Raw genomic sequence first — 56,534 nt, forward strand, 5'->3', positions numbered from 1 at the left:
ATCATTAGCACCACTGAGATATTGAAGGTGACGGAAACTTACAAAGTCATTTTTAATATTCCAGACAAGAACCGGTAAAAAAAACAAAAGACCTATACCAATTCCCATATAGAACTTTCGATTTCGAAGAATATAAGAATGACTCAGCAATATAAATACAAGTAGCCCAGGAATTAAGAATAATATTGTATACTTGGAAATGATACCCAAACCAAAGCTAATGCCAAACAAAACCCAATTCTTTAAAGAATCATTTTTAATAGCTTTCCAAAAGAAAAGCAGAGACAGAAGCCAAAATAGCAAAAGAGGACTATCCGTGGTAAAAAATAATGAAGGAATCCAAATAAAAGGCATGGCATAGGTCAAGAAAGAGGCTATAACAGCTGTTTTTCGATCATGAAAAAGTTCCAAAGCAAGAGAATAGCAGGTCATAGCAGTAGCAAACCCAATGAGAATGGCATTGATCCGAATACCAATAAGTGTATCACCTAAAATAGACGTAGAAATCCAATTCAAATAGGCTATTAAAGGGGGTTTGGAGTAGTAAGCTAGCTGAAGATGTCGAGACCATATCCAATATTGAGCCTCTTCTGAATCAATTTCTAAAGGGCCAAACTGTACATACAAAATTCTTAATATTGCAATAAAGACGTGTAAGGCCAGAAATAAATACAACACGGAATTCCTGCCAGAAAAAATAAAAGCTATTTTTTCCGGGATAAACTCAGATAAACGATGTGTATAGTGTCGTAAACGATTAATCATAAATTAAACAGGTATGAATCTATAAAACTGAACTGAAGATCCTTAAACTTCCAGCACACCCATTTAATTTACTTATTTTTTAGAGTTACATTTAAATATTACACTTCATTTTCCACCAAAGCAGCTGTAAAAGCCACGAATTGCAAATAATGTTTTTTATAAAATAATGAGATTTAACCCAACTTTATAAAAATAGAAAAGACCTCACAGGGATATCATTTAATTACAATCAAACCACTTTACAAATCGTTTGATACCTTCAGCAAAACTGACCTGTGGCTTGTAGCCGATTAATTTTTCTGCTCTGGAAATATCGGCATAAGTCTGTTTTACATCCCCTGCCTGCATTGGCAATCTGTTTATCAATGTTTCAACTTTGGCTTCTTTACCTAAGACCTCAATAAGCTCACTTAAAAGTACCGGAAAGCAATTTCCTAAATTTATCGTCTCATATACAGACTGATGGGTATCCAAATAATGACAAGCTTGAATAATCCCGCTTACAGTATCTTCAATATAGGTGTAATCTCTAGCTGTGGTTCCATCTCCAAAAACTGGAATAGATTTGCCCTCCCGCATTAAACGCAAGAATTTGTGAATGGCTAAATCCGGACGTTGTCTGGGACCAAAAACTGTGAAAAAACGGAGATTTATAATGTCAAAATCATATAAATGATGATAGGTATGGTTTAATAATTCACAACTCTTTTTGGTAAAGGCATAAGGCGAAATAGGCTCATCCAATTTGGAATCTTCCTGAAATGGAACACTTTCAGTATTGCCATAAACAGATGACGAAGATGCAAATGCCATTTTCTTTATCGACTTCTCGCGCATATAGGTCAAAATATTTTGAGTCGCCGTGATATTGCTGTCAATATAACTTTTCGGATCATCTATGGAAGGTCTGACCCCAGCCTTACCAGCTAAATGTATAATCAAATCAACATTCTCTTCAATCTGGTTGACGGGAATTTCTTTTCTCAGATCAATTTCATAAAAACTAAAATTTGAATGAGTTCTAAACCCCTCCATATTTCGCTCTTTTACAGCTTTGGGATAAAAAGGATCAAAATTATCAAGTCCAACAACCTGATACCCTTGTTCCAGAAGTCTTTCACATACGTGGGATCCTATAAATCCAGCACAACCCGTTACCATAATTGATTTCATGTGATTATCTTTTTTTAGTTTTTGCCATATAGAAGTGCCCACACATTTTCCAACTGTGTCAGAAATCTTGGACAGCGTTCAGTTTATAATTCGTTAGTTTTGATTAACCGTTAACGCAATACTTGTAAAATATTCTATTCTAAACTTTTGGGTCTTATAACAGACAGGTACTTTTGAAACCGAGCTCTATTCCCCGTACGGTTGTTATCAAAATAGTCTAAAACTTCAATCTCAATCCGATCTTTAATTTCTGTTGGCAATATGTCTTCAGGTTTTTGACTAGAAAGAACAACAAACGCCTTGTTCTCTGGCAATTCAGCGTTTTCTTCATAATCCCAAGGAGTTACATTTCGACCAATTTCCCAAACCAGTTCAATTCGGAAACCATCCTTCCCTATGCTATAAAAATTAAGGGACTTCACCGATTCCATTTGACGCACTTCCCTGATATCTCTAAAGTTAGGATTCTTATTTATAAATTGTCCAACATGTGGCATTATAAGCCCCTGAAATGTTAAAGTCAAGAAACCAATCGCTATCAACAGTTTATTAACGTCTTTCCTTTTCCATGCCCCGATCAGCAATACACAAAGGAATTCAAACACAATAGTCAGTAGGATAAAAATAACCAATGATATATACCCTGGCAAATAAAAGAGATAGAACAAAGCAAAGGGAATTGCAAAAGTGACCAATACAATCAAAAACACATTAACCCCAAACAAGATTTTATCCCACTTATCCGCCTTATTCTCCTTAAACACAGTCAATAAATAATTGAGATAATAAGCGACAATAAAAGCTGATGGAATCAATACAGGCAGTAGGTATCTATCTTTTTTTTCAGGCAATAATGAAAGCAGAAAAACAGAAGCCAAAGTCCATATAAGAGCTAATTTATACCCCTTGTGTTCCTGAAATCGCTTTAAGCCATAAGGGAATAATAAAGCTGTTGTAACAAATAAGGTCCATATACCCGATTGAATTGGAAAATTCCAGTAATACCAGAATGGTCTGACATGTCTGTTCATCCATGACCCCGATTCGAGTTTAGCAACAGCAGCCAACGCTTCGGGATGCATAAAATAAATATAGACAGGCCACCAAAAGCTAATAACTAAGAATACAAAAATGCTAAGTAATAAAGGGCGCCACTTATTTACAACGGGTTTGCCGCCATATAATGTGATGTATATCACTAAAAAAGGAAAAAGCACACTATAAAAGGCCACAGGGCCCTTACTCAGGAATGATAATCCTAACATAAGACCAGCACCTAAAAAGAGCTTCCAATTTGCCCCCTCTTTTTGCCAGGCTTTTACCAAAAGCCAAATGGCTCCCACCATAAAACTGTGGCAATAAATATCCCAGGTTCCGGTCCTCCCCATATGAAAGACATAAAATGTCGTCGCTAAAACAAAACCAACGATTAAAGCCAAGGTTCTGTTTTTGTGCAATTCGAAGGATAAAGAATAGGCGAAAAACACAAGTAAACTTCCCATAATTCCCGCAGGAAAACGAAGCATACTGATATTATCTATTCCAAACCAACCGCCAAAAATCGCAGTAATCCAAGTTGGGAAAGGAGGTTTTGCCAATCGTAGTTCACCATTCATGTTGGGAATAAGCCAGCTTCCATGCTCGAGCATATCACGGGCAGTTACAAAATTGCGTGCCTCCATTATATTTACAAACAAACTGCCATTATTCAGGAAGAATGCAAATACACAAACCACACTAAGTGTAGTGAAATGCAACAAGCGCTTATTCTGCATGAGACTTCTTTTTTGATTTTTATAATTTTAAAATTTACCCAATTGATTCAGCCAAATCTGTCTTAGGCTTTACTCTTCCTTATCAAATGAATATTTCGAGCATAAATAACGGCACCTAACCCCTGTCCCATTAATAAAACAGGATCTTTACGATAAACGGCATATGACAGAATCATCATGGCTCCAATTAAACTTATCAGCCAAAAACCTAAAGGAAGTACTGACTCACCTTTCTTCTCTGAGTAAATCCATTGGTAAATAAAACGAAAGGTAAAAATAATTTGTCCCATACTGCCCCATACCAGAAGCCAAAGTGGAATATCCTGATTATAAAACAGAAGGTGCAATTTGCTTTCGAAATTCACAGCCATGTAACCAAAAGCAAACAGAGGGCTTATCAAGCAAACAATTCGGGATATTAAAGGTAACTCTTTCCAATTCCCTTTCAATTGCAGATTTCGAATATAGATGAAGTAAGTGATAACTTGCCCCAGAATAATGGCAAAATCATCTCTTAATACACCATAGACAAATAAGAGCCATGCAGCTAAAATACTAAGCTGCCAAAAAATTGTTGGAGAAAGGGATTTTTTAGCATTCTCCGATTGAATCCATTGAACAATTAAACGGGCTGCAAATAGGCCCTGCGCCAAAAATCCGACGCCAAAAATAAAGTAATTGCTCATTATCCTTGTTTTGAAATTTCATAATCGATATATCGTTTCTTCATCCATCGATAAGCAAAACAATCGAGAAAAGGCCCGGTCAAACGATTAAACAAATGGTATTTAGCCTCTCCGGCAATTCTTGGAAAATGTCGAACAGGGACTTGTTTTACTTTCCCGTTCAGCATCAATGTTAGTGCAGGAATAAAGCGATGCATTCCCTTAAAAAAAGGCATTTTTTTTGCGTAAGAAGTTTCAATAACTTTTAATGGACAACCTGTATCCTCAGCATCATCCTTGGTCATGAAACGTCTAAAATTATTAGCGATCTTCGAACTCATTTTTTTCACAAAACTGTCCTTTCTATTTTGTCTCATACCCGTTACAAGCGCAAAGTCCTTGCGATGTTCCAATAACAAGTTAAAATCCTCCGGACTGGTTTGCAGATCAGAGTCGATATACCCAACATAAGGACTATCACAATAATCAATCCCCGCCTTAATAGCAGCACTCAAACCACAATTATTTAAAAGTGAAATATAAGAAAACGCCTCATTTCGTTGACAAATCAGTTCAATTATCTCTTGTCCATTATCTGTAGACCCATCATTCACAAATAAAACCCGGGAAGGTACCAAAGCGATTTGAAGAAAAGCTGAAAGTTCACTTTCAAGTCGAAGCAGGTTCTCTTCCTCATTAAAAACAGGAACAATAATTGTAAACTCAATCCCTTCCATTTCCATATTTAATTTATAGATTATATTATGTATAAATACGATAATCAGCACCGTAACACACACATGAAAAAATGATCGGCAAGTTATAAAAAACAAGCTTGGGCTCAAACTAAAAGCTCAGCTTTTTAAGCTTAATTCACGATGCTCATAAACGACTATACAATAACACGAAACAGCATACAAATGTACAATCCACTATAAAAAATAATAATTATTGATTACATCAAATGCATTTTTTCATACTTATAATCAGACATCTGTCCGTATCAAAATAACATTCTTTTGAAAACTTCGTGACATTTGACAACAATAGATACAATTCCCCCTCAGGATTACAAACAAAAACACATTTAAATCAAAAACTTACAAAACCAAAAGCAACCTTTTATGTTTTCTTACATCTTAGAATCAAATTCCAACAATTAATTCTATAATTAGTTAAATCAGTTTATCATTAAAACCTCGAACTAATGAAACGTATTTTATTTTTTACAATAATGTCATCAATGATTCTAGTTTCCTGTGATTTATTCGACTCAGATAAAAAAAAAACTGCGCCCACCCCCTTTCCCGAAAACATGGAGTTGGAAGCCAAATCCGTCATTGCGTCCAATAATGAATTTGGATTTGATTTATTCAAAAAAATATATCAGGATGATTCAGCTGAAAACATGATGATATCCCCCATTAGTATCTCTCTAGCCTTGGCCATGACCTACAACGGCGCTGAAAGAGAAACCCAAACGGCATTTGAAAACACCCTACACCTCACTGATTTCTCACGCGACCAAATTAATGCCATTTACCAAAATCTACAGAACTACTTGAAGAAAACAGACCCTAAAGTGAAAATGAATATTGCCAATTCGGTATGGAGCAAGCAGGGAACAAATGTTGAAGAAGAATTCAGAAAAAACATCCGAGAATTTTATAATTCAGAATTCCGAATCGAGGATTTTTCTAACCCCTCAACTCTGAATGCCATAAATAATTGGGTGGAAGATAATACGGAAGGTAAAATTCAAAATATTTTAGATAGAATTGACTGCGATGCATTCATGTACCTGATCAATGCCATTTATTTTAAGGGTAAATGGGCAAATTCATTTGATATTAAAAACACCTACAGTGGAATATTTACCGACGAAGATGCTGTAAATTCAACAGCCAAATATATGACTACAAATATGCACGTTGGATACCTGAATAATGATGTTTTCACAGCTCTTGAATTACCTTATGGGAACAATGATTATTCCATGGCCATCCTTTTGCCTAATGAAAACAAAAAAATAGCCGATGTTGTTGATCAGCTTAATGACTCAAACTGGAACCAATGGATGAATTCATTTTCAAAACTGGAATTAAACGTGCATCTTCCTAAATTCAAATTTGAATACAAGCAAGAGTTAAGTAATATTCTCATTCAGTTGGGAATGGAAAATCCATTCTCAAATACTGCAGATTTTTCAGGAATAAGTAGAGATTTACCTTTAAAAATCTCACGTGTCATCCACCAATCCTTTATTGAAGTGAATGAGGAAGGAGCTGAAGCAGCAGCAGCCACTGTCGTTGAGGTAAGTGTTAACTCAGTAGGACCGTCAAATTTTATAAAACTTAACAAACCTTTCTTTTTTGCTATAAAAGAAAAACAAACCAATTCCATAGTGTTTATGGGAACTTTTAAAAAACCATAAACATTTGTTTCAATTCTTCTGAATTGATAAAGCTTAGAACAAAAAATCCTCATAAGTATAATATACTTACGAGGATTTTTCACATGCATTTAGAACTAAACCAATACACCCATTTGCTCTTGCAAATAGTCGTCGTATATCGCCATGCTTGGTGTAATAAATTCGTGAATCACCGTATGGGGTTGAATGAAATCAACAATTTCTTTGACACGTTGTGTTTGGAAAGGCAGATGCTGATCAATTTTCAGCACATGCTTTCTGGCTGAGCTGTATTTCTCGCCATGAGTCAGGTTTTCCCAATCGGCAGGTAAGCCTTGGCGAATTTGTTGCAACTGGTACTCACCTGATAAACTGAGATTCAAGTGCATGGATTGAATCCGTTTTCTGATATCAGCGGATAATTGGGATAATGTTTCCAGAACAAAATCCACAGCCTCATCCTCACACCGTAATTTCGGATTGGTATTCATCAAATGGCCTGTATCCAAAACCAAATTCCATTTATCAAAATTCAAAGAAGCTGCAAAATCATCCGTTTGAAACGCATCTTTAAAATTTAAACCCGGCCACCAGAGATTTTCAATACCAATCACACAAGGAGGCTCCCCATCAGAGAATTCCTGAGACGTTCGATTTAAAAGTTCCGCAAAATTCTGTAAAACTTCCGTATCGGTATAAGTAAACTTGCGGGTAAAAGCATGTTCCAACTCCACATGTGCCGCGTGCATCACCGCTTGTTTGGGCTGGTATTCAGCAGCTAGTTCCCACAATTTCTTTTGTGTGGCTATCATCTCTTGCTGATTCCTCCCTCCACAGCAATACTGGATATGGTCGGCTGGCATGGGTGGAAAATAAGTTTTTAAGCCCAGCTCTCCTTTTCGCCACACATCAAGCCAGGTAATCCAAAAAGGCAGGTGAATACTTTTCACCAATTCCTTTGGTATTTCATCGGATGCTTGCTCATAACCAATCAGTAATTCAAGCCCATCAGCCTGACTAGCCTCTATATATTTTTTCAGACCTTTCCAGCCCCCCTCCAAGCGTTCTAAATCCGAAGGATGAACCGAAAAATCTACTAAATTCAAATATGCCATAATACTTACTTTAATCGGCTCAAAAATAGAATATATTTCAAAGCCAGCCCTTCATCTATTCAAAAACTTAGACGAATTGTTCAAACACAAATCATTCTGCATCAAAGTCTGATTCTAAAAAAGAGATTAGGCAAAAAAAGTCGCAAAAGATGCGTACTTTTGATCTCTGATTCCTCATTACCAAAGATGAATCATTTCAAGATAAAATGACTAAGCCTTAATATCAAGCTCGATACCAGGGCCTGTACCACATACTAAAACAAAAAAACGTGAGTTTAATTGGAAAATATGCCGAACTAAAAGTTGCCAAATTGGTTGACTTTGGCGTTTACTTAACAGGAGAAGACGAAACCGAAATTCTACTACCAACCCGCTATGTACCTGAAAAAACCCAACTGGACGATACCATCAAGGTTTTTATCTACCGCGACTCAGAAGACCGTGTGATTGCGACGACTGAAAAGCCATATGCTATTGTAGGTGAATTTGCATGGTTGCGAGTTAAGGCGGTCACCCAGGTAGGTGCCTTTCTCGATTGGGGATTAATGAAAGATTTGCTTTGCCCTTTCCGCGAGCAAAAAATGAAAATGGAAGAAGGTCGAAGTTATTTGGTTTATATCTACGTTGATGAAAAAACCGGACGTATTGCAGCTACAGCTAAACTTGAACAAATTATTAAAGATTTAAATGCCGAGTTTACAGAAGGTCAGGAAGTCAGCATTATGATTGGACATCAATCTGATTTGGGATACTCTGCCATTATCGACAATAAAGGCATGGGCATCCTTTACAACAATGAAATTTTTGGTGCCATCCGCGAAGGGGATGTTTACAAAGCCTGGATTAAAAAAGTACGTCCTGATGGAAAGATTGACCTTAGCCTTCAACAGCAAGGTTATCATCTTGAAGTACCACGCGTAGGCGAAGAACTGTTTGAAATATTAAAAAAGGAAAATGGTTTCTTACCTCTCAACGATAAAAGTTCACCAGAAGAAATTTACGACAACTTACAAATGAGTAAGAAGAACTTTAAAAAAGTGATTGGCTTACTCTACAAGCAACGCCTGATTACCATCGAAAAAGATGGTATACATCTGGTTAAAACCGAAAAATAAAAACTGAAAGAGACAATAGCAAGATTAAACCCTTTCATTGTCTCTTTTTTCATACACAACCAACTAACACAATCATGATTCTTAGAAAATTTAAGTCACTGCTTTTTATCGGTCTTTGCTTTGCTTCAGCAACAAGCATAGCACAAGATAAATCCGATTGGCAAAATGGTGTACCCGAAGGTTGCACCACCATTACTGTAGGAAAATCAGCAACATTTGACGGATCGGTTATCACATCGCATACCGACGATAGTCACCGCACACGTGGTTGGATGTCCGTTGTTCCTGCCAAAACGCACGATAAAAACAGCAAGTTCGAACTTTTCGAACGCTCGGCCTACGATAGTTTGCGCATGCCAACCTATCAGCATAAAAAAATTGGTGAAATCGATCAGGTTTCCAAAACCTATCAGTTTCTAAATACCGCCTACCCTTGCATCAACGAAAAGCAATTGGCTATTGGAGAATCAACCTTCGGCGGACACGAAGAACTATTCTCAGACAAATGTTTAATCGACTGTCAAAGACTGGAACAGTTGATGCTTGAAAGATGCTCTACGGCTCGTGAGGCAATTAAAATGGCTGATGAGCTATTAAAAAAATACGGATGGAGAGACTATGGCGAATGTTTAACCATTGCTGACAAGCAAGAGGTTTGGCATTTCGAAGTGGTCGGTCCGGGTAAAGGCAAAGTGGGTGCCGTTTGGGTGGCTCAACGTGTACCGGATGATCATATTGCGGTCAATGCCAATGCCTCAACCATCAAAGAAATCGATTTGAAGAATAGCGATTACTTTATGGCTTCTGAGAATATCTTCGAGGTGGCTCAAGAGAATGGCTGGTACAATCCTGAAAAGGAAACCTTTAAATGGAATTACGCCTATGCTCCTGAGAGTCGTCGATCTATGGCATCACGTCGTAGAGAATGGCGCGTGCTTTCAATGGCTGCTCCTTCTTTAGATTTGGATCCAACAGCTAAAGATTTTCCTTTCTCAGTGAAACCTGATGAGAAGGTGACTATGGATAAATTGGTTGAGATTTTCAAAGATTATTATGAAGGCACACCATTCAATTTTGTAAAAAACATCAAGCAAGCCGATAAGGATGGCAAAGAAGCCATTTCTCCTTTTGCCAACCCTTTTATGCCTTACGGCATGAATAAACTTTTCAAAGTGAATGGTGGCTGGGGCGAACTTGGAGAACGTACTATTGCCCGTTGGTACACCATGTATGCAACCATCATTCAATGTCGTAGCTGGTTACCAGACGATATCGGTGGTATTGCATGGCTGGCTCAGGATAATGTAGCCACATCAATCTATATTCCTGTTTATGCCGGCACAACCGATTTGGCACCATCTTACAAAGTAAAAGCCCGTCAGTTGGGATATACGCGAACTTCAGCATGGTGGGCATTCAACCGTCTAAGCACATTAACCGCACAACGCTGGGGCGATATGCGTCACGATGTGGATAAAGTGTTTGTGCCTTTGCAAAAGCAATATTTCGAAGAACAAGCTAAAGTTGATGAGCAATATTTATCCCTTAGCAAGCGCAAACGTCGTGCTTTCCTAACTAATAGAAGCATTAAGCTCGGAAATGAAGTGGTTGAAAAAGCCTGGGAAATTGGTGATGGTCTTTGGACAAATTACGATGAGAAATTCTAAATCTCCACACACCATATAAAATTTTAAAGCAGCCTTCGGGCTGCTTTTTTTATGCCTTTCCAAAAGAGAAAAAAGAAAAAGTTTAAACTGAACATGCAATCAAAATGTCTTTACCTTCAAGAAAAAAATAAAATATTGAAAATAACATTCTTGAGTTGTTTTTATTTAGACTCAATTTAAACTATTTTTGTGGATGAATGGAGAAAGTCAAACACAATATAAAAAGAATAGTCTATCTATGCGTAGGTGTAATTGGTTTATTAATCCTTAATAATATTCTATTTACGCACAGTCAAATTTTATTTGATGGCTCCGTTATTATTCATGCTCACCCCTACAATAAAACGAGTAATCCTCCACAGAATCACCATCACGATAAAGATGAATTGCTGATACTGGCAAATATTGCACTCCTTTTCTTTACCGCTGCTGTAATCTATCATTTTGATAAGACACTTATCAACTCTGATAAAAATGAATTTCAACAAATAAAATACATCACTATTTTATTCTTAAGGAAATTAGGCAGAGCACCCCCCAAGGACCAACCCCAATTATGCCATAGCCTATTTAGATAAAGGCAAAACTGCCCTATTAGTATCCTCACACTGTACTAAGCGGGATAATTACATCCAAAATCGAAAAAAAATCACTTATTCCTCTTGAATAAAACATGGGGAACGAATACTCTTTTATGAAAAATATTATTATCAGCTTGGCATTTCTAATGCTGGCACAATTTAGTTTCAGTCAGAAAAAAAACAACGATGCCGTTATTGTAGGACACGTTGTTTGTAATGGGAAACATATCCCTTTCCTTAATATTATTATTAAAGGAACAACCATTGGTGTTTCAACAGACGCTACAGGTCATTATAGGTTAATCGATCTTCCATTAGGGAAGCTAACTGTTGTAGCTACGGGTATAGGATACAAGAGTCTGGAAAAAACCACGGTTATAAAAGCCAATGAAACCATCGAACTCAATTTTAATATTGTGGAAGATGTATTGGGTATTGACGAGGTGGTTGTAACTGGAGATAAAGGAGCTAGTAAAAGAACTGAAGCGCCTGTTATAGTAAGCTCCTTATCACCAAAATTATTCTCTGTGAGTCAATCGGTTGTATTAAGCGAAAGCTTAAACTTCAGTCCTGGTTTACGTATGGAAACCAATTGCCAAAACTGCGGTTTCAATCAGGTGCGCATGAATGGTATGGAAGGACCTTACTCTCAAATATTAATCAATAGCAGACCAATATTTAGTGGTTTAGCTGGTGTTTACGGTTTGGAGCTAATTCCTACCAATATGATTGAAAAAGTGGAAATTGTTCGTGGTGGAGGTTCGGCCCTATACGGTAGTAATGCTATTGCAGGAACCATCAATATGATCCTTAAGGATCCGCTTAACGATGCCTTCGAAATAGGTGCCAGTTCGAGTTTAATTGGTGTAGGCGCAGATGGTGCCAGCAATCCTGCTTTGGATTACAATGTCAATTTTAATGCTTCAGTTGTTTCTGATGATTACAAAACAGGTCTCTCTGTTTATGGCTTCTACAGAGACAAAGAAGCCTTTGATGCCAACAATGACGGCTTTTCTGAGTTGACACAATTGGATAACACAACAGTCGGTTCTCGATTTTTCCATCGATTGGGATTCAGGGGCAAATTGGCTGTCGATTTTTTCCATATTAACGAAGAGCGTCGTGGTGGAAATAAATTCAACTACTTACCCCACGAAGCAGATATTACTGAACAATTGGAGCACAAGCTTACAACTACAGCCATTTCATACGATCAGTTTTTTAGAGACGAAGATAAACTATCGATTTACCTGTCAGGTCAGAAAGTTGACCGTGCGTCCTATTATGGCGTTGAGCAATCTCTTGCCGATTATGGTCAAACCGATGACTTCACCTACAATATAGGAGTACAGTATAATGGTAAATTAGAGAATTCGTCCTTTGTTTTAGGTGTTGAGAACACAAGTTCTTCGTTGAAGGATAAAAAATTGGGGTACTTCGACTACGCCAACAATATTCATACTGATAATATTATAGTTGCTGATCAAACAAGTAGTACAGCAGGACTATTCGGTCAGTACACCCATAAATTAAACAGCTTGAGCATTTCATTAGGAGGGCGATTCGATCATTATCAAATTAAAGATAAATCCGATAATGGTAAAAGCAAAGACATTAACAAATCGGGTAACGTATTCAGTCCAAGGATAAATATCCTGTATGATATTCTTCCTGAATTGCAATTCCGTTTAAGCTATTCTCAAGGTTACAGAGCACCACAAATTTTCGATGAAGATTTACATATTGTTTCATCTACAACCCAACGAATCATCCACAAAAATAGTCCAAATCTGAAAAAAGAAACCAGCCAGTCTTATATGACCTCTTTGGATTACAACACAAAAATTGGTTCAACTAAAATTGGATTCTTAGTTGAGGGGTTTCATACCAGATTGGATAATGCGTTTGTAAATATCGCTTCAGAACCTGATGCAAATAAAGTCGTGGTTTACACCAGAGCAAATGCTGAAAATGGAGCCGTGGTATATGGTATAAATGCAGAATTAAATATTATTCCATCAAACAACTTCTCATTAACAGCTGGTTTTACATCGCAAAAAAGCAAGTATGAAGAAGCACAGGATATTGCATTTGGGAAGAAAGAATTTATGCGAACACCTAACAATTATGGTTTCATGACTATCGATTGGGACTTTTCAGACAAATGGTGCATCTCAACCTCAGGTAACTATACCGGAAAAATGTATCTCCCATACTATGGTAACACCATTGCAAACCCTATTGAAGGGGAATTAAGAGAGAGTTCATCCTTTATGGATCTTGGAACCAAAATAGAATACACAACTAAAATCAATGAGGCAGATGTTCAATTTTGGACTGGTGTTAAAAATATTTTCAACGCTTATCAGAATGATTTCGACAAAAATGTAGATCGAGATCCAAACTATATTTATGGCCCTGGAAACCCCAGAACGGTGAGTTTTGGTATTAAAATTGGCAACCTATTATAAATCTTCTGTCAATATTAGATATGAAGGTCGTAACAAACTTAATTTGTTGCGACCTTTTTCTTTATCAAGCCTTCAGTTTCTCAAACGGTTTTATTCCTGATTAAAAACACCCCATCCATCCATAGCATTTGCAGAATAAAAGCTATTTTTAGCTTTTCTAAAAAGCTAATCATTTAAACACAATAGACATGAACAAACGAGGATTTGCCAGCGACAATTTTTCAGGTGTTTTGCCTGAGGTAATGGATGCCATTCAAAAGGTTAATTACGGTCACTCTATGGCCTATGGAGGTGATCCTTACACCGCTGCAGCAATAGATAAATTCAAAGAACTGTTTGGTCATGATATCGATGTTTATTTTGTTTTTAATGGCACAGGAGCGAATGTGATTGGCTTGTCAACTCTAACACAATCGTGGAATTCTGTCATCTGCCCTTCAACGGCTCACATTCAAGTTGACGAATGTGGTGCACCTGATAAGCTGACCGGTTGTAAATTTATTCCCATTGAGGTAAAGGATGGCAAACTAACGCCTGAATTGATTAAAACACAACTTCACGGTTTTGGCTTTGAACACCACTCACAACCTAAGGTTATTTCAATCACTCAATGTACCGAGTTGGGAACGGTTTATACCCCTGAGGAGGTTAAGGCCATTTGCGATTTGGCACATGAGCACGATATGTATGTGCACATGGATGGAGCACGTCTGGCTAATGCTGTAGCCAGCTTAGATGTTGATGTGAGAGAAATCACCAATAAAGCGGGGGTGGATGTTTTGAGTTTCGGCGGCACAAAAAATGGGATGATGCTTGGCGAAGCCGTGATCTTCTTCAATCCGGAGCTTTCAAAAAATGCCAAATACGTTCGCAAACAGAGCATGCAGCTTTGCTCTAAGATGAAATACATTGCCTGTCAGTTCGAAGCTCTGTTGACTGATGACCTTTGGTTAAAAACCGCTCGTCATGCCAATAAAATGGCTAAGCTTTTAGAAGCTGAAGTCCGAAACATCCCTGCTATTAAAATCACTCAAGAGGTTCAGACCAACGGCATTTGGGCTTACATACCCAAGGACAAAATCGAGACACTTCAAAACGAGTATTTCTTTTGGATTTGGGACGAACACGCTGGTGAAGTCAGATGGTTGTGCTCTTTTGACACCACTGAAGAAGATATTAACGGCTTTGTTGCTTTACTCAAAGAAGAACTTTGCTAAACATTCAATACTAATTGAAAATTACAAATTGCTAAATGGCTATTCTACACAAAAACTATTCTTTAAAAGCTTACAATACCTTTGGTATCGATGCCAAAGCCGATTACTTTTTCCAATTCGATACGATTGATGAAATTCAGTCTTTTTTAAATGACAACACACTTGAAAACGTCAATTACCTAATTCTTGGTGGAGGGAGCAATCTCCTTTTCACGGATGATTATGACGGTTTAGTTCTGCACCCTAATATCAAGGGCATCGAAATTATCGAAGAGAATGATGAATCTGTTTTGGTTAAAGCGGGTGTCAATGAAAATTGGGACGAATTTGTAGCCTGGGCAGTTGAGAACAATTACGGTGGAATCGAAAACTTATCGAATATCCCCGGTGTTGTGGGTGCTGTGCCCGTTCAAAATATTGGAGCTTATGGCGTAGAAGCTTGCCAGGTGGTTGAGAAATTGGATGCCATATCAATCGAAAGTAAAAAACAAGTTGAATTTCACAACTTTCATTGTGAGTTCGACTATCGCGATTCTATATTTAAAAAAGAATATAAAAACCTTTTCATCATTACTCAGGTTTATTTCCGATTAAGTAAAAAGCCCGAGTTTAATTTGGAATATGGGGCAATCAAAAAGGAGCTTGAGAACTACGACGAAGTCAACCTAAAGAACATCAGAGAAGTCATCATCAAGATTAGAGAATCCAAGCTACCCGATCCTGAAGTGATTGGTAATGCGGGTTCATTCTTTAAAAACCCAATAGTCGAAACTCGATTTGCAGAGAAACTATTAGCCAAACATCCTGACTGCCCAAATTACGAGGTAGATCATACAAACACGAAACTTGCTGCTGGCTGGTTGATTGAACAATGCGGATGGAAAGGCAAACATGTTGGACAAGCGGGTGTTCACAAAGATCAGGCTCTCGTTCTGGTTAATCTCGGCGATGCTAAAGGTCACGAAGTGCTCCGACTTGCCAACGACATCAAGAAATCAGTTCTGATAAAATTTGGTGTCAAATTGGAGATGGAAGTCAACGCAATTTAAATTGATGAATGAGAAACAAAAAAAGAGTGATTCACACGAATCACTCTTTTTTTTTGCCCTTCAGTCTCTTTTAACTTTTCAGTTATTTTACCTTTTGACTTTCAATCTTTATTTGAAAATCCGCTCCTTATTCAAGGCTCGTTGATATTTTTCAGCATTCTTATTGTGCTCTCTCAGACTACGGGCAAAAACGTGGTAGCCATTAAATTCAGGACTGGCACAGAAATAAATATACTTGTGTTTCTCACAATTTAATACCGAATCAATCCCTGAAATCGAAGGCTGTCGGATAGGCCCCGGAGGCAGACCTGCATATTTATAAGTATTGTAAGGAGATTTAATTGCCTTATGCTTATTTAGCACTCGACGCATACTAAAATCGCCCCAGGCAAACTTAAGGGTCGGATCGGCATCTAGTTTTATACCTCTTTTCAATCGATTCACATAAACACCCGCAACTCGTGCTTTCTCATCATTTTTTGTGGTTTCCTCATCAACAATAGAAGCCAGTGTACTGATCTCTATAGGACTCAAGTTTAACTCCGAAGCCTTTTTCATACGCTCTACATTCCAAAACTTCACATATTCCCTATACATGCGCTCCGTAAACGTCTGAGGAGACATATTCCAATAAACCTGATAGGAGTTTGGGATAAAAAGTCCGATAACTGTTTCCGATTTAAAACCATAAGGCTTAATATTCGCCTCATCCCTCAGAAAAGTCAAAAGACTCAACGAATCGGCTTCAATCTGTTTCCCGATCTTCCCGGCAAACTCTTCCAAAGTTCGCGTATTATTAAAGGTTAAATTAACAGGGGCTTGATGACCTGCACGTAAAAGATTAACCAAATCATTATTACTAATTCGATTTTCAATTCGATATCTTCCAGCCTTTACAGATTGACCATAATGCTTCTTTTCCATCACCCACTCAAGTGATTCCAGATTCTTAACACACTTGCTTTCTTCAAAAATATGAAGCACGCCTTCCATATCAGACCCCGATGGTATGTGAATAAACAGTTCCGTTTTCTCTCCCAAATCAATGTTGGATGAAAAAATATCACGGTAGTATTTTAATAAAACAGTTCCGGCAACAACGAATAAGATAAACATCACATAAAGTGCATATTTCAGCTTTTTCGATTGAAGCCCCTCAAGTCTAAATAGATTGATCATATTTCTTTGTTTACAGGTCTTCTCCTTACCCACAAATTTATACAAATAATTAAGTTTATCAATACCTCTGCTATTTCTGAAAGACAGATTCCCTTTAGAAATAAAGGCAAACAATAGGTCAGAGTTTTCAAATAAATTATCTTTGGATACTGATAAAAAAAACGACAACTAAAAAACACATCATATGAAAATTAACTCCAATTTTGATAGTGGAAATATCAAAGTGATCGATTGCAGTAAGGCATCGGATATTCAACTTGAAATCAATAAGGATACCCATTCCGATTTCTTCCAATGGTTTCATTTTCGTTTGCAAGGCGCACAAAATCAAACTTGTAAAATGCGAATCATCAACGCATCTGAAGCTTCCTATCCTGAAGGTTACGAGGGCTATTATGCGGCGGCATCGTACGACAAAGAAACTTGGTTTAGAGTACCTAGCACCTACGATGGAAAAGAACTGGTGATTGAACACACGCCGGAATTTAACTCTGTATTTTACGCCTACTTTGCTCCGTATAGCTACGAACAGCACCTTAATTTGGTTCACAATGCACAGCTATCTCCTGAGTGCGAACTCGTATCAATAGGTGAAACCATTCAAGGTCGCGATATCGACATGCTGATTGTAGGTGAAGATGCCCCCGAAAAGAAAAAAATCTGGGTGATTGCCCGCCAACATCCGGGTGAATCAATGGCTGAGTGGTTTATGGAGGGCTTCATCGGAAGGCTGCTTGACGAGGACGATGCCGTATCGAGAACCCTATTGAACAAAGCGGTATTCTACATTGTTCCCAATATGAATATCGATGGTAGTATTCTGGGTAATTTAAGATCAAATGCTGCGGGTGCCAATCTGAATCGCGAGTGGGCCGAGCCAAAACTGGATTACAGTCCTGAAGTTTATCATGTTCGTAACATGATGGATCAATACGGTTGTGATTTGAATATCGATGTTCATGGTGACGAAGCACTCCCTTACAACTTCATTTCAAGTATTGAGGGAATCCCTTCTTTCGATGAAAGACTAAAAAATCTTTTAGAAAAATTCACGCAGTCGTGGATGGCCTCATGTCCTGATTTCCAGGACACTCATGGCTACCCAAAGAACGATCCGGGTCAAGCCAACCTGGCAATCTGTTCAAAACACATTGGGGAACGATATAAATGCTTATCTTTGACCATCGAAATGCCATTTAAGGATAATAATGATCTACCTGATCCTGAATTTGGATGGTCTCCGGAACGAAGTATTTTATTTGGAGAATCTGTTTTACATCCTATTCTACAGGTTATTGATCAACTAAGATAATAAAGACATATACACTCTGTATATTACTCAGAAAAGGCCTCATCCACGCTTCCTGGATGTGGCCTTTTCGCTTTTTATAATTTGTTCACTATTATCTCTCTTTTCAATAAAATTAAGCCAAACCAACCGCCACTTTAACTTAATTCTGGGAAATAAACAAAAACTCAATTGCAACCCCAAAGACTATAGTCTATACTCAAAATCTAACAATCAAGGTATTACATTCTAAAAATGTAAGGTGAATTCAGTATGACTTTTGGGGATTGAAGAGACTGAAATACTCCCATCGTGTAATCTCATGATTTGGCGGGCAAGATTTAAGCCAATACCCGAACCTTTTTCCTTTGTCGTAAAGAATGGTGTAAATATATTATCTATTAACTCATTGGGTATACCTGTGCCATTATCTAAAACTTTGATACAACTCACCGGATTTGATTCATTAACAGATAGGCTGATCTGTTTGGATGCCAGCCCCTCAAGAGCATGAATTGAATTTCGAACCAAATTAATGAGCACTTGTGTTATCAACTTCTCATCTGCGATAAGTTCTTGTATCTCATCATTCACCGACACGTCAAACTCAATGCCTTCCGATTGACATTCCTCGCGAAACAACATTTCGATATGCTCAAACAATTTAACGACAGAAAACAATTCGAAACGCGCTTGTGGCAATTGAGTTAAATTTTTGTATTCATCTACAAAAGAGATGAGTCCCTTACTGCGTTTTCGTATTGTTTTTAAACCTAATAAACTGTTCGATATAACTTCCTTACTCATCAAAGATTGAGGATTTTGCACATCATTTCGTTCATACAAATTGATAAGACTACTAGAGAGGAAGGAAATTGGACTTACCGAGTTTATAATTTCATGTGTAAAAACACGAATTAGTTTATTCATCGCTTCCATTTCGCCCTTGTCAATTTCACTTTTAATATCCTGAAAAGAAATCAGTTTAATAGAATCGTTTTCCAATCGAAAATCAACGGCTTTTATAGCCAATTTTAAAAGCCTATTCTCTATCAAATAGTTTCTTAATTTTTGCTTTTCAGTCTTCAGTTGAACTAAAAAATTAGGGAACTCACTTTCCAGACAAGATAGCTCCGAAATATTCTGAAAATCATCAAGTCTAAAAAGTTCCTTGAAAGCCTTATTACACAAGCGCACATTTCCCTTACTATCGAAGGCCAATAAACCAACACCAACCAATTGTATCGTATGCTGAAAAAAAACAAAATCCTTCTCTTTTTCTATCTTAACTTTCCCAAATGCATGAATAATCTGATTAAAACTCTTGTGTAAATTTTCAAAAGCCTTATTCTCTTTTTGTAGATTAAATACCAGGGTTGAATCCTGATATTGAAATGCGTTGAAAAACTTTGATAAATCGCGATTGATTTTATTTACATAATAAATCAGGTAAATAATTTGCATTATCCATAAAGCAATCAGACTATAAGTTGTTACAAGCATATACGGCATAGAACGCACGTATAAAAACAATACGGGTGTAAGTGACAACAAAATAATTTGAATAACAATCGATACGTAGAATCTTTTATAAATCATATTTTTTAATTTTGTCGTATAACGTAGATCGGTTGATTCCTAGTCCCTTTGCAGCCAAACTCATGTTTCCACCAGTATGTTTAATTGCCTGTTCTATCAAAAGCTTCTCATTCTCTGTCAGGTTGAAGCTGTCTACTTGACGTTTTGAACTCATAGCACCCTCTCCTATTAGAATATCAGAAGCCGTCAATTTTTCAGTATCGGAAAGAATCACCGATTTCTCAATGATATGTTGAAATTCCCGAATGTTTCCTGGCCAGGTATATTGAGCGAGTTTCTTTATGGCTGAGTTCTCAAAAAGCATGATCTTCTTTTGATATAAACCAGCATACTTTTGTAGAAAGAAATCAGCCAAGCCAGGAATATCTTCTATTCTTTCGCGCAAAGGTGGCAACTCTAGCATAATGGTATTCAGCCGATAGAGTAAATCTTCACGAAAAGTACCCTCGGCAACCATCTCTAACAAATTACTATTGGTTGCTGCAACAAGGCGCACATCAACATCGACAGGTAAATTCCCGCCAAGTGGAACAATTTGTTTATTTTGAATGGCCGTTAACAACTTTGCTTGCAAATGAATAGGCACATTACCTATTTCGTCTAAAAATAAAGTTCCTCCAGAAGCCAATTCAAATCGTCCCATACGATCTTCTTTTGCATCGGTAAAAGCACCTTTTTTATAGCCAAACAGTTCACTTTCAAACAGACTCTCACTAAGTGCACCCAAATCAAGATGCACAAACACCTGATCTTTCCGCATCGATCTCAGATGAACTTCCCTTGCAATCAGCTCTTTTCCCGTACCATTCTCTCCTATAAGTAAAACATTTGCTTCGGTTTTTGCCACCTTATCAAGAGTTCTAAACACCTCTTTCATAGCAGGGGACTTCCCTCTTACAAATTGAGTATTTTTATTTATCTGATAATTAATCTGCTTTTGCTTTTCCTTTAAGCCCTTTATTTCAAGTTTGGATAGACGTAATTTATAGGCAGCTAAAAGAGTTGATAAAATTTTATTTTCATCCCATGATTTTTGAACAAAATCAACAGCGCCTTCTTTCATTGCCTTTACAGCCAATTCAACATCACCATAAGCAGTAATCAAAACAACACAGGCATTCGAATCGAATTCCATAATACGTTTCAACCAATACAACCCCTCATTCCCGGAATTTATTCCTGCTTTAAAATTCATATCCAGCATGTAAACATCATACACCTCCTCCTCTAACTTTGAAAGTAACTGATTTGGATTCTTTATAGTATCAATCTTTGAAAAGTGTGTATTGAGATACAACTTAAATGCAAAGAGAAGTTCTTCGTTATCATCTATTATTAAAAGCTTTCCTTTTCCAGACATCAATAATCAATTAAAGTTCCGTGGCAAAGTAATCATATTGTTGTAAATACCAACAGGTAGTGTTGGATAATCCAACACTAAAACATAAAATAAAATCACAACATACTATACAACAGATCATTTAGCACTATGGCATAAAATCTGCTTTAGAATGAGAAAACATTTAAAAATATTAGAATGATAGTTGTAAAAGATCTAAGCAAAGTATTCAGAACTGAAGAACTTGAGACCTCAGCTTTAAGCAAAGTAAACATCCACATAAAAAGAGGGGAATTTGTTACTATAATGGGGCCTTCAGGCTGTGGCAAATCTACCTTATTAAATTTGATTGGTTTGTTAGATAAGCCCACTGAAGGGCAATACATATTCAACAGCATCAATCTTTCTAAAGAAAACGAGAAGAACCTCACACAATACAGAAAAGGCAATATTGGTTTTATTTTTCAAAACTTTAATCTGATAGATGAATTAAATGTTTTTGAAAACGTAGAACTGCCCCTCGTGTATATGGGAATCTCAGCCTCGAAAAGAAAAATTGACGTTGATAAGGTACTTACCCGAATGAATATTTCGCATAGGGCAAAGCACTATCCTCAACAACTTTCAGGAGGACAGCAACAAAGAGTTGCCATAGCAAGAGCTGTGGTTACGCAACCCAAACTAATACTTGCCGATGAGCCCACCGGAAATTTGGATTCGAAAAATGGAGAAGAAGTCATGCAATTACTCTATGAGTTAAATATGGAAGGGACAACCATAGTGATGGTAACACACTCGTTTAAAGATTCGGAATATGCGCAACGAATCATTCATCTATGCGATGGCAAAATTGTATCTGAAAACAATAAAATATCGCAAAATAGAGAAGCTATAGCCCTCAACGAGTAAAATATCTAGCAATCTTATTACATTTATTTTCCAAAATAAAATAACATCATGTTTCTATACAAACTCAAACTCTCTTTTCGTAGTCTGGCAAAGGATAAGGTCAATTCCATCATCAATATCTTCGGGCTTGCTATTGGCATGGCCGCAGTAACACTCATTTCCATATACGTTCAGCACGAACTAAGCTACGATAAGTTTAATACAAAGCATGAACGAATTTATCATCTTATATCACTACTTAACGATACGGGTGATGAATTGCAACCCCTTGAAATTTGTAAACGTTTAACTCCTGAAAATTTTGCTAACGCAATACCCGAAATTGAAGAGATTACGCAACTCTATAGAGGATATACACAAAATGTAACAATAGGAGATCAACATTTCACAGGAATCCGCTGTCACTATGTCGACACAAACTTCCACAAGGTATTTACACTGGAACCTATTGCCGGAGAATCAATCAATATATTTTCGAACCCCAATGGTGTTGTGATGAATGCCACAACTGCAAAAAAACTCTTTGGAACCACCAATGCGGATGGTAAAGAATTCAAAATATCTGGTAATTTATTAAAAGTAAACTCTGTTGTAAAAGATTTACCACTTACTTCTCATTACGATTTCGACATTCTTTTCCCCTTGCCAAGTTCTAGTTGGAGAGCAAATCAAAAAAGTATAGAATATCACACCTATATTTTACTTAAACAAGGAGTTGATGAAGCTACTACAATTAAAAAGATTGAGAATAGTTATTCTAAAATGCTTGATGATGCCTTTGGACAATATGGAGAAAAGACAGGATCTTACTTACAAAAATTAACTGATATTCATTTGAGATCTGATTATGATCCCAGTCTTAAACCTTCTGGTGATATAAAGGCAATTTATATCCATATTCTACTTGCCTTTTTAATATTAGCCATTGCCATTGTTAATTTTGTCAACATAACCACAGCCCGTTACGATGATAAACTAAACCAAATAGGCATAAAGAAAGCTATTGGTGCTGAACGAAGAGATTTGATTAAAGACTTTTTAGGGCGTACACTGTTGATGTCATCAATAGCGCTATTATTTGGCATTATTATAGCCGAAATATTACTCCCTTCCTTCGGGAAATTAATGAATAGAACATTAAGTATTGAGTATTTATCTAACCCGATTCTCTATTACGGACTACCATCTATGACACTACTTGTGGGTCTACTTTCTGGCTTGTATCCTGCACTTACCATTACTCGTTACAACCCATCTGCCATTATTAAAGGCAATCTGCAAACTGGTAGTGGCAAAAATTTGCTGTCTCGAATCCTGCTTATTTTTCAATTTTCAACGTCTATTGTTTTGATTTCTGTTGTCATTATCACACAGCAACAAATCAACTATATGAAAGAAATGGATTTAGGCTTCGAACCAGAACATGTTATTGCAATAAATAACCTTAGTGGCTCTCAAAAACAAGGCTACTCCACCATTAAACAAGAACTTTTAAAAATGCCTGAGATAAGCTCAGTTAGTGCATGCCTCCATCTTCCCGGAGGTGGAGCAAGTGGCCAAATATTTCGCCTTTATGGTAGTGATGCTAAAAACACAAAAAAATTTGATGAATATCGTGTCAGACCCGATTACTTTAAAACACTAGGTATACAATTTATAGAAGGAACAGAATTTAAAGACAGTCAAGTTGAACATTGCAGAGGAATCATCTTAAATGAAGCAGCTATAAAATACCTGGGTGTTGATGATCCTTTGGGCAAATTAGTTTGGTTTCATGAAGCAAAATATGAAATTCAAGGCATTGTTAAAGATTTTCATTACGCCTCTTTACACGAAAAAATTTCCCCTTTAATGTTTACCTGCTTCAAACACATTGGGAATATCAACTTTGTATTGCTTAAGGTAAAAACCAATGATATAAGTATTTTATTATCAAAAGTAAAAGAGATCTTTAAAAAGATCGATCCCTCAAGAACGAATTATCACCTATTTATCGATGACATCTGTCGTGATCGCTATCAGCAGGAAGAAAGGTCACAAACACTCACAAGCTACTCGTCTGTACTCTCCATTTTATTAGCATTACTTGGCCTATATGCGCTTACACTATTTATTGTGCAAAAACGTACAAAAGAGATTGGTATTAGAAAAGTCAGCGGTGCAAGTGCATTACGAATAACGACATTATTCTTTTCTACTTTTGCAAAATGGCTAGGTCTTGCCTTTATCATCTCCATCCCAATATCGTGGTATATAATGAATCGATGGCTGGAACAATTTGCTTACAAAACACAAATCGGTGTCTTTCCTTTTCTATTTTCAGGCCTACTAACCGCACTGTTTGCTTTACTCGTTGTTGGTGTACAAACCTGGAAGGCTGCCAATCAGAATCCTGTAGATTCGTTGCGGAGTGAGTAATTATACCGATACTTTAAATTTATCTTTAAATAAAAAACCTTAGAAATTTATCTAAGGTTTTTTACTTCCTGGATGTGGCCTTTTCGCTTTTTATGCTTTCCTCTTTCCTCCTTCAGCTTAAATATTACACAACATAAGATCATTGATTAATTTTTCTTATGTTTGACCTCATTTTAATCACACACCATTTAAAGTAAGCATAATGATTCATACTTTATTCAAATTAAAAACAAAACTCGGTATATTAGTTATCTCGAGTATGCTCTTATCAAGTTGCGGGGTTATCATTGGGGGAAGCAAATATTACGCGCATGTAACGGTTGAAAATCATCCCAAAGCCGTTATTTCATACGATGGCAATGCAAAAGGAATAGGGGAAGCTGACTTTTTAGCACCCAGAAAAGATGCCGATTCGTTCTCCATTACGGTAAAAGAACCTGGTTGTGATGAACAAGTTTTCGATTTTACTGAAAAAAGTTTTCGAGGATGGACACTGGTCGGAACACTCGTAACCTGGACAGGAACCATTGGTGGTATACCTGTGCCTTGGGGTTTAATTGTAGATGGTGCATCCGGCTCATTCTGGAAACCCAACGTTTATGAAAGTGGCGTATCGAAAATAAATTACAAAAACTTCCACTACAGTCTCAACTACACAGGCTGTCCGGATAAATACAATGGTCCTATTCTCAAAACAAAAGCAGAAAGACTGACTGAGCTAAAAAGACTATTGGATGAAGGGATATTAACTCTGGAAGAATTTAATGCAGAGAAAAAGAAAATTCTAGCCGAATAAAATATTTTTTAAACCATTATCCCGGTTGCGACCTCAACTGGGATAATGTTCAAGATAAATGCGGATTCCCTCCTCAAAAATCATTAATTCCATCTGATTCACATAAATCTCTTTTATACACTCTGATAATTGAAAAGAAATTGCTAATATTATGGTATTAAGCTCGACTTGAAAAGTCTGGGGTATTCCCCACTCACCCCATCCTTAGTAAAATCGTTTACACCACTAAACAATTTGAAAACCCAGTAATATGAGCATTAAAATCTATAGTATTATCAAAGCAACAGGAAAGTACATTCCATCGACAATTGTAAAAAATGAAGATTTCCTTAGCAATGACTTTTATGACACCTATGACAAGAAGAGTGAGAAATCAAATCAGGAAATAACCCGGAAATTTGAAGAAATCACAACAATCGCAGAGAGACGACATGTTGCGAAAGACCTGGTTGCATCTGACATTGCTTTTTTTGCTGCTGAAGATGCCATTCAAAGTTCAAAAATTGATAAAGAAGAATTGGATTATATTATCGTTGCTCACAATTTTGGTGACGTGAAACACGATAACAGAAAGTCTGATCTTGTTCCCAGTTTGGCCGCACGTGTCAAGCATAAACTAAAGATTAAAAACCCCAACTGCATTGCTTACGATTTACCTTTTGGATGTCCGGGCTGGTTACAGGCAACCATTCAGGCAGATTATTACATCAAATCAGGCGATGCAAAACAAATACTGGTCATAGGGGCTGATGTCTTGTCCCGAATTTCTGATCCCCATGATAGAGACAGCATGCTTTATGCCGATGGTGCAGGCGCTGTTATTTTGGAAGGAAAGGAAAGTGATACCCCAATCGGCATACTGGCACACAGCACCCGATCGGATACCTATCAGTTTTCAGAAATGTTATATATGGATACCTCATTCAATCCCGATAGCGAGCATAAAGATGCCTTATTTTTGAAGATGAATGGTCGTAAATTATACCAATACGCTCTAACAACTGTTCCTCAAGCCATACAAACCTGTCTTGAAAAAAGCAAAACGCCGCTAAGTGAGATCAAAAAGGTCTTGATTCATCAAGCCAATGGGAAAATGGATGATGCCATATTAAAACGCTTATACGCCCTTTATGATATACATGAATTACCCAAAGATATCATGCCCATGACCATTTCGTGGTTAGGGAACTCTTCGGTTGCAACGGTGCCAACCCTGCTGGATCTGATCCTAAAAGATGAGCTAAAACCTCACACAATTAAAGCCGGCGACAGCATTGTTTTTGCATCAGTAGGTGCAGGAATGAATATCAATGCCATGGTTTATAAAATGTAAAGGTCGACACGGTCAGCTTGAAATTGACAATTCTTTTTGTTTCCCCTCCTTTACCAAGAGGAGTATTCTAGAATATAAAAAAGCCAACAAAAGTAATTTTGTTGGCTTGATATAAGATAGTTTTAAATTCTAATTCTCTTCTCTAAAGAACAGCTTGTAGAAACTCATATCGCGAGCAGCATCGTACCCTTTCTCAAGAAACTTGCGCTGGCCGTGAATGTAAACATGAAAGTTTTTATCCAATTTCAAGACTTGTTTGAAGAAACGCTGCTCGCCTTTTACGGCATCCTTATTGATATTAAATTCAGCATTAATATCGTTATCGTGCTCGCTTTGGTAATAGTTCTTGTATTCGTCAAAGGCATTCATAACCTCAGGTTGTTCAATCACTTCACGCTTAAACAAATCCTCATTAAACTCTTTTTTATCCTTAAAGAAGTTTATCGATTTATTCATTAAATCAATCTGATCAGCCTTGGCAACCTCATTTTCATCGTTGTAAACTTCTCCTATAAATCCCTTACACATTTCAAGATAATTCTGAGTGTGATAGAAATCATCTTCACGAAGTTTCAAGTTTAAGAAATCCTCTTTCCAATATAGGGCTTCGTTATTTTTATTGGTTTTATCAACAATACAAACCTTGTAGCCGTTCTCTTTTTCGGTATTGAAAATCAAACATCCCTTATCCAGTTTTTTGATATTGATACCACTCTCGCAGCCCAATTCGAAATTTTCCTGATTCTGATAAACCTTTAGGAAAGTATCCTTATTTTCTGATTTAAATATACCTAAAGCATCGCAAACCTCCCCATCGACAATACAACCCGAGAAAGCAACCAAATAAAACTCACCGCCCTTTATATTGGGATGATTCGATTTATCGTAAAGGTGCATGGCAATATTCACCGATTGATCGTAAAAACTGTCGTTATCTTCAAAGAATTCGGTAGCAAAGCAATACACCTCATTCATGCTCAATCCGGCTTCGTGCTGAAAGTTATAGAACTCTTCCTTATTAAAAGCCGACAAAAAATATTTCAACAGAATATCTCTGACATCATCATCTTCCAACTGTATCCCTTGCTTCGAAAGTTTCAAAGTTTCTTCATGATGCTTGTTACCTACATTATGAACCACTATTCGGTCCAGATTTATATCATCGAAATTAAACATGCTTATTCTTTTATTTATTCTAATTTGATTTCTGTTTCAATCGAATCATCAAAAAAATGATTCGAAAGAGAGCGTAAAGATACTGACTTTTATGGCTGATAAATACGCATTATGCCTTGATATCTGAAAAAACGAATAGAAATTCTAGTTGGGATTTCTCACACTTACATTCGCTTTGGTTTTTAGAATGTAATAATTTTGATATGAGGTCTTGACAACAGCAACGATAGGAATCTCACGATTTATTTTCCCTCCCTTGGGAATACTAAATTTAAAAACGGCTTTTCCTTTTTTCGTTTCCAATTCACTCATGTGTGAATTCACCTTTACAGGAAGAGATTTACCATTGATCAGGCTGCCAATATAAAACTGCACATCTCTGAACTTTTTATCCAGACTCAACTCCAGCATATACATGCTTGATTCTCTAAGGAGATTAACATGCTTAACTTGTATTTGAGGCTCTGTTTTTTGCTTACCGGTATTTGAGAATTCTTTCAAGCCTGTACACATCATGTTGTTTTCAAAATCCATTTCAGATTTTAACTTGCCATCTTCCCAATATTTTTTTTGAGGTCCCTGTTTTACCCCATTCCGATAGGTGGTTAAGCGGTACAGACGTCCACTTTTATAAAACCACTTAACTTCCCCATCTTTTTTCCCATCCACATAAGGAATTTCATATTGTTTTTCGCCTGTTTCATAAAAGGTCATGCTAACCCCCACCTTCTTATTATCCTTATAATTGACAATAGATTTCAGTTTTCCATTGGGGTATTTGTATCTGACTTCTCCATTGATGTTTTTTGAATCCGTCGAACTGGAATCGACCGAAAAAGATTGCTCAACAGCGTCATCTTTTTTAGAAAATTTCTCAAGGATAAAATCACAAGAGGATAAAATAAAAATGGATAATACGAGTAATGTTAATTTCATTTTAGGGGCTTTATATTTTGTTTAAACTTCTACAACTTCATCCAATTTTCCATACAGGATAAAGGCACTTACCTTTTTATAATTCATTTGCTGAAGCAGCTTTTTATAAGCGCCAACCTGACGAATATGCGCTTTTTCTTTATTCTTCCCAAACTTATAATCAATCACAATGGCTTCATCCCCTTTCACAATCACCCTATCGGGGCGTAAGGTATTGCCTTCTCCCAATAGAACATCCCGCTCATTTATCACACGCCAGTCTTTCGAAAACCAGGATGCAATTTGAGGCTTACTGAACAGATCCTGAACCATCAGCCTGACCTCGCTTGCCTGCAATTCATCCAACTTTCCTTCGAATTTCAGTTGAGCCAATGCCTCATCAAGATCTTCAGCATAACGAATATTCTGAAACAAGACATGCAAAATATTCCCTCTATTTATGGGGGCAAAACTATCAATAGACGCCGCCTCTGAAAAGTCGAAGTAATCTGCAGCATGCGATCGCAATTTCAACCGGTCATCCAGCATAGACGCCGGATATTCAAGTAATCGGGGCACCTCTTCGTAGCTCTCCTCAACCCGCTCTTTGGTCGACAAGACTCCTAATTCAAAGCATTTATTCTCATCGTCCCAATACGAATTGATATGGATGATTTTATTCGATCCAAATTCGTCAGAATACGTGTTGGCATTCTCGAAGATGTGATACAACAAATGACTCACCTTCGAAAACTTGTCTCCCATAGGTAAGGGCGAATAACAAACCAGAACCTCCTCAGCCCGGGTGGTTGCGACATACAAGAGGTTTAAATTATCGATATAAGCCTGAAGTTTTTCGGCAAAATATTCTTTATAATATATGGTCTGCTTTAAATCAGAACCATAACGAATGGGCAAGACATCAACTCGATTAAAACCTTCCAGTTCGGGTTGACACCAAAGAATTTTTGTGTGCTTCACATCATCCAAATCCCAATCGCAAAATGGCAATAAAACCGCCTTAAATTCCAAACCTTTCGATTTGTGGATGGTCAGTATCCGAATGGCATCCTGATGATCGGATACCGATATCACTTCCTTTTCCTTTCTCTCTTCCCAATAATCAATAAAGGAATTCAGGTCGGGAGAATCGCTACGCGTAAAACTCAGAACCAAATCCTGAAAAGCCTCCAGATAAGGAAAATCTGAAGCCCGCTTATTCAAACCAAAAATAGCAATCAATTGCTCTACTAAATCGAAAAGCGCCTGACGTTTCAGGAATGAAATATTTTCGACAAACTCATGGGGAAACAAACCTTTAAATACATCTTCAGGATCTTCGCTTTGCGCAAAAATATCATCCAAATTATCAGGTGTCTCATTTTTTAAATACAGGCGATACTCCTGAAGCAAATAGGCCAGATTGATCTGATCTTCCGGATAAATGAAATACCTCAATAAATGGGTCAAAAAGCTAATCACCGAATTATTTTTAAGGTAGAGCGAGTCATTTGAAATGACATTGTAGTTGACCCCTTCTTTGGCCAAACCCGAGTTTCGATAAGTCATGAGTGTGTTTGCAATCCGCGCACCCTCACGCCCGTTACGAACCAGAATGGCCATATCACCCGCCCTGTAACCTTTAGCTTGTATCTCTTCAATTTGAGCGGGCAATTGTTCCAATACCTTTTCGGTCCACTTCTCACCCTTCTCAACCTCAATCATATTGGCTCTCACATAGCCCGGGCATTTATCATCTCCTCCGGGAAAATCCTGATAAACGTCAGCGTAAGCATTTAGTATGCGCGCACGCTCCACATTTAGCCTTTCTTCCAATGCCGGCGGAATATCTGCATTATAATCGTTCTGTAAAGCCTGAGAGGCTATAGCATACAATGCATTATTAAAATTGATAACATTCTTCGAACTTCGCCAATTTTTGTCCAAAGTCAGGCCATTCACACCTTGATCTTTAAAGTCAACATCCAACTGTTCGGCCAGGAGTTTCCAATCGCCATTTCGCCAACGATAAATCGATTGCTTAACATCGCCTACAACCAAAGAGCGATTGTCCTCAGCCAACGAATTCCCAACCAATGGACGGAAATTATCCCATTGCATTGAAGAGGTATCCTGAAACTCATCAATCATGAAATGCTTGTACACATTCCCGATCTTCTCATACACAAAAGGCGTGTCGTTGGTTCCAATAATACTTCGAAGCAAACGGGAAGCATCTGACAATAAAAAAAGATTCTCATCCTCGGTAAAGGACTTTATCTTTTTAGAGATATCCGTCAGGATACCCAGGGTATAGATATACTTAAGTGTTTTATCGGTTGAGAAATAGAGCTGACACTCGTTGTCAAAATATTCAACCGCATTTTTCAACAAATCACCCAAGCCTGATGAATAAGCCGAAGACACGGCCGCTTTTATATCAGCACTCGCTTTAGCAGTCGTCCATTTATCCGGATTATCAATAGCTGCCAAAACACGGGCTCCGGGTTCAACCATTTCACCCGCTTGCAGTTTATAAAAATAGTTTGCAAAACCCGATTTCCCATAAGAAAAATCAGTTAGACTCAATCCCTGATTTTCGATCAAATAAACAGCCCTGCTCCCTATCTCTTTTAGTGTATTTTCAAATTCGTCCTTTATTTGTTTTAATCCTTTTCGATAGGCATTTAAGAAATTCTTATCCGATAATTTTTCAATCAAAACCTGATCGAAATTCATGTAATCCTCTTTGAACACCTCGGTACCGACTTCGAGAATATCATTCTTAAAATTCCAGGTCTTTCCCTCCCTTATCTTCGATTCGGCAAAATCAGACAACCAGGATCGCAATTGAGCATCTTCATCCACATCGAGAAACAAAAGATCAACCACTTCGTTTAAAACCTTACGTTGATCGAGCTCAATATTAAAACCCATCTGCAAACCAATTTCCCGGGTAAACGAGCGGACAACTTTTTGGAAAAAACTATCGATAGTCGTGACTGAAAATCGACTATAATCGTGTAATAAACGGTTTAAAATTTCTTTTGCTTTAATCTGCAAGGCAGCTTTATCAAGCTGATTGATTGTCATCAATTCTTTGGCATAGGGGGACTTCTCGCCTTTCGAAAGAATATAAATCTCCTTTAAAATTCGGGATTTCATTTCATCAGTCGCCTTATTGGTAAAGGTTACTGCCAAGATGCTTCGATAATTTATGGCTTCCTCAAAAACCAGCTTCAAATATTCTCTGGTTAATGTATAGGTTTTCCCCGATCCGGCCGAGGCTCGGTATATATTTAATGATGACATAGTCGTTCTAATTTATCCCGAAAATACAATTTTTAAGCTAGCTTAACAGTAAGAACAAAGATGTTTTTTATTTTAGTTTACGGCCTTATTCCGACAAGAAAGGCAATCGATAAGCTTCGAAAATAAAAAGCCTCTTGAGTCGAAACGCAAGAGGCATGTATTAATTTGGCAGATTTTATCTAAAACTTATAAGATAAACCAATACCCAATACTTCTTTAAATTGAACTTTAACACCTCTGTTTACACCCTCTTTATCCACATATTGTACGTCATCATCGTAAACCAATGTTGTGTTGATGGAAGCTGTTAAAAATTTATTCACCTTCATATTGATCATCAAATCCCAATTCACATCAATATTTCCGAAAGACTCTGAATAGGCTGTAAATAAATCTAAAGTACTTTTTAAATCCACATTTTTAGCCACGGTCTTCTTCAAGACCATTTTTGCCAGAGCACCAAACTCATATCTTATTTTATCCCCCGGATCGACTCCAAAAGCGCCTGCATCCGATAAATCTTCATCATTTACAAAGGTTGTTTTTCCCGTTACAGGTGATAAATAAGCTGAGAAAATCTCATTGGGCTTATAGTCCATACCCAGAGAAAGTAAAAGATATGCTGGTGCCATGAAATTGGATACTTTTTGATCGGGATCACCTTCATTTTTGCCGTAGTTATATCCCTTTGCAAACTGAGTTTTAAAATCTAATAATGCCGTATAATACCATTTCTTACTCGCCTGATGTCCATATTTGGTTACAAAATCAATTTTATCGATGCTTTTACGAGTTCCCTCATCACCTTGCTTCAAAAGACCATATTCCAGGTTCAATGTGTTATCCCAGGCATTTTTAGCTTTGGTGTAATTGGCAAATAAATTCAGTTGTGCATTAGTTGATATCGCATTATCCCCACCGCCAGACCAGCTGCTTAAAGACGTTTGCGAAAATGATAATGAAGCCATACCCCCTTTTTTCCAGTAGCTGGTATCTTGAGCCTCTTGTGCACTCGCATTTAAACAGATAAGTGCCATAAATACAAAAAGTAATTTTCTAATCATTGTATCTCGTTTTTTAATTAATAATCTGACCTATGAACATACTAAATTAATTTATTTTGTTTAAAAATAAGCACAGCTCTTATCAAAAAGTCAATATTGCGCTTCATAATTTTAATAAGTACATTTGCAGATTCAAAATGAAGGAGAAAAAGAAATGACAAAGAAAGTAGTAATTGGATTGTCAGGTGGTGTTGATTCAAGCGTAGCTGCCTATTTGCTAAAAGAGCAAGGCTACGAGGTTGAGGCACTATTTATGCAAAACTGGAACGACACGGTCGGTTTGAAATCAGAAGAGTGTCCTTTTGACGAGGATATTCTGTTTGCACAAATGGTGGCTAAAAAATTGGATATTCCATTCCATTTTGTTGATTTAAGTAAGGAGTATCGCGCTCAGGTTATTGATTATATGTTCTCGGAGTATGAGCAAGGTCGCACACCAAATCCTGATGTGCTTTGCAATCGTGAGATTAAATTTGATGTCTTCCTGAAAAAGGCTCTTGAGCTTGGAGCTGACTATGTGGCCACAGGACATTATTGCAGAAAAGAAACCAAAATAATAGATGGGAAAGAAGTCTACAGCCTTTTAGCTGGTGTTGATAACAATAAGGATCAGAGTTATTTCCTTTGTCAGCTTTCGCAGGAACAGCTATCAAAAGCCATGTTTCCAATTGGAGAGATTGAAAAACCTGAAGTTAGAGAGATAGCCCGAAAAGCGAAATTAGCATCAGCTGAAAAGAAAGACTCACAGGGTATCTGTTTTGTTGGTAAGGTTGATTTACCTATTTTCCTGCAACAGAAACTTAAAGCTAAACCCGGTGTAATTGTAGAAGTTCTTGCAGAAAACGCACACAGACTTTTACCTAAATCAGAGGATTTAGTAGAGTTGGCAAAACCCTATAAATTCAGAAGACACCATGGGAAAAAAGTGGGTGAACACAATGGTGCTCATTTCTTTACTGTTGGTCAAAGAAAAGGTTTAAACGTAGGCGGAAAGGCGGAACCCCTTTTTGTTATAGGAACTGATGTAAAAGAGAATATTGTTTATACAGGTATGGGACACTCTCATCCACTGTTGATGCGTAGAGCTCTGTTTATCTCAAAAGAAGAGACTCACTGGATTCGTCCGGATTTAATGCCAACCGAAGAGTGTGAACGACGCTACGACATTAGAATTCGTTACCGTCAGCCCCTTCAAAAAGGAACCATTTATTTTAAGAAAGAAGGCTTATATATTCTTTTCGATGAACCCCAACGTGCAGTTGTTGCAGGACAATTTGCAGCATGGTACGATGGTGATGAACTAATTGGTTCCGGTCCTATTGACGGGGAATAAGCACAAATTCATATACTATAAAAAACGGGCTGTTTCAGATGAAACAGCCCGTTTTTTTTATATCGAATCGATTAAGCTTCTTTTTGTTCAATAATGGCAAAAGGTAAACCGACAATTGCGTCATAATCTTCACCCGCCTCCATCATATCCTCATCATCCTCTTCGAAATACCAGTTGATAGAAATCTTATTACCGCGATTGGAAATTGTTTCAAGCTTTCTGAAAAAATCCAAAATACACTTTGATGAACTCGTATTAAAATACTCCAACTTCATATGAACAATCGTGTCCGTTTTTACTTCCTGTGAATATGTATCCAACCATTCCATCAATGGAATATAAAATTCCAATGAGTTTTCAGGAATTGAACGTCCCTCGAGTAATAATTCGCCTTTTTCAGCATCGAATATTACTTTTGGTGTTTTTGAAGTGCCTTCTATAATTAAAGTATCCATAAAAGAATATCGTTATTTTTTGACTAAATTTTTACAGTTAGAACCAGGAAAAAATTATCACCTTCGGTTCGTTTCGAACAATATTTAAGCTTATTCCCACTTTTTCTTATCATATTTATGATACCCAAACCACCACCACCTTTATCAGAAAAATGCTTATTAGACAACACTTTCCGATATAAAGCATTAAGATCCTTAGTACCCATGGAGTTTGTGTGATCGATATAATCCGTGAAAACTTTGAGTCTTTCAATCTTAATAAAGTTTGCCGATATAATTTCCACACCATGATCAACAGTATTAAAAATTATACAACCATAACTCTTAAACGTATTATCAATCTCAAACCTCTCCCCATGATGGTAGAGGTTTTGAACCAATTCAATAAAAATATTCAGGATTTTCTTTCGCTCTCTTAAAGGAAATTTCTTTTCGTCCATAATGGCTTCAATCTTCTCCAGAATTTTAGTCACCCGCTCTGTGCCAACACTCCCTTTATAATAAAAAAGGGTGTTTTCGCTCACATTCTCGGCAAACCACTGGTTAAGATTAAAACTCATTGAAATATCTTTATATTAAACGATGTCTTCTCAACAAATATAATAAAATAGGAAAAAGATTAGTATCTGGCTTCTTATCTTTCTGATTCTTTTCTGCTTTTATAATTATCCTTTTTGCTTCCTGAAAACATCGTATATTTCTGAAACTTACACTCCAATGAACCATTGAATAAAGTTACTTTACGAGATGGACGCAAACCAATGCTATCGAAACATTCTTTACCGTAGCTCAAAATCCATGCGTCATAACCTGAAAACTGATGCTTTAATCTCTCACCGATCATTGAATAAAGACCTTCTAAATCTTTAACTTTCAAACGTTCGCCGTAAGGTGGATTGGTAATTAAAATTCCTTTTTCTGCCGGAGGTATAAATTGTTGAAAAGGCATCACGGTCAGTTTAATTTTTCTTCTTAAACCTGCGTTGCGAATATTCTCTTCCGCGATCTCCATGGCCTTATCCGAGATATCACAACCAATGATTTTGCCATCAAAATCAATTTCTGTCTCTTCGTTATAGATGTCATCCCAAAGATCCTGATCAAAATCAGCCCACTTTTGAAAGCCAAATTCTTTACGATATAAACCAGCTGGAATATTATATGCAATCAGAGCAGCTTCGATCAATAAAGTACCCGATCCGCACATTGGATCAATGAAGTTGCTTTTCTTATCCCACTCAGACATTAAAATCATCCCGGCAGCCATGACTTCATTCAGTGGAGCGGCTGTTTCTGCAACACGATAACCTCTTTTGTGTAAGGATTCTCCTGAGCTATCTAAAGAAACAGTACAGGTATTTTTATCGATATGTACATTGACCCTTAAAGTTGGATTTACAACACGAACCGATGGACGATCTCCGGTTTTCTCATAGAATTGATCAACAATAGCATCCTTAACTCGATATGTTACAAATTTCGAGTGCTTAAAGTCTTCAGAACTAATTGTACTATCAATTGAAATCGTATCTTTTAAAGACAAATATTCACTCCAATCAATTTCCTGTATGCCTTTATACAATTCATCTGTATCTGCTGCAGTAAACTTGTATATCGGCTTAATAACACGAGTCGCAGTTCTTAAATGTAAGTTCGTTTTATACATTAATGCCTTGTCACCGACAAAACTTACTGCACGCTTTAATATTCTAATCTCTTCAGCGCCTAAATTTTCCAATTCCTGAGCCAATACTTCCTCTAAACCATGAAAGGTTTTTGCAATCAATCTAAACTTTCCCGAATCTGTTTTCAAAACTAATGTTATTAATTATACCCTTTTGATAGACGATTAATCTATTTGCTTAATACGAATATAGACCATCTCTAATTTACGCTTACAAAAATAGTCTTTAGCTTATAAAAACAGCTATTTTCAGGTCTTTTTAAATAAAAAAAGCCGGAAAAATATCCGGCTCTTCATCTAAAACGTAATTTTCTACTTCAAATATGTCTCGTACTCCTTAGAGTTATCAAGTATTTCAAGAGCTTTATCTAATATCTCATTCTTCTGATTCACTATTTGATAATACTCAGCTCCATCCCATAAATCTCTTGCAATAAGGGCTTTCAAATGAACTCGAAGATGTTCTTTCACTGCCATATACTCTTCTTCGTTATGTTCCACCTTAGCTTTATCGCCTTCGGCAACCAAATCGTTAAGCATTTCCTCAGTAATAACAAAGGACTTATTGAAACTCTCAAAATCAGGATATTTGGCTTTAAGCTTATCCCTGTTATTATCCATATAAGTCAAAACAAAAGGATAAAGAACATTCTTTCTAGCTAGCAAATTAAAGTATTTGAAATTAGCCGTTGTATCAATAGGCACAAATACATCGGGCATAATAGCACCGCCACCATAAACCAAACGCTGCTTAACCAATGTTTTATATTTTAACGAATCGGCTAAATGAATACTATCCTGATTGATCATCTCACCAGTTTTATACCTGTTGAAAATATCCATTCTATAATCCATCAAACCATTATCATAGGGTTTTTGAATACAACGACCAGTCGGCGTATAATAATGAGCTGTTGTCAATCGAATCATCGATCCGTCCGACAAAGGAAACTGGCGCTGAACCAAACCTTTCCCAAATGAACGGCGACCTACAATTAAACCTCTGTCCCAGTCCTGAATTGCTCCGGAAACAATCTCGGAAGCCGAAGCTGATCCTTCGTCTATCAGAACAATAACTCTTCCATCTTTAAAAGCCCCTGCATCTGTTGAAAGGTTATCGTGACGTTGGGATTTTAAACCATCGGTAAACACAATCAGTTGATCTTTATGAAACAGCTGATCGACAATCTTAATGGCTGCAGTCATATAACCACCCCCATTACCTCGCAGGTCAAGAATAAGATCCTTCATTTTTTGCTCTTTCAATTTTAAAAGAGCTTCCAAAAACTCATCTGCAGTTTTGGCTGCAAAACGATTTAGTTTGATGTAACCAACATGCTTATTTATCATGTATGAAGCATCAAGACTGTAGATTGGAATATCATCGCGAACAATTAGGAAATCAAGCAATTCTTTTTCCCCTTTACGTTGAATCGCTAAATTAACCTTTGTGCCTTTATCACCTCTTAATTTTTTGAATACATCGGTATTTTTCATCCCAACACCAGCAACCAACTCATTATCTATCTTGATAATTCTATCACTCGCTCTTAAGCCTGCCTTTTCTGAAGGGCCGCCAGGAATGGTTGCAACAACCATCAGGGTATCTCTCAAAATATTGAACTGAATACCAACGCCACTAAAACTTCCCTGCAAAGGCTCATTCATGGCTTTCACTTCATCTTTACTAATATAAACTGAGTGAGGATCCAGTTCTGCCAGAACTTTTATAATTGCATCTTCGGTCAACTTCTCAAGACTAACACTATCAACATAGAAAGCATCAACCAAAGCGATTAAATTCTGATATTTAATGGTCTGATCTCTGACTTCTTGCGCCTGTATTTGCGAAAAACCTAAAACAATAAAGAGTAATAAAGTAAATACAGATTTACTAATGGTAGAATTCAATAATCTCATATATTTTTTTTGTTTATTTAGACTTCAAGTAAAGTAAAACGAAAGATACAATCTTTTTGTAAACATCACTTAGCCTAGATATTGAAATATCAGGCCTTTTAGAGAAAAATAACATTTTGCAGGCTAACACTTATGTCAAAGCAAAAAAAAAGGCTACCCTTTTTAGGATAGCCCTTGAAATATTATTCCCACTCAATAGTTGCTGGTGGTTTCGAACTGATGTCGTACACCACTCGATTAACCCCTTTAACACCATTGATGATCTTATTAGACACTTTTGCCAAAAATTCGTATGGTAAATGCGACCAGTCTGCTGTCATTCCATCGGTTGAACTTACAGCACGAAGAGCAACAACACTCTCATAGGTTCTCTCATCACCCATCACACCTACTGACTGTACCGGCAACAACATCGCTCCCGCTTGCCAAACTTCATCATACAAACCATCTTCCAACAATCCTGAGATATAGATATGATCAACTTCTTGCAGGATACGAACTTTCTCAGCCGTGATATCGCCTAAGATACGAATTCCCAAACCAGGACCTGGAAAAGGATGACGGCTAATGAACTTATCTTCAAGCCCCATGCTTCGACCAACACGACGCACCTCATCTTTAAATAACAACTTCAATGGCTCAACCACTTTCAGTTTCATATAATCAGGCAATCCACCAACATTGTGATGCGATTTAATGGTTTGTGAAGGCCCACCTGTTACTGAAACTGATTCAATAACATCAGGATAAATTGTCCCTTGTCCCAACCATTTTGCATTTTCAATTTTATGTGACTCGTCATCGAAAACTTCAACAAAAGCATTACCAATAATCTTACGCTTTGCTTCCGGTTCAGTTACGCCAGCCAATGCTGAAATAAATTTCTCGCCAGCATCAACTCCAATAACGTTTAAGCCTAAAGTTTCGTATTTCTTCAATACATCTGTGAACTCATTCTTACGTAACAAGCCATTATCAACAAAAATACAGTATAGATTTTTACCGATTGCCTTATGCAATAACATGGCCGCAACAGTTGAATCAACACCTCCTGATAAACCTAAGATAACTCGATCATCACCCAACTTCTCTTTTAACTCGGCAACCGTTGTTTCCACAAAAGCATCCGGAGTCCAGTCTTGCTTACAACCACAAATATCAACAATGTAATTTTTCAACAAAGTTGTTCCTTCAGTACTGTGATAAACCTCAGGGTGGAATTGAATACCATAAGAAGTTTCACCTTCAATAGCAAAAGCAGCATTCTCAACATCAACGGTACTAGCAATCACCTTGTAGTTATCCGGCATGCGCTCAATGGTATCACCATGTGACATCCACACTTGCGAATTCATACTGATGCCTTTCAACAGCTCGTTCGTATTATCAACAGAAGTCAGGTTTGCACGCCCATATTCTCTCTTGTTTGATGCCATAACTTCCCCACCAAAACAGTGAGCCAAATGCTGAGCACCATAACAAACACCAAGAAGTGGTAACTTGCCTTTAATTTCTGATAAATCTGGAATTGGAGCATTTTCTTCGCGAACCGAGAATGGACTTCCCGAAAGGATCACACCTTTAATACTATCATCCAATTTTGGAGGATGGTTGTAAGGATGAATTTCGCAATAAACATTTAATTCGCGAACACGTCGAGCAATCAGCTGAGTGTACTGCGAGCCAAAGTCAAGAATCAAAATCTTTTCTTGCATAATCTTTTAAATATATGAGGTTGTTTAGCTTCTCTATTTGGCGTACAAAGATATACAATTCATCAGCATTAAATAATTATTATTTCCGATTGTTATAACAATTTTTGATTTAATGTGATTTTTAAATCCCTAACAAAGCTCAAGCCAAATAAAAAGCCCCTTTACATGATTATGCAAAGGGGCTCAATGTCTTTTAAAATAGCTTATTTAAACTTCTTCAATAATTTCTTTACAGCATCCTTATGGATGGTAACACCCATCATTTTAAGTTTTACGTAATCTTCATGGAAGAAATAATAACCAAATTCAGGTGATTTCTCATCGATATTACGAGATCCTGAACTGGAATCTTTAATCAAGTACCAATCTTTGCCGTCTTTATCAACATAGTAACCAATCAAATGCATGCCATGATCATCCGTAGTTGTACCGTTTGAGAATCGGAACTGACGCGCATCTTCTGTAATATATTCCGATGGAATATCGAAAGAAGGAATCATTGCACAATTGGTTGTACGTAAGAAACCAGCCTCAGAAACATCACCACCAATACTCATGGTATACCCCTCGCGAACAGCAGACTTAATTGCATCCATATAAACATCAAGAGGTACATTATAGTACTCTTTTGAATGCCACCAGTTATCAGTTACCTTGTATTCAACTTGCTGCCAATATGGCTCCTGCTTGTATGAAAGCAACTCGATATAATCATCCGGGTTTAACTGTAGATAGTCTTTTAAATAAGTTTGAGGTGTATATTCTTTACCTTCAACTGTAAATTTAGTTGGAGGCACACCAATGTAATGATTCATAATAGACTTGATGGTAGCAATTGCCTCTTCCTCATTCCAAGCGTTACTTTTCTTAAGGAATTTTAAATAAGCCAACATCTCATTGTACATCTTCTCATGAGTATGGAATTTACGACCATCTTTCAAGCCTGTGTACTCCGATTGAGGTACCACACCATAAATTTTCCACATGCGAGCAACCGAATTTCCTTCTGATCCCTGACCAAATTCAGAATCGCCTCTCTCTTTTACAAAACGACGAGCTTTCTCAACATACTCCCAGTACACAGTGTATATTTCAGAAATATCAACCTTCTTTTTATGAAGACGATAAACTTCTGACTCGTAAAATGACGTTGTTGAAAAACACCAACATGTACCTGTATTTCCTTGAGAAATGGTTGGAAGTGCCCACTGTATATTATTTTTATACAAGCTGATATCATTCGGTAGATCATAAGATGACTGATCCATGAAGAAACGCTTATCTACTTCTTTATTTTCCAATTTAGCATCAACGTTTCTGATATCCTTAAGGATAGAGTTTTGGTAGTAACCTGGCTCATACTCTTTAAAAATCGATTTGTCTTTTTTTTGCTGAGCAAAAGCACTAACGCAAACCGTCATGGTCAGTGCTGATAATAAAATTCTTTTCATTTTTAATGTGTTGATTAAATTTCCTGAAAGCCTAAAGGTAGAAAAAATATAATTTGTGACTCATGACAAACAGAAAATTACTCACTAGCTTTAATCAGTCCTACTAGAAAAAGTTTATTGAGAGAACCAATCAGAATATAAAAAATGCACAGCTCTACCGAACTGTGCATAGTAATTACATACTTATTCTTTAGCTATTATTTAACAACCAATCGTTTCGAAAAGTTTATATCATCACCTTTTACGACAACTAAATACATACCAGATTCAAGACCTGAAACATTCATGCGTTTTGTATAGTCACCCACACAATTTAGTTCTTTAGTTGAAGATACCAGACGACCATTTAAGTCGTAGATATAAATAGTCAAATCAACTTCTTGTTCAAGACTTAGAGAAAGATCAAAATATTCGCTTGCCGGATTTGGATAAATATTCACTTCATTTTCAATATTTTCATCCAATTCTAAACCTGACTTCACATACACAGATGAAACATTATGAACCAGATTCGATTTCGTTGCGTTATTCGAAGCCGTAATAGTTACTAAATCAATGTAAATATCATCACTATTCGAGCTGGCATCACATTGAAAACGAAACTTAGCATTGGCAGCAAAATTATACAGTGAAGCATCAAAACTTAAAGTCGCCACATAATAATTGTTGTTATCGAAATCAACTCCGCTAACAAAAGACGCCACTGTTTGCCATGATGAACCATCGAAATACTTCACAAAGAAATCTTCGTTCGTTTCCATACTATACGAATAGTAATAAAACTCAATATCAATCTGATTATAAGCTGTAATATCAAATGTAGCTGATGTCATTGCTGATGCGGTTCCGCTATTATCCTGTAAATTGACAGAATATGAGCCCTGATATGATCTGATTCCGGAATACAAGCTAACATCACTACCTCCATCAATCCAATTATCCCATCCTGACTCAAAATCACTTGCAATAAGCACTTTTGAACTTGGTGCAGACTTGGTGGTTACACTTAACTGAGTTGCCGCTGATGTGTTACCAGCCTCGTCTTTAGCCATCACCTTCACGATATAAGTTGTAGAAGCACTCAATGAAGTAAATCCATAATTTGTAGAAGCTTGTGTTTCAACAAGAATATTGTCAAGATACACCTCGTAGGCCGTTACAGCCACATTATCAGTTGAAGCCGACCAGGAAACATCAAACCCTGTTTGACTCACATTTGCTACTGCTAGATTAGCAGGCACAGTTGGAGCCTGAGAATCAGGAGCAATTGTCTGAACATTAATATTTGCAGCGGCTGATGAATTACCTGCCTCATCTTTTGCAATTACCTTCACAGCATAAGTCGTTCCGGCGTTTAAAGAACTAAAACTGTAGGATTGAGACAACTGAGTGTTTACAAGAACATCATTTAAATACACCTCATAAGCCGTTACAGCCACATTATCAGCTGAAGCCGACCAGGAAATATCAAAGCTATTCTCAGTAATATTCGATGACACTAAATTTCCTGGAGAAGTTGGAGCCTGAGTATCAGGAGCAATTGTTTGAACATTAATACTTGCAGAGGTAGATGAATTACCTGCTTCATCTTTTGCAATTACCTTCACGGTATAAGTCGTTCCGGCATTTAAAGAGCTAAAACTATAAGCTTGAGAAGTTTGATTTGCAATAAGCACATTATTAAGATATACTTCATAATTTGTTACGGCAATATTATCAGTTGAGGCCGACCATGAAATATCAAAGCCATTCTCAGTAATATTCGATGACGTTAAATTTTCTGGAGTACTTGGAGCCTCAACATCCGGAACCTCTCCTCCACCATCAAATACATGCGAACCTAACCCCGTAAAAGTATCCTTTGCCAAAACATCCCACTCCGAAACACTATAGGTAACATTAGGGCTTTGGATGTTCGATTTACGACGCATGGTTTGATCTTGAGCGAAATAAGCTGAACCACCATCAAAATTACCAATAATATCAATCAAGACTCCATTTTTGAATAATCCAAGAGCATCGTTTCCATTAAAAGTCATCTCACCAACACCTCCGGTGTAATCAGCCTGACTCGTAATCTCAGCCACCGCTGAAGAATTGGCCGCTACAAAAACGTCCTGATTGGCTAAAGTTCCACTCAAAACCAATCCACCCGACCATAATCCGGCACCATTGGTCTGTTTCTTAATTGTGTAGGCTGACAAATCTACTGTAGACCCCGTAAAATTGGCTACTTCAAGCGCTTTATTATTCGATGAACCTTCGATATACTCTGAGAAAAATAAATCACCAGCGCCAGCACTCACATTTTCCCCTACAACTGTAATTTGGAAATTCTGAACTGCAGAAACCTGTCCATCACTGACAGATAGACCAACTGAATTTACACCAACATGAGCTGCTAAAGGTGTTCCGCTCAATACGGCTGAACCATTACCGTTATCGGTCAAGCTCAACCACGAAGGTAAACTGCTTGCTGAAAAACTTAAGTTATCATTATCAACATCTGTAGCAGTAATGTTATAACTGTAAGCTACATTTTCAGTAGCATCAACAACTACTGATGAAGTAAAAACAGGTGCCGAATTCGTCGGTTGGGTTCCGCCACAATCGAAAATCTCACAAACAAACTCAGGATGATCAATAAATGGGTTGCGATTATGTTGATATGAATAAACAACATTATTTCTTCTACGTTCCTCATCATCAACAGGGTCATTCAAGTGCCACTGAATAAGTGTTGATAAACGTGCTTGCGTAGGTTCTTTACTTACATTATCAAGATAAGCTTCTTGTAATTCCAAATCAGGCTCACCATCAAAACCTTCATAGCGAACTGTCATATACATCAACATTCGGGCAATATCACCTTTCACATCTGCTGGTGGCTCCCAAATCCAATCCACATCACTGGTATACGCCGGTGTGGCTCCATTATTCGTTCCTCCCTTATCGACATAAGGTGTAGGAGCCTCGTCGAAATTTCGATTATTTCGAGCCGAATTCGTTGACACATCTGCCGCACGAATATGATGCAAATCGGTTCCGGGTCCCTTTGTCGTCCCAAAATCCCCTCTTGATTTTGCCCAAACATGCTCTTTATTCCAACCATCAGCATTGTTGTATTCAGCTGCTGCATTGACAGAAAATTTTGAATAAATACACAGCACATTATCGGGATTATTAGGATCACGGTCGGCTCCCTTTAGGATATCCCACACATCAGTTGAAGTTGAACTATAAGGATACTCAGTATGTCCCTTAATAATATTATTTAGCGCACTCTTTAAAGCATCGCCACTCAAACCTGTTGCGGAATCGTAATACCCTTGAGGTATTTGTGCCATTAGTGCTGACGAAAGCAGCAACATCATAGCAAAGAATGAGAGTAAATTTCTTTTCATATTAGATTTTTTTAGTTAGTAAGTAGAGAGTGGATTATATAAAATATAGTTTAGTTTATTTTGGGGTTTTTAAAGTACACTATCTTCAACACTAAATCATTTCAACTGGCGGTATCTAAAATGATTTCTTACTACTAAACCTGGCAAAAATCCACATCAGAATATATTCCCTGTGTAATCACACGAGGAACAAATTCGCAAGAAACATTCATTAAAATACTTGGAAAAATAAAATACAAGATTTGGGGGATGTAGCTTATTCAGCCATCCAAAATCTACAGAGGTTGCTTAGTTTTGTTTTGTACTCTTATATCTAAAGACTATAGCATATTCAATATCAAAGAATGTAACATTATTTCATTCTGAACATCACGCCAATTGATTAAGTACAATACCAATTACTAATCCAGAATTATATCTTCTCATCTATAAGATTATATAATTCGTGAACGAGAATCGTCGGTTCGTAAAACTATAAGATTTTTTTGAAATTACACGCAGAATGCAAATTTTTTATTGCAGCGCAAAAACTTTTCCTTTACTTGCTAACATACAGCTTGTGAGGAATAGATCAAGTATTTAAGATTGAAAAAACATTTCCATCCTCTGCTAATTCAGTATTTGCAAAAACGTCTTTGGCTTCATTTAGATGACTTGACAAGTCATGAAATCGTGCTGAAAAATGACCAATCAATAATTTTCCAACCTCCGCTTCTTTGGCAATTCGTGCCGCTTGTTCTGCAGTAGAATGATAAGTCGATTTGGCCCGTTTTTCATCATCTTTCAAAAAGGTGGCTTCATGGTAAAGCAGATCGACCTGCTTAATTACAGGTACAATTCTTGGGAAATAGGCTGTATCCGTGCAAAATGCATAAGAACGAGGACGTGATGCTGCAAAGGTTAACTTAGCATTAGCAATCAACTCGCCTTCTTCAGTCAAATAATCATCCCCCATTTTTATTCCATGTCTGGCCTTAATTGGAATTTTATAAAAGTCCAACATCTCTTTTATAAGGTGGCGAGGACGCTGTTTTTCCTTAAATAAAAAACCTGCACACGGCATAGCGCCATGCCTCAAAGGAAAAGACTGAACGGTAAGTGCTGCATCTTCAAAAAGAGTTTGAATCTCCTTCCCAAAGATATTATGGAATATCAGTTTGAAACCCAATTTGGAGTCCAAAATATCAAGCTGAAAACGAATAATTTTCTCAAGCTTGGAATGGGCATAAATATGCAAATCATTTGTTCTTCCTTGCAAGGAAAAACTTGATATTAGGCCTATCAGACCAAAAAAATGATCGCCATGAAGATGCGATATGAAGATATGATTGATTCGAGACATGGGGACTCGAAACCTCTTTAATTGTATTTGTGTGCCTTCGCCACAATCAATTAAAAAAAACCGCTCAAGTACATTGAGCACTTGAGCGGTTGGGAATCTTTTTGAGGTTGGCAATGCAGAATTACTGCCTAAGATTGTTAATTCAAATTTCACTTACGATCTATATTAATGTTCAATCTCACTATTTCTCATAAAGGATTCAGCAACGCTCAAATCGTCTGAAACGTTAAGAACTGTATCCAACTGTGAAATAATAATCAGTTTTTCAACTGCAGGCTGCAAGCCATACAGAACAAATGTTCCATTAGCATTCTTACATAACCTATTGGCAACAAGAATGGCACTCAAGCCGGATGAATCACAATAAGTACAAGCATCCAAATTTAGAAGAATATTCTTTTCTCCTTCTGAAAAAATCAAAACCAATTTTGATTTTAGCTCAGGAGCGATATGCGTATCCAATCTTTCATTTAAAACCTGAACTAAAGTGTATCCGTCTTTTTTGTCAATCTTAAAGTCCATTTGTAACCTCTTTAGGGATTATTTAAAGCTTACTTATCTCCTTTTTCAAGTTGAGATTTTAAAGCAGCCAATTCAGAAATATCACCTAAGGTAGTTTTTTCTAGTGAATCTTTCACCTTCTTAACGCCTTTTTTCATGTTAGCAGACTCAGATTTTTTCTTTTCAGAAACTTCTGCACGCTTAACATCTTCGAAAGTTCTTGAGTGAGAAAGGATGATACGCTTAGCAGCTTTAGAGAATTCAATTACTTTGAAAGTAAGTTTCTCGTCAACTTTAGCTTGTGAACCATCTTCTTTTACAAGGTGACGTGGAGTAGCGAATCCTTCAACACCGTAAGGAAGAGCAACAACAGCACCTTTTTCAAAGATCTCTACGATAGTACCTTCGTGAGTTGAGTCAGTAGCAAAAATTGTTTCGAACACATCCCATGGGTTCTCTTCCAATTGCTTGTGACCTAAGCTCAATCTTCTGTTATCTTTGTCGATTTCAAGAACAACAACTTCAATTTCAGCACCAATTTGAGTGAATTCAGCTGGATGCTTCACTTTCTTAGTCCAAGAAAGGTCAGAAATGTGAATCAAACCATCAACACCTTCTTCAATCTCAACAAATACACCGAAGTTTGTGAAGTTACGAACCTTAGCAGAATGCTTAGAGTTTACAGCATACTTAGCTTCAACACCTTCCCAAGGATCTTGCTTCAATTGCTTAAGACCAAGAGACATTTTTCTTTCTTCACGATCTAAAGTGATAATTTGAGCTTCAACCTCATCTCCTACTTTCATGAAATCTTGAGCAGAACGTAAGTGCTGTGACCAAGACATTTCAGAAACGTGGATAAGACCTTCAACACCTGGAGCGATCTCAACGAATGCACCATAATCAGCCATAACTACAACTTTACCCATTACTCTGTCGCCAACTTTCATTTCAGCGTCAAGAGCATCCCATGGATGTGGAGTAAGTTGCTTAAGACCTAGAGCGATACGTTTCTTATCATCATCGAAATCAAGAATTACAACGTTCAATTTCTGATCTAATTCAACGATTTCACTTGGGTGAGATACTCTACCCCATGAAAGGTCAGTAATGTGGATCAAACCATCTACGCCACCAAGGTCGATGAATACACCATAAGAAGTGATATTCTTAACTGTTCCTTCAAGAACCTGACCTTTTTCAAGCTTAGCGATAATTTCTTTCTTCTGTTGTTCCAATTCAGCCTCGATAAGAGCTTTATGAGATACAACAACATTTTTGAATTCGTGATTGATTTTCACAACCTTGAATTCCATAGTTTTTCCTACGTAAATATCGTAGTCACGGATAGGCTTAACATCAATTTGAGAACCTGGCAAGAAAGCTTCAATACCAAATACGTCAACGATCATACCACCTTTGGTACGACACTTGATGTAACCTTTAATAATTTCGTCGTTTTCAAGTGCAGAGTTCACACGATCCCATGAACGTAATGCACGAGCTTTTTTGTGAGAAAGAACTAACTGTCCTTTTTTGTCTTCCTGAGACTCAACGTAAACTTCAACAGTATCACCAACTGTTAATTCTGGGTTGTAACGGAATTCGTTCAATGAAACAATACCGTCTGATTTGTAACCAATATTGATTACAACTTCTCTTTTATTCATAGAGATAACGATACCATCGATAACCTCTTTTTCAGCAACAGTAGATAATGTTTTATCGTACTGAGCTTCTAATTCTGCTCTGTTAGCAGCAAAACCTGCATCTTCATTTTCGAATGCATCCCAATCAAATTCTGCTTCAACAGCAGCATTTTTGTTTTCTTCAACCATACTAAATAGTTTGTTTACTAGTAAATTAGACATTATATTATTTAAATCGCTGCAAAAGTACTCATTATATTCCAATTCGCAACCCTAGTCTGCCCTATTTTTATACCATATCATCAAAAAAAACAACTCTTCTTGTTTCAATCCAAATCAGTAGACTATCCCGCCACAACTACCAGCCTAACCAACAGACACAAAGCCAGTTCTTGCTGAATATCAAAATAAAACCAGGACCCAAACAGCCTACATCTAAGCTGAAGTTGGATTAATCAAATAAAACCTTTGATTTATCCAAAAAATTAAGATATTTTTGATTTTCAAATTTCTGAAAAAAAACATCTTCAATATTAAGCGATGAATCAAAAAGAGATACTAGACCTAGTCAACTCAAAGGCAAAAGAATGGCTATCGTCTAAATACGATAAAGACACCCAAACTGCTGTTTCCGAATTAATGAGTAATGAAGATCAAACCAACCTGATTGATTCTTTTTATAAAGATTTGGAGTTTGGAACAGGTGGGCTACGTGGCAAAATGGGACCAGGTACAAACCGAATGAATATATATACTGTTGGCGCCGCAACACAAGGTCTTGCCAATTATTTAAATGAATGTTTTGCCGGAGAAGAAATTTCAATCTGTATTGGATATGATTGTCGAAACAACAGTAAGTTATTCTCCGACACCGTTGCCAACATCTTCTCTGCTAATGGAATCAAAGCCTATATTTTTGACGATTTAAGACCCACACCTGAAATGTCATTCGCCATTCGTCAGCTGGGTTGCAAATCAGGTGTAATTATTACGGCTTCGCATAACCCTAAAGAATACAATGGCTACAAAGCCTATTGGGAAGATGGCTCTCAAATCGTCACTCCTCACGATACAAACATCATCAATGCAGTTAAAGCTGTAAAGGTCGAAGATATCAAGTTCGAGGGAAATCCGGATTTAATTGAGGTTCTTGGGGCTGAAATGGATAAACTTTACCTCGACACAGTAAAAACCTTAAGCTTATCTCCCGAATCAATCAAAAATCAGAGAGACTTGAAGATTGTTTTTACCCCATTACATGGCACAACAGTCAAACTTGTACCTGACTCATTAAAAAACTACGGTTTCGAAAATATCATTCACATTCCAGAACAGGATGTGGTTGATGGTAATTTCCCAACTGTCTGGTCTGCAAACCCAGAAGAACCAGAGGCTTTAAAAATGGCCATTGATAAAGCTAAGGAAGTCGATGCTGATTTGGTAATGGCTTGCGACCCTGACGGCGACCGTTTGGGAATTGCAGTTACCAATGATAAAGGCGAATGGGAAATCATAAATGGCAACCAAACAGCTCTTATTTTCACCTATTACCTGATCAACAGAAGAAGAGAATTAGGCCTACTCACTGGTAATGATTACGTTGTAAAAACGATTGTTACTACGGAGTTATTTAAAGATGTCGCAACCAAAAATAATGTTGAATGTTTTGACGCTTACACCGGATTCAAATGGATCGCAGATGTTATACGTAAGAACCCGGACAAAAATTACATTGGCGGTGGCGAAGAGTCATTTGGGTACATGCCTGGCGATTTCACTCGCGATAAAGATGCGGTATCCTCCTGCAGTATTATGGCAGAAATTGCAGCATGGGCAAAAGATCAAGGGAAAAATTTATTTGATATATTAAAGGAAATATATGTCGAATATGGCTTCTCCAGAGAAAAAATGATTTATATTGTAAGAGAAGGACTTAGCGGCGCAAAGGAAATTGAACAAATGATGCACGATTTCCGTTTCAACCGTCCAAAAATGATAAATGAATCTCCAATCGTATTGATTAAAGACTACAGCATTCGCAAAGCAATCAATCCAATAAATGGAGAGGAAACCGATCTTGACTTTGAGACGACTGCCGATGTTTTACAGTTCTTTTTAGAAGATGGCTCAAAGATATCTGTTCGTCCATCGGGAACCGAACCTAAAATTAAATTCTATTTTGAAGTTCGTGAAAAACTAAGTTCAATTGACGATTTTTATAAGACTGAGGCTCTTGCAGATAAAAAAATTGAAGGAATAATTCTTTCATTGAAATTAAACTAATAAATTTAGGGTAGTTTAATATAAACTACCCTACATCTCTTTCACATGGATAATAAACGTACCATACTATCTATTGATGACTCCCCAATTAACAATAAATTAATTGAGGCCTATTTTAGAAAAGATTATAATATCGTATCTAAAGACGGAGGACAAGAGGCTCTTAACTGGCTTGAAGATAACCTTCCCGATGCCATTTTGCTTGATGTTATGATGCCCGTTATGGATGGGATGGATGTCCTTGAAAAATTAAAAGAGAACGAACGACTCTGCGAGATCCCGGTCATCATGGTCACTGCAAAAACGGAGATGGAAACCATCAAAGAAGCTTTGACCAAAGGAGCTCTGGATTACGTAAAAAAACCTATTGATTTTACTGAACTGCAATCAAAAATCATGATTGCTTTCCAAATTAATCAGCAAAAACAAGAAATAAGCAAATACAAGTCCTACTTTGACATCCATCAGGGGATGATTCATGCACAAAGAATTCAGCGTTCTATTTTACCAGACACGGAACACTTTAAGCGCATGTTCCCAAAATCATTCATTATCAATCTGCCTAAGCATGTTGTCAGTGGAGACTTCTATTGGATCAACCAAAATTTCCAACAAAAAAACATAGGGGTTTTTGATTGCACCGGACATGGCGTTCCTGCAGCCATGCTAACGATGATGGGACAAATGGAACTTCACACTATTTTTGAGAATGGCAACCATATCCAACCGGGGCAAATTTTCTCAATGTTAAGCCAAAAGTTTAGTCGCTTATTAAATACTTCAAGCGATACTTTTACGCAATATGATGGTATGGACGGTGCCTTTCTTTCCATCACATCGCAAGAAAACAAGATTGAATATGTTGGAGCCAAAAGACCTCTGATACTTATCCGAAAGGGATCTAATCTGTTGGAAATTGATCACGAATCACTTGAACCTAAGATTACAAATGAGGATTTTTCCCTTTTCGAAATCGGCTCAGACCGATTTTCAATAGGTAAGGAGAGTGAATTCGCAAATTTCCAAACAAAAACCATAAGCACAAAACCCGGTGATAGACTCTTTGTTTATTCTGATGGAATTACAGACCAACTTGGAGGCAGTCAAACCAAACGCCTGAAGAAAAAAGAATTTTACAACAAACTGATCAATCTTCAAACAAAATCAATCAATCTGCAAAAATCAGATTTTTTCAATTGGTTAGATGAGTGGAAAGAAAATAATGAACAAACGGATGACATCCTGATGATTGGTATTGAATTATAAATCAATTTCTTCATTGGGAAAAAACTCTTTTTTAAAATTCACTAAATACAACTTCTCGCTTGCCCGGGTTAGAGCCGTATATAACCATCGGTAAAATTCCCGGTTGAGCATATCCTCGTTTATAAAGCCCTGATCAACAAAAACAGCCCGCCATTGGCCCCCCTGCGCCTTATGACAGGTTATTGCATAAGCAAACTTAACTTGCAATGCATTAAAAAACTTATTATCACGCACTTTTTCATACCTCTTTTTCTTTGAGCGTATATCGGAATAGTCCTCTGAAATTGTAAAAAAGAGTTTCTTGTTATCTTCAGAAGTTAATGAAGCAGCTTCTATATTTAAGGTATCAAGCATAATCAAAGTATCCAACTCAATATCTTTATAATCCGGGAAACGCAAACTAACCTCAACATATCTGAAACCATACAGTTCAATATGCTTACCAATCCTGGTGATTTCAACAATATCGCCATTTGCAATGAAATCGATCTCTTTTACATCAGCAGTCCAGAAATAATTGTTTTTCACAACCATCAGATAGTCTCCCACCGTAATTTCGTCTTCACGATATAAAATACTATTTCGGATTCCCTGATTGTACTGATTTGCCCGTTTGTTGGATCGGCTAAGCACCATGGTTTCTTCCAATCCATATTTATAATGTGCCGATGAGATTTCTTCAATAAGATCTCCCCCACTGATTCTCACTATATCAGAAAACCTTTCTGTTTCAAATTTTGGATATCCCGATTCATTTTCATCGAGCATACGCCTCAATTCAGTTGCATTCTTAAGTATACCCGATTCTTCTGCCTGACGAAGAACTTGGGTCAAAACAACTTCTTTTACAGCTAAATTATAACAAGATTCTAGTTCTTTGGGATCAAGAGCCGGACTGACATCAACACCAATTGGAGGCAACTGTGCAACATCACCAACAAGAATCAGACGACAATTTACCCCTTCATAAACGTAATCAATAAGATCATCAAGCAAGCAACCCGAACCAAACACTGAAGTCTCGTAAGAGTAATTTGATATCATTGAGGCCTCATCAACCAAAAAGATGGTATCACGTGACAGGTTTCGATCTAAATTAAAAACACCAAAACCATCCGTTAAAGATTTTTGACGATAAATCTTTTTATGAATTGTATACGCATTCTGCCCGCAATAATGAGAAAGCACTTTAGCTGCCCGACCTGTTGGTGCCAAAAGAACCGTCTTTATTTTCATTTTAGAAAGACTGGCAACCAATGCGCTCACCAGAGTGGTTTTACCTGTCCCTGCATATCCTTTCAATAAAAAAAGACGATCATTCTTACTACTCGTCAGAAAATCAGACAATTCATCTATCGCAAGGTTCTGATCTGATGTCGGATCAAACTTAAGTTCCTCACAAATACTCAAGCTAATATGCTTTTTTAACATTTCCACTCAAAATTAGTGGTTATAAAAATAACCAAACAGATTTTTTTTTTAAATTTGCAAACAAACTTACACAAACTAATAAACTATTTGTATGTTACGAGCATAAGAATATGCATTAAATAATGTCTACTTTTTTTTGCAACTACCGTATAACTAAATTAACACAAATTATAAACTATGAAATTAAAACCAGTCTTTCAAATCTTACTTGCTTTTGCAATTGTTGCGTTTGGATACTTAAGCTATCAAAGCATAATGAAGCCAATTAATTTTGGTAAAATTCAGAAACATCGCTACGAAAAGATTGTCAATCAATTGCAAGATATTCGTAAAGCAGAAAATGCTTACAAAGAAGTAAACAATAAATATACTGGCAGCTTTGATACTCTAATTTCATTTATCAAATCTGATTCTATGCCTATGATTAAATCAATTGGTTCACTTACTGATGAGCAAATTGAAGCTGGCATGACTGAAAGAGAAGCCGTAGTAAAAGGATTCATCACTCGTGATACCATTATGGTTTCTGCTATTGAGACAATCTTTAATAAAGATTACGATATTGAAAAGTTAAGATACGTTCCGTTTACTAATGAGCAAACAGAATTTAAACTAGCTGCCGGTGTTGTGGTAACAGGTTCAAACGTAAAAGTTCAGGTTTTCGAAGCTAAAGTTTCAAACATGGCTATCTTTGCTGATCTTCGTGATGAATATTTAGATGAATTGAAAGAAGAAAACGGAAACCGTATTCGTATTAACAAATATCCTGGACTAAAAGTAGGTTCTCTTGAAGAGGCTAACAACGGAGCAGGAAACTGGGAATAATCCTCAAACAAAATTATGGACGAATTATTATTTGTTGACTCAACATTTGAAAAGGATAATACGTCAAGATATAAACTATCCATCCAGCTCTGTCTGGATGGATTTTCTTTTTCTATCCTTAGCTCAAACAATAAATGTTTAGTTCTGTACCAATCAAAAAGGTTGAATTCAGATACCGACAACACGTCAATTGACATCTTAAAAGATAGCATTCGAAATTGTGACTATCTCAACCTGTCATACGATCAAATATCTGTCATTTGGTTGACAAATAAAACAGGCCTGATTCCATCTGATCTTTTTTCAGAAGCTCTGGCTATTGATAGCCTTCAACTTTGTCATCCCATATTAAAAAATGAAACTGTACTCTGGGATGAAATTTGTGAGATGAATGTATTCCTTGTATATGCATTACCATCAGCCCTACCCGAATTTATAAAAACACATTTTGCAGGTGCAGAGCTATCACACCAAAGCTATAGTTTCTATAAAAGGGTATTAAAACGCGATATTGATATAAAACATCCTAAACTATTTGTTCAGGTTTACGATCAATTTTTCGATGCCTTTATTCCTGATATTGAACAAAAACACTTTGCCAACAATTTCACCTTTAAGGATGAAACGGACATGGTTTACTTTATCTTGAATATTTACAAACAACAAAAATTAAATACAGAATACAGCCACTTGCACATTTCAGGAAAAATAGATGAAACAAGTAAGGCTTTTCAAATACTGAAACGTTATGTCAAGGAAATTCATATTGAAAAAATGCCAAATGAGATTCCACTTAAGAAGAATATTCCGGGTTCAGAATACAATCAATTTACCAAACTTTTAAATACAAGTCTGTGCGAATAATTAGTGGTACCCACAAAGGGAGAAGAATCAATCCAGACAAGAGCTTTAAGGCCCGTCCAACAACCGATTTTGCCAAGGAGAACCTTTTTAACGTTCTAAACAACACAATCGATTTTGAAGACTTAAACGTACTCGATTTATTTAGTGGTACAGGAAGTATCAGTTACGAGTTTGCATCCAGAGGTGCCGAGCAGGTTGTTTGTGTTGAATTAAACTTCAAACACTGCGCCTTTATAAAGAAAACCATCAACGATTTAGGATTTTCTCAAATTCATGCCCTAAGAGCAGATATTTTCAAATATTTAAAAGGCTGTAACAAAAAATTTGATCTGATCTTTGCTGATCCACCATTCGACCTGGATACAATAGATACAATTCCCGATGCCATATTAAAACAAAATATTCTAAATGAGGATGGTATTGTTATTGTTGAACACTCATCAAGAAACGATTTCTCTCAACACCCTTCCTTCTCTGAAATGAGAAGCTATGGTAGCGTTAATTTCAGTTTCTTTAAGTTAAAAGATTAGTTCAAAAAAAAATGCATTTTAATATCGATCCTAACATGCTCAACACGGCGTGTTTAGTGGCTTCAATTCTTTTTAAGCAGAAAAAAAGTCCATAGCTCTATTGCAAGTAAAAAAACTTGCATTATCTTTGCATCGCTATCAAAAAAAGGTCTGGTAGTTCAGTTGGTTAGAATACATGCCTGTCACGCATGGGGTCGCGAGTTCGAGTCTCGTCCAGACCGCTAAAAGAAAGAGTTCTTTGAATATTATTGATTTGAAATTTCTATAAAAGATGCTATTAATAGCGAATTGCATTATAGATTTATAAAATCACACATTTTGGTCTGGTAGTTCAGTTGGTTAGAATACATGCCTGTCACGCATGGGGTCGCGAGTTCGAGTCTCGTCCAGACCGCCAAAATAGAGTTTCGGTTTCTTACTCTGTAAATAAAGTAATCACACATTTTGGTTTGGTAGTTCAGTTGGTTAGAATACATGCCTGTCACGCATGGGGTCGCGAGTTCGAGTCTCGTCCAGACCGCCAAAATAGAGTTTCGATTTCTTACTC

At 37.0% G+C, this 56,534-nt stretch carries 42 protein-coding genes and 3 tRNA genes (1 of these 45 only partly in view); 21 read left to right on the top strand and 24 right to left on the bottom strand.

Translation table 11 applies throughout. From position 1 onward, the window contains the following. From EV201_RS14450 to EV201_RS14470, 5 genes are all read right to left on the bottom strand, one after another. Positions 1-765 carry the 5' end (the start) of an ArnT family glycosyltransferase gene (locus EV201_RS14450; RefSeq protein WP_130308357.1) on the bottom strand. 807 nt of this gene lie to the left of the window's left edge, so the window shows 765 of its 1,572 coding nt (coding positions 1-765); it begins with the start codon at positions 763-765; its stop codon lies off the left edge, out of view. Positions 766-984: 219 nt separating this feature from the next. After that, positions 985-1,938, bottom strand: a complete 954-nt coding sequence (locus tag EV201_RS14455) for a GDP-mannose 4,6-dehydratase (RefSeq protein ID WP_130308358.1) — start codon at positions 1,936-1,938, stop codon at positions 985-987. A 134-nt stretch (positions 1,939-2,072) separates the two neighbouring features. After that, complete coding sequence (locus EV201_RS14460) at positions 2,073-3,713, bottom strand: ArnT family glycosyltransferase (RefSeq protein ID WP_130308359.1); 1,641 nt, start codon at positions 3,711-3,713, stop codon at positions 2,073-2,075. Positions 3,714-3,775: 62 nt separating this feature from the next. Then, complete coding sequence (locus tag EV201_RS14465; RefSeq protein WP_130308360.1) at positions 3,776-4,399, bottom strand: lipid-A-disaccharide synthase N-terminal domain-containing protein; 624 nt, start codon at positions 4,397-4,399, stop codon at positions 3,776-3,778. Beyond that, positions 4,399-5,121 carry a glycosyltransferase gene (locus EV201_RS14470; protein ID WP_242610499.1) on the bottom strand — a complete coding sequence of 241 codons (723 nt, stop codon included), beginning with the start codon at positions 5,119-5,121 and terminating at the stop codon, positions 4,399-4,401. The genes EV201_RS14465 and EV201_RS14470 overlap by 1 nt, the downstream gene beginning before the upstream one ends. A gap of 464 nt (positions 5,122-5,585) precedes the next feature. On the opposite strand from EV201_RS14470, the gene EV201_RS14475 reads away from it, so the two are divergent. Next, positions 5,586-6,812 carry a serpin family protein gene (locus tag EV201_RS14475; RefSeq protein ID WP_130308361.1) on the top strand — a complete coding sequence of 409 codons (1,227 nt, stop codon included), beginning with the start codon at positions 5,586-5,588 and terminating at the stop codon, positions 6,810-6,812. Between the two features lie 95 nt (positions 6,813-6,907). Here the strand turns inward: EV201_RS14475 and EV201_RS14480 are convergent, their stop codons facing one another. After that, positions 6,908-7,906: a sugar phosphate isomerase gene (locus tag EV201_RS14480; RefSeq protein ID WP_130308362.1), complete on the bottom strand. Its 999-nt coding sequence runs from the start codon at positions 7,904-7,906 to the stop codon at positions 6,908-6,910. Positions 7,907-8,175: 269 nt separating this feature from the next. Between EV201_RS14480 and EV201_RS14485 the strand changes: the two genes are divergently transcribed. The 6 genes from EV201_RS14485 to murB all read left to right on the top strand — a co-directional run bounded on the left by EV201_RS14485 (position 8,176) and on the right by murB (position 16,006). After that, positions 8,176-9,021, top strand: a complete 846-nt coding sequence (locus tag EV201_RS14485; RefSeq protein ID WP_130308363.1) for a CvfB family protein — start codon at positions 8,176-8,178, stop codon at positions 9,019-9,021. A 74-nt stretch (positions 9,022-9,095) separates the two neighbouring features. Then, positions 9,096-10,688, top strand: a complete 1,593-nt coding sequence (locus tag EV201_RS14490; RefSeq protein ID WP_130308364.1) for a dipeptidase — start codon at positions 9,096-9,098, stop codon at positions 10,686-10,688. A gap of 197 nt (positions 10,689-10,885) precedes the next feature. After that, positions 10,886-11,266: a hypothetical protein gene (locus EV201_RS14495; protein ID WP_130308365.1), complete on the top strand. Its 381-nt coding sequence runs from the start codon at positions 10,886-10,888 to the stop codon at positions 11,264-11,266. 116 nt (positions 11,267-11,382) lie between these two features. Beyond that, on the top strand, positions 11,383-13,740 hold the full coding sequence (locus EV201_RS14500; RefSeq protein ID WP_130308366.1) for a TonB-dependent receptor: 2,358 nt from the start codon (positions 11,383-11,385) through the stop codon (positions 13,738-13,740). Between the two features lie 188 nt (positions 13,741-13,928). Further along, positions 13,929-14,957, top strand: coding sequence for a threonine aldolase family protein (locus EV201_RS14505; protein WP_130308367.1), 1,029 nt, complete (start codon positions 13,929-13,931; stop codon positions 14,955-14,957). A 35-nt stretch (positions 14,958-14,992) separates the two neighbouring features. Then, a complete protein-coding gene (gene murB, locus EV201_RS14510; protein ID WP_130308368.1) occupies positions 14,993-16,006 on the top strand; it encodes a UDP-N-acetylmuramate dehydrogenase in 1,014 nt (337 codons plus the stop codon). Between the two features lie 108 nt (positions 16,007-16,114). Here murB and mltG read toward each other — a convergent pair whose 3' ends face one another. Then, the gene (gene mltG / locus EV201_RS14515; RefSeq protein ID WP_130308369.1) at positions 16,115-17,185 is read right to left on the bottom strand and encodes an endolytic transglycosylase MltG; all 1,071 of its coding nucleotides are present in this window, start codon (positions 17,183-17,185) and stop codon (positions 16,115-16,117) included. 184 nt (positions 17,186-17,369) lie between these two features. Between mltG and EV201_RS14520 the strand changes: the two genes are divergently transcribed. Further along, positions 17,370-18,497, top strand: coding sequence for a M14 family metallopeptidase (locus EV201_RS14520; RefSeq protein ID WP_130308370.1), 1,128 nt, complete (start codon positions 17,370-17,372; stop codon positions 18,495-18,497). Positions 18,498-18,722: 225 nt separating this feature from the next. Here EV201_RS14520 and EV201_RS14525 read toward each other — a convergent pair whose 3' ends face one another. Both EV201_RS14525 and EV201_RS14530 read right to left on the bottom strand, forming a co-directional pair. Further along, entirely contained in the window at positions 18,723-20,072 is a 1,350-nt protein-coding gene (locus tag EV201_RS14525) for a sensor histidine kinase (protein WP_130308371.1), read from the bottom strand. Continuing rightward, positions 20,062-21,432 carry a sigma-54-dependent transcriptional regulator gene (locus EV201_RS14530; RefSeq protein WP_207224503.1) on the bottom strand — a complete coding sequence of 457 codons (1,371 nt, stop codon included), beginning with the start codon at positions 21,430-21,432 and terminating at the stop codon, positions 20,062-20,064. Before EV201_RS14530 ends, EV201_RS14525 begins: the two co-directional genes overlap by 11 nt. 177 nt (positions 21,433-21,609) lie before the next feature. On the opposite strand from EV201_RS14530, the gene EV201_RS14535 reads away from it, so the two are divergent. The 4 genes from EV201_RS14535 (at position 21,610) to EV201_RS14550 (ending at position 26,867) form a co-directional block, all read left to right on the top strand. Further along, positions 21,610-22,320 (top strand): ABC transporter ATP-binding protein, encoded by a 711-nt coding sequence (locus EV201_RS14535; protein WP_130308373.1) that lies wholly within the window; start codon positions 21,610-21,612, stop codon positions 22,318-22,320. A 48-nt stretch (positions 22,321-22,368) separates the two neighbouring features. After that, on the top strand, positions 22,369-24,738 hold the full coding sequence (locus EV201_RS14540) for an ABC transporter permease (RefSeq protein ID WP_130308374.1): 2,370 nt from the start codon (positions 22,369-22,371) through the stop codon (positions 24,736-24,738). 202 nt (positions 24,739-24,940) lie between these two features. Continuing rightward, positions 24,941-25,534, top strand: coding sequence for an SHOCT domain-containing protein (locus tag EV201_RS14545; RefSeq protein WP_207224504.1), 594 nt, complete (start codon positions 24,941-24,943; stop codon positions 25,532-25,534). A 250-nt stretch (positions 25,535-25,784) separates the two neighbouring features. Beyond that, on the top strand, positions 25,785-26,867 hold the full coding sequence (locus EV201_RS14550; RefSeq protein WP_207224505.1) for a 3-oxoacyl-ACP synthase III family protein: 1,083 nt from the start codon (positions 25,785-25,787) through the stop codon (positions 26,865-26,867). A gap of 129 nt (positions 26,868-26,996) precedes the next feature. On the opposite strand, the gene EV201_RS14555 is transcribed toward EV201_RS14550, so the two are convergent. The 4 genes from EV201_RS14555 to EV201_RS14570 form a co-directional block, all read right to left on the bottom strand. Beyond that, positions 26,997-28,043: a nucleoid-associated protein gene (locus tag EV201_RS14555; RefSeq protein ID WP_130308375.1), complete on the bottom strand. Its 1,047-nt coding sequence runs from the start codon at positions 28,041-28,043 to the stop codon at positions 26,997-26,999. Positions 28,044-28,187: 144 nt separating this feature from the next. Continuing rightward, complete coding sequence (locus EV201_RS14560; RefSeq protein WP_130308376.1) at positions 28,188-28,979, bottom strand: toxin-antitoxin system YwqK family antitoxin; 792 nt, start codon at positions 28,977-28,979, stop codon at positions 28,188-28,190. Between the two features lie 21 nt (positions 28,980-29,000). Further along, entirely contained in the window at positions 29,001-32,270 is a 3,270-nt protein-coding gene (locus EV201_RS14565) for a UvrD-helicase domain-containing protein (protein ID WP_130308377.1), read from the bottom strand. A gap of 179 nt (positions 32,271-32,449) precedes the next feature. Further along, positions 32,450-33,334: a DUF3078 domain-containing protein gene (locus tag EV201_RS14570; protein WP_130308378.1), complete on the bottom strand. Its 885-nt coding sequence runs from the start codon at positions 33,332-33,334 to the stop codon at positions 32,450-32,452. A 124-nt stretch (positions 33,335-33,458) separates the two neighbouring features. On the opposite strand from EV201_RS14570, the gene mnmA reads away from it, so the two are divergent. Further along, a complete protein-coding gene (gene mnmA, locus EV201_RS14575) occupies positions 33,459-34,667 on the top strand; it encodes a tRNA 2-thiouridine(34) synthase MnmA (RefSeq protein WP_278043107.1) in 1,209 nt (402 codons plus the stop codon). Positions 34,668-34,738: 71 nt separating this feature from the next. Here mnmA and EV201_RS14580 read toward each other — a convergent pair whose 3' ends face one another. The 10 genes from EV201_RS14580 to rpsA all read right to left on the bottom strand — a co-directional run bounded on the left by EV201_RS14580 (position 34,739) and on the right by rpsA (position 49,010). Continuing rightward, on the bottom strand, positions 34,739-35,122 hold the full coding sequence (locus tag EV201_RS14580) for a DUF1987 domain-containing protein (RefSeq protein WP_130308380.1): 384 nt from the start codon (positions 35,120-35,122) through the stop codon (positions 34,739-34,741). Between the two features lie 23 nt (positions 35,123-35,145). Beyond that, positions 35,146-35,682 carry a SiaB family protein kinase gene (locus tag EV201_RS14585; RefSeq protein ID WP_130308381.1) on the bottom strand — a complete coding sequence of 179 codons (537 nt, stop codon included), beginning with the start codon at positions 35,680-35,682 and terminating at the stop codon, positions 35,146-35,148. A 74-nt stretch (positions 35,683-35,756) separates the two neighbouring features. Further along, positions 35,757-36,935, bottom strand: a complete 1,179-nt coding sequence (locus tag EV201_RS14590) for a THUMP domain-containing class I SAM-dependent RNA methyltransferase (RefSeq protein WP_207224506.1) — start codon at positions 36,933-36,935, stop codon at positions 35,757-35,759. Positions 36,936-37,118: 183 nt separating this feature from the next. Next, positions 37,119-38,726: a S41 family peptidase gene (locus tag EV201_RS14595; protein ID WP_130308382.1), complete on the bottom strand. Its 1,608-nt coding sequence runs from the start codon at positions 38,724-38,726 to the stop codon at positions 37,119-37,121. A gap of 182 nt (positions 38,727-38,908) precedes the next feature. Next, positions 38,909-40,441, bottom strand: a complete 1,533-nt coding sequence (gene guaA, locus EV201_RS14600; protein ID WP_130308383.1) for a glutamine-hydrolyzing GMP synthase — start codon at positions 40,439-40,441, stop codon at positions 38,909-38,911. A 203-nt stretch (positions 40,442-40,644) separates the two neighbouring features. Then, positions 40,645-41,892: a C1 family peptidase gene (locus tag EV201_RS14605; RefSeq protein WP_207224507.1), complete on the bottom strand. Its 1,248-nt coding sequence runs from the start codon at positions 41,890-41,892 to the stop codon at positions 40,645-40,647. 197 nt (positions 41,893-42,089) lie between these two features. Continuing rightward, positions 42,090-45,296, bottom strand: a complete 3,207-nt coding sequence (locus EV201_RS14610) for an endonuclease (RefSeq protein ID WP_130308384.1) — start codon at positions 45,294-45,296, stop codon at positions 42,090-42,092. A 571-nt stretch (positions 45,297-45,867) separates the two neighbouring features. Continuing rightward, positions 45,868-46,791, bottom strand: a complete 924-nt coding sequence (locus tag EV201_RS14615) for a ribonuclease Z (protein WP_130308385.1) — start codon at positions 46,789-46,791, stop codon at positions 45,868-45,870. A 12-nt stretch (positions 46,792-46,803) separates the two neighbouring features. After that, entirely contained in the window at positions 46,804-47,160 is a 357-nt protein-coding gene (locus EV201_RS14620; protein WP_130308386.1) for an STAS domain-containing protein, read from the bottom strand. A 29-nt stretch (positions 47,161-47,189) separates the two neighbouring features. Next, on the bottom strand, positions 47,190-49,010 hold the full coding sequence (rpsA, locus tag EV201_RS14625) for a 30S ribosomal protein S1 (protein ID WP_207224508.1): 1,821 nt from the start codon (positions 49,008-49,010) through the stop codon (positions 47,190-47,192). Positions 49,011-49,328: 318 nt separating this feature from the next. Between rpsA and EV201_RS14630 the strand changes: the two genes are divergently transcribed. After that, positions 49,329-51,071 (top strand): phospho-sugar mutase, encoded by a 1,743-nt coding sequence (locus EV201_RS14630; protein WP_130308387.1) that lies wholly within the window; start codon positions 49,329-49,331, stop codon positions 51,069-51,071. A gap of 45 nt (positions 51,072-51,116) precedes the next feature. Continuing rightward, positions 51,117-52,337 (top strand): response regulator, encoded by a 1,221-nt coding sequence (locus EV201_RS14635; protein ID WP_130308388.1) that lies wholly within the window; start codon positions 51,117-51,119, stop codon positions 52,335-52,337. On the opposite strand, the gene EV201_RS14640 is transcribed toward EV201_RS14635, so the two are convergent. Further along, the gene (locus EV201_RS14640) at positions 52,332-53,768 is read right to left on the bottom strand and encodes an ATP-dependent DNA helicase (RefSeq protein WP_130308389.1); all 1,437 of its coding nucleotides are present in this window, start codon (positions 53,766-53,768) and stop codon (positions 52,332-52,334) included. The genes EV201_RS14635 and EV201_RS14640 overlap by 6 nt on opposite strands. A 177-nt stretch (positions 53,769-53,945) precedes the next feature. Here EV201_RS14640 and EV201_RS14645 point away from each other — a divergent pair, with 177 nt between their 5' ends. The 6 genes from EV201_RS14645 to EV201_RS14670 all read left to right on the top strand — a co-directional run bounded on the left by EV201_RS14645 (position 53,946) and on the right by EV201_RS14670 (position 56,510). After that, entirely contained in the window at positions 53,946-54,593 is a 648-nt protein-coding gene (locus EV201_RS14645; RefSeq protein WP_130308390.1) for a hypothetical protein, read from the top strand. A 15-nt stretch (positions 54,594-54,608) separates the two neighbouring features. Further along, positions 54,609-55,457, top strand: a complete 849-nt coding sequence (locus EV201_RS14650; RefSeq protein WP_130308391.1) for a DUF3822 family protein — start codon at positions 54,609-54,611, stop codon at positions 55,455-55,457. After that, on the top strand, positions 55,448-55,987 hold the full coding sequence (gene rsmD / locus EV201_RS14655) for a 16S rRNA (guanine(966)-N(2))-methyltransferase RsmD (RefSeq protein ID WP_130308392.1): 540 nt from the start codon (positions 55,448-55,450) through the stop codon (positions 55,985-55,987). Before EV201_RS14650 ends, rsmD begins: the two co-directional genes overlap by 10 nt. Positions 55,988-56,134: 147 nt before the next feature. Further along, a tRNA-Asp gene (locus tag EV201_RS14660) sits at positions 56,135-56,208 on the top strand. A gap of 99 nt (positions 56,209-56,307) precedes the next feature. Then, positions 56,308-56,384: transfer RNA gene (locus EV201_RS14665), tRNA-Asp, on the top strand. Between the two features lie 49 nt (positions 56,385-56,433). After that, positions 56,434-56,510 (top strand) — tRNA-Asp (locus tag EV201_RS14670). The last annotated feature ends 24 nt before the right edge of the window (positions 56,511-56,534 follow it).

Source organism: Ancylomarina subtilis (assembly GCF_004217115.1).
In the GTDB taxonomy this organism is placed as follows: Bacteria; Bacteroidota; Bacteroidia; order Bacteroidales; family Marinifilaceae; genus Ancylomarina; species Ancylomarina subtilis.

Excerpts from the sequence above, each read along its gene's own strand:
- EV201_RS14550 (WP_207224505.1), top strand. The coding sequence starts at position 25,785 with ATGAGCATTAAAATCTATAGTATTATCAAAGCAACAGGAAAGTACATT.
- EV201_RS14545 (WP_207224504.1), top strand. The coding sequence starts at position 24,941 with ATGATTCATACTTTATTCAAATTAAAAACAAAACTCGGTATATTAGTT.
- EV201_RS14530 (WP_207224503.1), bottom strand. The coding sequence starts at position 21,432 with ATGTCTGGAAAAGGAAAGCTTTTAATAATAGATGATAACGAAGAACTT.
- EV201_RS14620 (WP_130308386.1), bottom strand. The coding sequence starts at position 47,160 with ATGGACTTTAAGATTGACAAAAAAGACGGATACACTTTAGTTCAGGTT.
- EV201_RS14595 (WP_130308382.1), bottom strand. The coding sequence starts at position 38,726 with ATGAGATTATTGAATTCTACCATTAGTAAATCTGTATTTACTTTATTA.
- EV201_RS14605 (WP_207224507.1), bottom strand. The coding sequence starts at position 41,892 with ATGAAAAGAATTTTATTATCAGCACTGACCATGACGGTTTGCGTTAGT.
- EV201_RS14525 (WP_130308371.1), bottom strand. The coding sequence starts at position 20,072 with ATGATTTATAAAAGATTCTACGTATCGATTGTTATTCAAATTATTTTG.
- EV201_RS14475 (WP_130308361.1), top strand. The coding sequence starts at position 5,586 with ATGAAACGTATTTTATTTTTTACAATAATGTCATCAATGATTCTAGTT.
- EV201_RS14490 (WP_130308364.1), top strand. The coding sequence starts at position 9,096 with ATGATTCTTAGAAAATTTAAGTCACTGCTTTTTATCGGTCTTTGCTTT.
- EV201_RS14580 (WP_130308380.1), bottom strand. The coding sequence starts at position 35,122 with ATGGATACTTTAATTATAGAAGGCACTTCAAAAACACCAAAAGTAATA.
- murB (WP_130308368.1), top strand. The coding sequence starts at position 14,993 with ATGGCTATTCTACACAAAAACTATTCTTTAAAAGCTTACAATACCTTT.
- EV201_RS14650 (WP_130308391.1), top strand. The coding sequence starts at position 54,609 with ATGGACGAATTATTATTTGTTGACTCAACATTTGAAAAGGATAATACG.
- EV201_RS14645 (WP_130308390.1), top strand. The coding sequence starts at position 53,946 with ATGAAATTAAAACCAGTCTTTCAAATCTTACTTGCTTTTGCAATTGTT.
- EV201_RS14570 (WP_130308378.1), bottom strand. The coding sequence starts at position 33,334 with ATGATTAGAAAATTACTTTTTGTATTTATGGCACTTATCTGTTTAAAT.
- EV201_RS14560 (WP_130308376.1), bottom strand. The coding sequence starts at position 28,979 with ATGAAATTAACATTACTCGTATTATCCATTTTTATTTTATCCTCTTGT.
- EV201_RS14495 (WP_130308365.1), top strand. The coding sequence starts at position 10,886 with ATGGAGAAAGTCAAACACAATATAAAAAGAATAGTCTATCTATGCGTA.
- EV201_RS14460 (WP_130308359.1), bottom strand. The coding sequence starts at position 3,713 with ATGCAGAATAAGCGCTTGTTGCATTTCACTACACTTAGTGTGGTTTGT.
- rpsA (WP_207224508.1), bottom strand. The coding sequence starts at position 49,010 with ATGTCTAATTTACTAGTAAACAAACTATTTAGTATGGTTGAAGAAAAC.
- EV201_RS14465 (WP_130308360.1), bottom strand. The coding sequence starts at position 4,399 with ATGAGCAATTACTTTATTTTTGGCGTCGGATTTTTGGCGCAGGGCCTA.
- EV201_RS14480 (WP_130308362.1), bottom strand. The coding sequence starts at position 7,906 with ATGGCATATTTGAATTTAGTAGATTTTTCGGTTCATCCTTCGGATTTA.
- guaA (WP_130308383.1), bottom strand. The coding sequence starts at position 40,441 with ATGCAAGAAAAGATTTTGATTCTTGACTTTGGCTCGCAGTACACTCAG.
- EV201_RS14520 (WP_130308370.1), top strand. The coding sequence starts at position 17,370 with ATGAAAATTAACTCCAATTTTGATAGTGGAAATATCAAAGTGATCGAT.
- EV201_RS14535 (WP_130308373.1), top strand. The coding sequence starts at position 21,610 with ATGATAGTTGTAAAAGATCTAAGCAAAGTATTCAGAACTGAAGAACTT.
- EV201_RS14505 (WP_130308367.1), top strand. The coding sequence starts at position 13,929 with ATGAACAAACGAGGATTTGCCAGCGACAATTTTTCAGGTGTTTTGCCT.
- EV201_RS14630 (WP_130308387.1), top strand. The coding sequence starts at position 49,329 with ATGAATCAAAAAGAGATACTAGACCTAGTCAACTCAAAGGCAAAAGAA.
- EV201_RS14540 (WP_130308374.1), top strand. The coding sequence starts at position 22,369 with ATGTTTCTATACAAACTCAAACTCTCTTTTCGTAGTCTGGCAAAGGAT.
- EV201_RS14500 (WP_130308366.1), top strand. The coding sequence starts at position 11,383 with ATGAAAAATATTATTATCAGCTTGGCATTTCTAATGCTGGCACAATTT.
- mltG (WP_130308369.1), bottom strand. The coding sequence starts at position 17,185 with ATGATCAATCTATTTAGACTTGAGGGGCTTCAATCGAAAAAGCTGAAA.
- EV201_RS14455 (WP_130308358.1), bottom strand. The coding sequence starts at position 1,938 with ATGAAATCAATTATGGTAACGGGTTGTGCTGGATTTATAGGATCCCAC.
- EV201_RS14585 (WP_130308381.1), bottom strand. The coding sequence starts at position 35,682 with ATGAGTTTTAATCTTAACCAGTGGTTTGCCGAGAATGTGAGCGAAAAC.
- EV201_RS14555 (WP_130308375.1), bottom strand. The coding sequence starts at position 28,043 with ATGTTTAATTTCGATGATATAAATCTGGACCGAATAGTGGTTCATAAT.
- EV201_RS14635 (WP_130308388.1), top strand. The coding sequence starts at position 51,117 with ATGGATAATAAACGTACCATACTATCTATTGATGACTCCCCAATTAAC.
- EV201_RS14470 (WP_242610499.1), bottom strand. The coding sequence starts at position 5,121 with ATGGAAATGGAAGGGATTGAGTTTACAATTATTGTTCCTGTTTTTAAT.
- EV201_RS14565 (WP_130308377.1), bottom strand. The coding sequence starts at position 32,270 with ATGTCATCATTAAATATATACCGAGCCTCGGCCGGATCGGGGAAAACC.
- EV201_RS14640 (WP_130308389.1), bottom strand. The coding sequence starts at position 53,768 with ATGTTAAAAAAGCATATTAGCTTGAGTATTTGTGAGGAACTTAAGTTT.
- EV201_RS14610 (WP_130308384.1), bottom strand. The coding sequence starts at position 45,296 with ATGAAAAGAAATTTACTCTCATTCTTTGCTATGATGTTGCTGCTTTCG.